Source organism: Betaproteobacteria bacterium, assembly GCA_016720925.1.
Taxonomy (GTDB): Bacteria; Pseudomonadota; Gammaproteobacteria; order Burkholderiales; family Usitatibacteraceae; genus UKL13-2.
Window position 1 is genome coordinate 173,015 of record JADKJR010000008.1, and the last position, 56,823, is coordinate 229,837.

At 60.7% G+C, this 56,823-nt stretch carries 53 protein-coding genes and 10 pseudogenes (2 of these 63 only partly in view); 9 read left to right on the top strand and 54 right to left on the bottom strand.

Translation table 11 applies throughout. From position 1 onward, the window contains the following. From IPP88_13805 to IPP88_13910, 22 genes are all read right to left on the bottom strand, one after another. Positions 1-884: the 5' end (the start) of a conjugal transfer protein TraG N-terminal domain-containing protein gene (locus tag IPP88_13805; protein MBL0123748.1), read on the bottom strand. 2,041 nt of this gene lie to the left of the window's left edge; only the first 884 of its 2,925 coding nucleotides appear in the window; its start codon is at positions 882-884; the stop codon falls past the left edge of the window. A gap of 42 nt (positions 885-926) precedes the next feature. Next, positions 927-2,780 (bottom strand): conjugal transfer protein TraH, encoded by a 1,854-nt coding sequence (locus IPP88_13810; GenBank protein ID MBL0123749.1) that lies wholly within the window; start codon positions 2,778-2,780, stop codon positions 927-929. A 9-nt stretch (positions 2,781-2,789) separates the two neighbouring features. After that, positions 2,790-3,602, bottom strand: a complete 813-nt coding sequence (locus IPP88_13815) for a conjugal transfer protein TraF (GenBank protein ID MBL0123750.1) — start codon at positions 3,600-3,602, stop codon at positions 2,790-2,792. Between the two features lie 10 nt (positions 3,603-3,612). Then, positions 3,613-3,978: a hypothetical protein gene (locus IPP88_13820; protein ID MBL0123751.1), complete on the bottom strand. Its 366-nt coding sequence runs from the start codon at positions 3,976-3,978 to the stop codon at positions 3,613-3,615. Then, entirely contained in the window at positions 3,972-4,349 is a 378-nt protein-coding gene (gene traN / locus IPP88_13825) for a conjugal transfer protein TraN (protein ID MBL0123752.1), read from the bottom strand. Before traN (IPP88_13825) ends, IPP88_13820 begins: the two co-directional genes overlap by 7 nt. Positions 4,350-4,435: 86 nt before the next feature. Continuing rightward, the gene (gene traN, locus IPP88_13830; GenBank protein ID MBL0123753.1) at positions 4,436-4,759 is read right to left on the bottom strand and encodes a conjugal transfer protein TraN; all 324 of its coding nucleotides are present in this window, start codon (positions 4,757-4,759) and stop codon (positions 4,436-4,438) included. Continuing rightward, positions 4,668-5,792 carry a conjugal transfer protein TraN gene (gene traN / locus IPP88_13835; protein ID MBL0123754.1) on the bottom strand — a complete coding sequence of 375 codons (1,125 nt, stop codon included), beginning with the start codon at positions 5,790-5,792 and terminating at the stop codon, positions 4,668-4,670. Before traN (IPP88_13835) ends, traN (IPP88_13830) begins: the two co-directional genes overlap by 92 nt. Then, entirely contained in the window at positions 5,677-6,780 is a 1,104-nt protein-coding gene (gene trbC, locus IPP88_13840) for a type-F conjugative transfer system pilin assembly protein TrbC (protein ID MBL0123755.1), read from the bottom strand. The genes traN (IPP88_13835) and trbC overlap by 116 nt, the downstream gene beginning before the upstream one ends. Next, on the bottom strand, positions 6,764-7,774 hold the full coding sequence (locus IPP88_13845; protein MBL0123756.1) for a TraU family protein: 1,011 nt from the start codon (positions 7,772-7,774) through the stop codon (positions 6,764-6,766). Before IPP88_13845 ends, trbC begins: the two co-directional genes overlap by 17 nt. Next, entirely contained in the window at positions 7,771-8,400 is a 630-nt protein-coding gene (traW, locus tag IPP88_13850; GenBank protein ID MBL0123757.1) for a type-F conjugative transfer system protein TraW, read from the bottom strand. Before traW ends, IPP88_13845 begins: the two co-directional genes overlap by 4 nt. Continuing rightward, entirely contained in the window at positions 8,387-8,908 is a 522-nt protein-coding gene (gene lepB / locus IPP88_13855) for a signal peptidase I (GenBank protein MBL0123758.1), read from the bottom strand. The genes traW and lepB overlap by 14 nt, the downstream gene beginning before the upstream one ends. An 11-nt stretch (positions 8,909-8,919) precedes the next feature. After that, positions 8,920-9,285 carry a hypothetical protein gene (locus IPP88_13860; protein ID MBL0123759.1) on the bottom strand — a complete coding sequence of 122 codons (366 nt, stop codon included), beginning with the start codon at positions 9,283-9,285 and terminating at the stop codon, positions 8,920-8,922. Further along, on the bottom strand, positions 9,276-11,897 hold the full coding sequence (traC, locus tag IPP88_13865) for a type IV secretion system protein TraC (protein ID MBL0123760.1): 2,622 nt from the start codon (positions 11,895-11,897) through the stop codon (positions 9,276-9,278). The genes IPP88_13860 and traC overlap by 10 nt, the downstream gene beginning before the upstream one ends. Continuing rightward, positions 11,894-12,451, bottom strand: coding sequence for a type IV conjugative transfer system lipoprotein TraV (gene traV, locus IPP88_13870; GenBank protein MBL0123761.1), 558 nt, complete (start codon positions 12,449-12,451; stop codon positions 11,894-11,896). Before traV ends, traC begins: the two co-directional genes overlap by 4 nt. Positions 12,452-12,458: 7 nt before the next feature. After that, positions 12,459-13,163 carry a DsbC family protein gene (locus IPP88_13875; GenBank protein ID MBL0123762.1) on the bottom strand — a complete coding sequence of 235 codons (705 nt, stop codon included), beginning with the start codon at positions 13,161-13,163 and terminating at the stop codon, positions 12,459-12,461. Next, complete coding sequence (locus tag IPP88_13880; protein MBL0123763.1) at positions 13,156-14,565, bottom strand: conjugal transfer protein TraB; 1,410 nt, start codon at positions 14,563-14,565, stop codon at positions 13,156-13,158. Before IPP88_13880 ends, IPP88_13875 begins: the two co-directional genes overlap by 8 nt. Further along, complete coding sequence (locus IPP88_13885; protein ID MBL0123764.1) at positions 14,558-15,268, bottom strand: type-F conjugative transfer system secretin TraK; 711 nt, start codon at positions 15,266-15,268, stop codon at positions 14,558-14,560. Before IPP88_13885 ends, IPP88_13880 begins: the two co-directional genes overlap by 8 nt. A gap of 8 nt (positions 15,269-15,276) precedes the next feature. Next, positions 15,277-15,894, bottom strand: coding sequence for a type IV conjugative transfer system protein TraE (gene traE, locus IPP88_13890; GenBank protein ID MBL0123765.1), 618 nt, complete (start codon positions 15,892-15,894; stop codon positions 15,277-15,279). Next, positions 15,891-16,178 (bottom strand): type IV conjugative transfer system protein TraL, encoded by a 288-nt coding sequence (gene traL, locus IPP88_13895; protein ID MBL0123766.1) that lies wholly within the window; start codon positions 16,176-16,178, stop codon positions 15,891-15,893. The genes traE and traL overlap by 4 nt, the downstream gene beginning before the upstream one ends. Positions 16,179-16,199: 21 nt before the next feature. After that, positions 16,200-16,520, bottom strand: a complete 321-nt coding sequence (locus IPP88_13900; GenBank protein ID MBL0123767.1) for a hypothetical protein — start codon at positions 16,518-16,520, stop codon at positions 16,200-16,202. A gap of 57 nt (positions 16,521-16,577) precedes the next feature. Beyond that, positions 16,578-17,192 carry an OmpA family protein gene (locus tag IPP88_13905; GenBank protein ID MBL0123768.1) on the bottom strand — a complete coding sequence of 205 codons (615 nt, stop codon included), beginning with the start codon at positions 17,190-17,192 and terminating at the stop codon, positions 16,578-16,580. A gap of 86 nt (positions 17,193-17,278) precedes the next feature. Continuing rightward, the gene (locus tag IPP88_13910; protein MBL0123769.1) at positions 17,279-17,710 is read right to left on the bottom strand and encodes a lytic transglycosylase domain-containing protein; all 432 of its coding nucleotides are present in this window, start codon (positions 17,708-17,710) and stop codon (positions 17,279-17,281) included. 23 nt (positions 17,711-17,733) lie between these two features. On the opposite strand from IPP88_13910, the gene IPP88_13915 reads away from it, so the two are divergent. Together IPP88_13915 and IPP88_13920 are read left to right on the top strand one after the other, a co-directional pair. Then, positions 17,734-18,066 (top strand): hypothetical protein, encoded by a 333-nt coding sequence (locus IPP88_13915; GenBank protein MBL0123770.1) that lies wholly within the window; start codon positions 17,734-17,736, stop codon positions 18,064-18,066. A gap of 167 nt (positions 18,067-18,233) precedes the next feature. Continuing rightward, the gene (locus IPP88_13920; GenBank protein MBL0123771.1) at positions 18,234-18,869 is read left to right on the top strand and encodes a response regulator transcription factor; all 636 of its coding nucleotides are present in this window, start codon (positions 18,234-18,236) and stop codon (positions 18,867-18,869) included. 281 nt (positions 18,870-19,150) lie between these two features. Here the strand turns inward: IPP88_13920 and IPP88_13925 are convergent, their stop codons facing one another. After that, the gene (locus tag IPP88_13925) at positions 19,151-21,130 is read right to left on the bottom strand and encodes a ParB/RepB/Spo0J family partition protein (GenBank protein ID MBL0123772.1); all 1,980 of its coding nucleotides are present in this window, start codon (positions 21,128-21,130) and stop codon (positions 19,151-19,153) included. A 40-nt stretch (positions 21,131-21,170) separates the two neighbouring features. Here IPP88_13925 and IPP88_13930 point away from each other — a divergent pair, with 40 nt between their 5' ends. Together IPP88_13930 and IPP88_13935 are read left to right on the top strand one after the other, a co-directional pair. Next, positions 21,171-21,338, top strand: a complete 168-nt coding sequence (locus IPP88_13930; GenBank protein MBL0123773.1) for a hypothetical protein — start codon at positions 21,171-21,173, stop codon at positions 21,336-21,338. A 608-nt stretch (positions 21,339-21,946) separates the two neighbouring features. Continuing rightward, entirely contained in the window at positions 21,947-22,246 is a 300-nt protein-coding gene (locus tag IPP88_13935; GenBank protein MBL0123774.1) for a response regulator transcription factor, read from the top strand. 118 nt (positions 22,247-22,364) lie between these two features. Here IPP88_13935 and IPP88_13940 read toward each other — a convergent pair. From IPP88_13940 to IPP88_13975, 8 genes and pseudogenes are all read right to left on the bottom strand, one after another. Continuing rightward, positions 22,365-23,513 (bottom strand): annotated as a pseudogene (locus tag IPP88_13940) (cysteine desulfurase). After that, entirely contained in the window at positions 23,510-24,301 is a 792-nt protein-coding gene (locus IPP88_13945; GenBank protein MBL0123775.1) for a class II glutamine amidotransferase, read from the bottom strand. Before IPP88_13945 ends, IPP88_13940 begins: the two are co-directional and overlap by 4 nt. A 117-nt stretch (positions 24,302-24,418) precedes the next feature. Next, on the bottom strand, positions 24,419-25,078 hold the full coding sequence (locus IPP88_13950) for a class I SAM-dependent methyltransferase (protein MBL0123776.1): 660 nt from the start codon (positions 25,076-25,078) through the stop codon (positions 24,419-24,421). A 52-nt stretch (positions 25,079-25,130) separates the two neighbouring features. Then, positions 25,131-26,231 carry an NAD(P)/FAD-dependent oxidoreductase gene (locus tag IPP88_13955; protein ID MBL0123777.1) on the bottom strand — a complete coding sequence of 367 codons (1,101 nt, stop codon included), beginning with the start codon at positions 26,229-26,231 and terminating at the stop codon, positions 25,131-25,133. A 2-nt stretch (positions 26,232-26,233) separates the two neighbouring features. Further along, on the bottom strand, positions 26,234-26,590 hold the full coding sequence (locus tag IPP88_13960; protein ID MBL0123778.1) for a DsrE family protein: 357 nt from the start codon (positions 26,588-26,590) through the stop codon (positions 26,234-26,236). Positions 26,591-26,861: 271 nt separating this feature from the next. Continuing rightward, positions 26,862-27,212 (bottom strand): DsrE family protein, encoded by a 351-nt coding sequence (locus IPP88_13965; GenBank protein ID MBL0123779.1) that lies wholly within the window; start codon positions 27,210-27,212, stop codon positions 26,862-26,864. Positions 27,213-27,233: 21 nt separating this feature from the next. Beyond that, positions 27,234-28,218: pseudogene (locus IPP88_13970) on the bottom strand (VTT domain-containing protein). Next, a pseudogene (locus IPP88_13975) lies at positions 28,205-29,064 on the bottom strand (sterol desaturase family protein). Before IPP88_13975 ends, IPP88_13970 begins: the two co-directional pseudogenes overlap by 14 nt. Positions 29,065-29,177: 113 nt before the next feature. On the opposite strand from IPP88_13975, the gene IPP88_13980 reads away from it, so the two are divergent. Beyond that, a complete protein-coding gene (locus tag IPP88_13980; GenBank protein ID MBL0123780.1) occupies positions 29,178-29,837 on the top strand; it encodes a metalloregulator ArsR/SmtB family transcription factor in 660 nt (219 codons plus the stop codon). 143 nt (positions 29,838-29,980) lie between these two features. On the opposite strand, the gene IPP88_13985 is transcribed toward IPP88_13980, so the two are convergent. Beyond that, on the bottom strand, positions 29,981-30,487 hold the full coding sequence (locus tag IPP88_13985; GenBank protein MBL0123781.1) for a hypothetical protein: 507 nt from the start codon (positions 30,485-30,487) through the stop codon (positions 29,981-29,983). 184 nt (positions 30,488-30,671) lie between these two features. On the opposite strand from IPP88_13985, the pseudogene IPP88_13990 reads away from it, so the two are divergent. Beyond that, positions 30,672-31,825, top strand: a pseudogene (locus IPP88_13990) (putative sulfate/molybdate transporter). Positions 31,826-31,827: 2 nt separating this feature from the next. Then, positions 31,828-32,463, top strand: a complete 636-nt coding sequence (locus IPP88_13995) for a Crp/Fnr family transcriptional regulator (GenBank protein ID MBL0123782.1) — start codon at positions 31,828-31,830, stop codon at positions 32,461-32,463. Positions 32,464-32,619: 156 nt separating this feature from the next. Here the strand turns inward: IPP88_13995 and IPP88_14000 are convergent. From IPP88_14000 to cadA, 9 genes and pseudogenes are all read right to left on the bottom strand, one after another. Further along, positions 32,620-33,665: pseudogene (locus IPP88_14000) on the bottom strand (EamA family transporter). Positions 33,666-34,129: 464 nt separating this feature from the next. Then, a complete protein-coding gene (locus IPP88_14005; protein MBL0123783.1) occupies positions 34,130-34,546 on the bottom strand; it encodes a hypothetical protein in 417 nt (138 codons plus the stop codon). Between the two features lie 43 nt (positions 34,547-34,589). Continuing rightward, the gene (locus IPP88_14010; protein ID MBL0123784.1) at positions 34,590-34,772 is read right to left on the bottom strand and encodes a hypothetical protein; all 183 of its coding nucleotides are present in this window, start codon (positions 34,770-34,772) and stop codon (positions 34,590-34,592) included. A gap of 11 nt (positions 34,773-34,783) precedes the next feature. Continuing rightward, positions 34,784-37,974, bottom strand: a pseudogene (locus tag IPP88_14015) (CusA/CzcA family heavy metal efflux RND transporter). Between the two features lie 13 nt (positions 37,975-37,987). Beyond that, positions 37,988-38,329 carry a P-II family nitrogen regulator gene (locus tag IPP88_14020; protein MBL0123785.1) on the bottom strand — a complete coding sequence of 114 codons (342 nt, stop codon included), beginning with the start codon at positions 38,327-38,329 and terminating at the stop codon, positions 37,988-37,990. A gap of 10 nt (positions 38,330-38,339) precedes the next feature. Then, positions 38,340-39,870, bottom strand: a pseudogene (locus tag IPP88_14025) (efflux RND transporter periplasmic adaptor subunit). A gap of 14 nt (positions 39,871-39,884) precedes the next feature. Then, positions 39,885-41,237 carry a TolC family protein gene (locus IPP88_14030; protein MBL0123786.1) on the bottom strand — a complete coding sequence of 451 codons (1,353 nt, stop codon included), beginning with the start codon at positions 41,235-41,237 and terminating at the stop codon, positions 39,885-39,887. A 357-nt stretch (positions 41,238-41,594) separates the two neighbouring features. Next, on the bottom strand, positions 41,595-41,732 hold the full coding sequence (locus tag IPP88_14035) for a hypothetical protein (protein ID MBL0123787.1): 138 nt from the start codon (positions 41,730-41,732) through the stop codon (positions 41,595-41,597). 160 nt (positions 41,733-41,892) lie between these two features. Beyond that, positions 41,893-44,105, bottom strand: a pseudogene (gene cadA / locus IPP88_14040) (cadmium-translocating P-type ATPase). An 82-nt stretch (positions 44,106-44,187) separates the two neighbouring features. On the opposite strand from cadA, the gene IPP88_14045 reads away from it, so the two are divergent. Continuing rightward, positions 44,188-44,649, top strand: a complete 462-nt coding sequence (locus IPP88_14045) for a Cd(II)/Pb(II)-responsive transcriptional regulator (protein MBL0123788.1) — start codon at positions 44,188-44,190, stop codon at positions 44,647-44,649. A gap of 317 nt (positions 44,650-44,966) precedes the next feature. Here the strand turns inward: IPP88_14045 and IPP88_14050 are convergent, their stop codons facing one another. From IPP88_14050 to IPP88_14100, 11 genes and pseudogenes are all read right to left on the bottom strand, one after another. Continuing rightward, entirely contained in the window at positions 44,967-45,743 is a 777-nt protein-coding gene (locus IPP88_14050; GenBank protein MBL0123789.1) for a hypothetical protein, read from the bottom strand. 354 nt (positions 45,744-46,097) lie between these two features. Continuing rightward, positions 46,098-47,378, bottom strand: a pseudogene (locus IPP88_14055) (IS701 family transposase). A 576-nt stretch (positions 47,379-47,954) separates the two neighbouring features. After that, positions 47,955-48,269 (bottom strand): multicopper oxidase domain-containing protein, encoded by a 315-nt coding sequence (locus IPP88_14060; GenBank protein ID MBL0123790.1) that lies wholly within the window; start codon positions 48,267-48,269, stop codon positions 47,955-47,957. After that, positions 48,197-48,610, bottom strand: a complete 414-nt coding sequence (locus IPP88_14065) for a hypothetical protein (protein MBL0123791.1) — start codon at positions 48,608-48,610, stop codon at positions 48,197-48,199. The genes IPP88_14060 and IPP88_14065 overlap by 73 nt, the downstream gene beginning before the upstream one ends. A gap of 1,801 nt (positions 48,611-50,411) precedes the next feature. Further along, positions 50,412-50,624, bottom strand: coding sequence for a hypothetical protein (locus tag IPP88_14070; GenBank protein ID MBL0123792.1), 213 nt, complete (start codon positions 50,622-50,624; stop codon positions 50,412-50,414). A 76-nt stretch (positions 50,625-50,700) separates the two neighbouring features. After that, positions 50,701-51,015 (bottom strand): hypothetical protein, encoded by a 315-nt coding sequence (locus IPP88_14075; GenBank protein ID MBL0123793.1) that lies wholly within the window; start codon positions 51,013-51,015, stop codon positions 50,701-50,703. Positions 51,016-51,392: 377 nt separating this feature from the next. Next, a complete protein-coding gene (locus tag IPP88_14080) occupies positions 51,393-51,647 on the bottom strand; it encodes a hypothetical protein (protein MBL0123794.1) in 255 nt (84 codons plus the stop codon). Between the two features lie 176 nt (positions 51,648-51,823). After that, a complete protein-coding gene (locus tag IPP88_14085) occupies positions 51,824-51,991 on the bottom strand; it encodes a hypothetical protein (protein ID MBL0123795.1) in 168 nt (55 codons plus the stop codon). 1,061 nt (positions 51,992-53,052) lie between these two features. Further along, the gene (locus IPP88_14090; GenBank protein ID MBL0123796.1) at positions 53,053-53,529 is read right to left on the bottom strand and encodes a hypothetical protein; all 477 of its coding nucleotides are present in this window, start codon (positions 53,527-53,529) and stop codon (positions 53,053-53,055) included. After that, positions 53,526-53,771, bottom strand: coding sequence for a hypothetical protein (locus tag IPP88_14095; protein ID MBL0123797.1), 246 nt, complete (start codon positions 53,769-53,771; stop codon positions 53,526-53,528). Before IPP88_14095 ends, IPP88_14090 begins: the two co-directional genes overlap by 4 nt. A gap of 522 nt (positions 53,772-54,293) precedes the next feature. Beyond that, positions 54,294-54,485, bottom strand: a complete 192-nt coding sequence (locus IPP88_14100; GenBank protein MBL0123798.1) for a hypothetical protein — start codon at positions 54,483-54,485, stop codon at positions 54,294-54,296. A 435-nt stretch (positions 54,486-54,920) separates the two neighbouring features. Between IPP88_14100 and IPP88_14105 the strand changes: the two genes are divergently transcribed. Next, the gene (locus IPP88_14105) at positions 54,921-55,130 is read left to right on the top strand and encodes a hypothetical protein (GenBank protein ID MBL0123799.1); all 210 of its coding nucleotides are present in this window, start codon (positions 54,921-54,923) and stop codon (positions 55,128-55,130) included. A 1,177-nt stretch (positions 55,131-56,307) separates the two neighbouring features. Here the strand turns inward: IPP88_14105 and IPP88_14110 are convergent. Together IPP88_14110 and IPP88_14115 are read right to left on the bottom strand one after the other, a co-directional pair. Further along, positions 56,308-56,469, bottom strand: a complete 162-nt coding sequence (locus tag IPP88_14110; protein ID MBL0123800.1) for a copper-binding protein — start codon at positions 56,467-56,469, stop codon at positions 56,308-56,310. Positions 56,470-56,639: 170 nt separating this feature from the next. Further along, a pseudogene (locus IPP88_14115) lies at positions 56,640-56,823 on the bottom strand (efflux RND transporter periplasmic adaptor subunit) (it continues 248 nt past the right edge of the window).

Genomic DNA, 56,823 nt, shown 5'->3' on the forward strand with positions numbered 1-56,823 from the left:
CCGATCACATTGGCGGAGTCGCGCATGATATTGATCATCGCGTTCTGCCGCAACAGATCGGTGGCGGTCTGCGCGCCGGTGGCGATGCGATAGCGAAAATGCGATTGCTGGACCTGGTCATCAATCAGCGCGGTCGTCACTGATGCGGGATTTCTCAACGGATTCATTTCCAGCGCCAGCATCGAGCGCGCGCGATTGATCTCGGCCGGCAACTGGTTATTCAGGTAGGTGTAGGCGCTCTGGCAGGAGCCGATCGTGCTGGGGGCCGCTCCAAACGTCGTAAAACGCGCCGGGTTGGTGGTCCCCATCAATGCCCAGATATCAAGGCTGGTGGCGAAGGCATTGGGATTGATCGAATTGTCGGCCAGATCGTACATCGTGCAGTTGTAAACGAAATTCACCAGATCGGTTTTCAACTGCGGGCTGGCAATCGCCACCTGGCGCGAAGCGCTGATGACCTTGTTGCCGAACAGCAGGCCATTGTTTTGGTACTTCAGGGGATCGGGTAGCCCGAGCGGCTGCATAACGGTTTCATACGAGCGAGTCGCCCAGTCGCCGACCTTGCTGGTGAAGTGGCCAAACGCGGCCAAGCCTATCGGTACATTGCCCACCACGATGGGCGGGCTTCCATTGAGTTTGTCGATGAGCTGGACATTCACTTTCGGTACAAACATGAAAAAGTAAAGGGCGACGAACCCGGCAAACCAGCCCCAGCCGGTGAATTTTGCGGGATTGAACAAACCGGTAAAGAGTGCGACGAGCACACCGATCAGTGCGACTACCCGGATCAAGTCCATAAAGTCGCCGGTCTGCATGATCGCGGCAACGGCATTGAAAATGCCGTTGAGCGAATCCAGGTTGCCGTAGCAGTAAATCTCGAACATGGCCGGTCTCGCTTTCGAATGCCAATGCTTGCGGGTGTGCGCCTACTGAGGCTCATTAGCCCGCCAACTGCGGAGGGGGGGAAGGAGCGGCGGGGGGGCCGGGCCGCCGCCCCCACCCCCCCGCCCGCCGCCCCCCGGGGGGGGGGGGGGGGCGGCCGCCGGCGGGCCCCTCCCCCTCCTGGCGGAAAAGAGGGACGAGCGGGGGGGGGGAGCCCCGCGGCGGGGGGGGGGGAAAAGAGGGGGGGGGGGGGGGGGGCGGCGAGGGGGCCCCCCCCCCGGGGGGGGGGGGGGGGGGGGGGGGGGGGGGGGGGGCGGCGGGCCCCCCCCCCCCGCCGGGGGGGGGCCCCGGGGCGGGGGGGGGGGCGGGCCCCCCCCCCCCCGCCGCCACGCCGAGCGGGGGGGAGGGGGGGGGGGGGGGGGGGGGGGGGGGGGGGGCGCCGCCACCCCGCCGGGAGAGAAAGGGGTGGCGGGCCATCTGCGGCTAGATAAGCGGCTGTAATCGAGCGCCGTCTTCACCGAGGCCGGCGCATCACTCCAGAGTTGGCGCTCTAAATTCTGGATATGCGTGGAGACGGATTGAATCGCGGGCAGCTGCGTGAGGATGGCGTTTTTCTCGATGGAAATATCGGTGATCGCGCGCTTGACGTTCTCGGACAGCGTGGCCAATTTGTCCGCCTCCAGGCTGTTTCGGCCGCCTGGCGCATTCAGTGCGAGCAAGCCCACCCGCAATGTCCGACGCAGGAAGGTTTCGGCATAATCCAGCGCGATGAGATCCTTGTACGTCAGGATCAGACTTTCATCGATACCGGAATCCGGGCGCGAGTTGGCCACGGCCAGCATCTTATAAACCGGCAAACTGGTCTGGTTGATGAAACCAAGGTCCTGTGTGGTCGGTGCGGTGCGCGTTTTAATCTTGTTGGAGAGGCTGCGAAGGCGATCCTCCACCAAAGAGGAGAAGGGCTTTACCTGGCGTGTTACCACCACCGGATTGAGGCATTCCGCGTCACCATTGCAGAAATACACGGGAATGGGAATCGACGCCGCCGTGCCGCCGTTTTCCCCCAGCATGAAGTCACGGATCGAGGTAATCGTCGGCGCTTTATCTTCGACACTGGGGTTGGCGCCCACCGTGGTGGCGTTGCGAACGATATAAGTCCCGACGAGACTCATCACGAATTCTTTTTCATCCGTGGAAATGGTTGAAATCTTGCTCATGGCTTCCCACATGACGTTGCCACGTACCATGTTGGCCTGATGCTGAGTGGGATCACTGCTGGCAGCAGCGGTATTCATCACACCGGGGGCCTGGGTCGCGCAGTTATAGGTGCCCTCGGTGCGGTCGACGACGCTGCCGAGATATTGCGTAATGTTCGCGCAGCCGCTCATCATGGACGTGTCGTACTTGCCCCACACGCCGTTCACCAGGCTTTGCGCGGCCTGGCATGAATTGATATTGACGGCATTCATCTTCTGCAGCTTGTCCATCAGGTCTTTTAAGTTGACGCCAATGAGCGGAGAAATCGAATCGATGGCGAGCTGAAAGGCATAACCGGTCGCGTTCGCGCCGATGTTCTGCAACATCGCCGTGAACTGCGCCTTATTGATGAAACTGAACGAGCCGCCGAAGACATCGATGCCGCCGCAACCGGCCTTGAGCGATGGCAAGGCAATCGACGCCAGTTGATAGTTTTTGCCGGGCGTGCGCATCATCAGATTGCCGCCCGTCATGGTATTCATGGTCTGGCCGCGGAAAGCGCCGGGGCTCGTCACGTTGCCGACCGTGCCAAGGTCGTTGAACATCTGTTGCATCTCGGCATTCAAATCGCCAGCAGCGGCCGGCAGGGACCCTGCCGCCAAGCCGGCGCAAAGTGAGGCGGCAATGATTGTGCTATTCACGGGGGCTCCTTAAAAGCGGTTGCCGACTTTGACGCTGGTGAGTGTGTAGATGCGTTCATAGAGGTCGGTATCGGCGACGACACCGTAGCTGATCACTTGTTTCTCGCCGGTGCCGGGAATGGCAAGCACGACGGCGGGAACGGCGGAGATTTGCAATAGCTGCGAAGCGCCGTTATCCGGGGTCGGTATCGGAAACTCGGGGAGGCCGGGTCCATCGAGCGAGATGGGAAAAACGGTCATGCCGGTTTCCTGGGCAAAGCGTTTCAGCACCGGCGCAAACTTGTGGCAATAGGGGCAATCGCTGCGAAAGAAAAAATACAGGCCATGGGTTTTCGCCAGTGCCGCAACGGTTGCGCGCTGCTTCTTCTGCAGCTCGGCGTCGAAGGCCTCCAGACCGAATTGCGTGGTCGGCCTGCCGCGCATGGCGTAATCGAGGTTAGGGTCCGTCCATACGGTGCGCTGCCACGCGTCCGCGAATTTCGCGGCGGTGTTCATGGCCATCATTTGGTAGCTCATATACGCATGCATGTTGTCGGGCGTCGGATTCATGATCGCGACTTTGCGTAGCTCGTCGAGGTTCTTGTTCATCGCGTCATGCTGAATCACCTCGGCGCGTTTAGTAGCGTTAGCAGCATCGGGAGGCGTCGGCTTGGCTTTCGGCCTTGGAACAACGGCAGCGGGGTCGCGGTAGAAAAGCCAGCCCTTGCAATCGGTTTTCCAGTACGGACAATCGGCGGGCTCGTCTTCCAACGCCTGACCCCAGGCAGACGCAATTTGCGCGCTAAAGGTAACGGCAACCAACAGTTGCACGATGCATTTCATTTGCCGGACCTCATCGGAAAATCGCCGTGTGCGCAGTAGCTAATTTCATAGACCAGTTTTTGGTCCTCGGCTTTTGGTTGGGCTCGTAAACCCGATCCTGTCGGGTCGTGACTTCCAGGCGCTTGCATCCCGCTTGAGGCAGTGCGCGGATAGCCCTCACGTCAATCAGGACCGGCGCATCGGTTCTGAAATGCTGGCGCATTAGTTCCGCGGCCTGCCCGGCAAAGACGCCGTGGGCCTCACCATCGATCGCGGCCTTGGTGAGCAGCGGTTTCATAAAAAGCTCGCTTCCCCCATCGACCGGCATGCGAGCTTGTTGCGCGCTCAACGCGAGCGGCGCCAGCAGCAGAAGCCAGGCAATCGCAGCCCTCAACATTTTCCCGCCACTTTGCAGGCAATCGTCGCTGAGGTGCGCGCGGTATTGGGCCCATTCTCGCCGGCTACGTCATACCGCAAGGTTTCATAAAACTCCTTCAGGTCCATCGCCGCGAAATTGAGCGATTGCAACTGGCTGGGCGTAAAACCGCCGCAATCCGGGTTCTTGGCGTCGCCCCAGCCACGGCCCAGTTGTGGCCTGCCCTGCTCGTTGATAATGCGTGCGAGCAAGGAATTGAAACAGCAATAGGTATGGGTTCTTTCCAGGCAAGCGCCGAACAGAAGTTTTTTCGAACAGGCCTCACCGATATCGTGGCAAAGGCGCTGGTCTTTTTTGAGCGCCGTGAATTTTTCCTTCTCCTCGCAACTCATGATTCCGGAATATTGGATGGCGAGAATCGCAATCGTCCAGGGGCGGGGACCAGCGAAACCAAAAGTTGGAACGCAAGTCGCCTGGATCACCCGGCAAGTGCTGAGCTGCTACCAGAGCCGAACATCGATGAGAACCCGCCCACCACCCAATTGGGCGCATCCGATACAAACAGGGCGTCGAAGGTGTAGCTCGATGTCGCCGCTTTGCTGACGGTACCGACGGCTGCCAACGCAAGGCTCAGATTGGTGAACAGCCCGAATTTGGTGCCGGCCTTGTTGCAGCAATCGACCAGGCCAAACAATTTTTTCACGCAACGGTTATCGAAGCCCTTGAACACCGTGAGCGTGGCCGGGTCCAGGTAGCGCCCGGCCTCGCGGCCCGCTTCCAGCATCGTGACCGCTTCTCGCAAAGTCCGAATCCGGCGGATGGCCGGTGTCCCAGCATTGCCCGTTGGTGCAATAGCTTTGGCTGCCGCAGTTGGTGACTTGGCTGGTGGTCGCGTCCTGAATGCGGCACTGGAACGTATGTTCCCGGTGCAGGCAAACATTCGCGATGTCCTTGTCGTACTCGACGCAGGCGGGAGAGCCAGGCTCTTCAATGCAGGCGCCGAACTTGGGTTGATTGCAATCGCTTCGCGGATCGTTGTTCACGCAACTGAACGTGTTCGTATAGTTCCAGCAAGCGCGTGTGACCGGCTGAAAATTGATCAATCGGGTCTCAAAGGGCTCCGCACAAGTGCTGGTGGTTCGCTCACATTTATTCACGATGCCGAGGCTACCAACGGTGGCCGGGAGTGAATTGTCACCATCCGGCAATAGCATGCCGGGGGGAACGCGAACTTCATTTGAAAAACATTGGTTATCCCAATTGTCGGATTCCTGAATCGTAACGGTCGCCGGCACATCAACGATTGGGCCAAGTGTGACGATCTGCGTGGCAGGATAAGGATCGCCGGTTACGGGATAGCAGATGCCCACCATCGCGAAATACGTGTCGTCGCCGTTGCATACATTGGTGACGACGTTCGTTTGCGTCTTGCACGTCCAATCCGGTGCGGAGAGTGAGCCCGATCCCGGCACCGGTGTCGGCCCTTCGATTGCGTTGGCGGGGCACGTGGGGGAATAGCTGACCTGCACGTCGAGCCGTTTGTTGCAAGGCGTGTTGAGCTCACGCTTCAAATAGTCGTTGCAGGTCTGGAAATCGTAACGCGCAAGCTGTCCCGCTACCGTTTGTGGGGCGCATGCGCTGTAATTCCCGGAGACGGCGGCGCCATAGGCACCAGGATTGTTGGCGATGTTGTTTCCGCCGATGACGATGGGGCTGCTACTACTGATGCCGGCATTCGGATGCTGACTCGGATTGGTTTGGCTGAAATTCACCGCAGCGCAAGATTGCCCGTTGTAGGTGGCATTCGGCGGGGCGTTGCGACAGGCGGCGATCATGGCAGCGGTGGGTGCGCTCAAATTCGACGCGCCGAAGTAGGCGCTGTTCGCATCGCTGCTTGTATAGTTCGGCACGGTGCTCGATGCCGTGCCGGTGTTGATCTTGTTTTTGGTGGTGGCATTGTTGGCCTGGCCGAAGGCCTTGGCCTGGTTGTGGGCCGCATTCATGTCCGGGGTCTGCGCGTGTGTTTTGCCTGCGGCCATGAACAACACGACCAGCATTGCAAACCCCATGGCGTGCCAGGACCGCTTCCAGATCGCGGCAATCCCGCAGACGAAAGCGCAACAGCCCAACGCAAACAAGGCGCGTTCGTTCAAAGGGGACCCTAAGCTTATTCAGAAAGTACGTTCCCTGAGGACTCAAGGCAGGCTTACGCTCAATGATCGCCTGAACCGCATAGTCCAAGGTGACGTCGCCCGCCACCAGGCCGTAGTCGACGCTTTTGCGGCACGTGGCATCTTTACATCCGCCCACCATTGCGCCCGGCTTGGCGAGCGCTACGGCCGGTACGGCGGTTACACCCATGCTGGCGTATAGCGAAGGATCGATTTGCCAAGCGACCTTGCGTGTGCCGATCAGCGCTTGTGCCTTCTTCGCGGTTTTCAGCATCGAATTTTCGTGTAGACCGCGCAATACCAGGACGGCGCCGGCGCGCTCGGCCTGGGTCAGAATGCGCTCGAAGGACGCCGGGGGAATGGTGAAAGAGACGAACACGAATAAATCACCCTGCGAAAGTGCGGCCACACTGCCGCGCTGCATTTGTTGGTACCTGTCCGCGATGTTGCCGATATCGACGTTGGGGGCACGCGCGGCAGGAACTACCGGAAAGCTCGGCGCCGGCGCGTTCTGCAGTTCCTTCGCGGTCGGGAACTTCGGTACCGGGGCATTCCGGATCTCGGCATCCGTCGGCAAGATCGGTTGCGCGGCGAAGGCATGCGCCGTCCACCAGAGTGCCGCAAAAGTTAGCGCGCTAATAGAACGTGACACAGCAATTGTTCTTTCTGAAAATTTGGTAGACGAAGTCCTCGCCTTTGTAAGGGAACTCGCGCCCGGCGCCCCATAGGACGTTGGTTCGTCCGATCGGCTGGCAGCATTGGCCGGCGATCTTCGCGGTCTGTGGAATCGGATACACCATCTCGAATTTGTATTGCTGCCGGTTCATGATCGGCTCAGGCCAAGAATGCGGATCGCACATGGCGGCCGGGCCGTAAGTGGCCCGGGTGATAAACATGCGATGCATTTTCGCGGCCAGGCGCTCCGCGATCAGGGTCGAGGCCATCACGCCGCCTTGGTGTTGCGCAACGTGGCCGGTAAAGGGGTAAAGGCTGCCTTGGCAACCGGCGCACCAGAATAGTGGCGCCAGCGGCATGGAGATCGTTGCCGCCACACAGTCGGCGCCGCACACGGCAGTCGAAACAGGGTTGGCGAAAAGGATCGCTTCGGGCGAAAGGATCGACGATAGTTCGTCGTCATTCCACAGCGGATCAATTTCGGTGAGATAGGCAATATCGAAAGGCGCCTTCTCGACGCACGAGAACTCCAATATCGCTTCCAGCCAACTGAGGATCGGATTCACGTACCAATGCGCCTGATAAAAACTGTTGCGTAGCGTGTTCTCCGCACGCCCGACATCGCCCTTCGGGCGAGTCATGCCGCCGCCGATCTCGATGCCCCCCAATCCTGCGAGACAAAATGGGGTGCGCGTCACATCGACCATGCGCGCGGGTTCCCAAAACCCGATGGCAACACCGATTTTGGGCGGGTAGCCCGGACAAACGCAGATGGGACTGCCGAAGTTGGAATACATCTCATCTTGGGAAAGTGTGACCAACGGTACGCTGCCGATTGAGAAGGGGAATAGGCAGGACCAGCAAATGTCGGTGATGGGATTGGGAAACGCACCCTGGCAACCCGCCGCGTGCGCGCGAGGAGCGACGGCAAGCCCGATTAGCGCGCAAAGCAGAAAAACGACCCTTCTCATAGCAACACCTCATCGATGCGCAGGCGCTTGCCTTCCTGGTTCACGACAGTGGGAACACGCGTGACACCGAGTTTCGACGTGATTGCGCCGTTCTGATCGAAATAGATCGGCACTTTCCATTCGCGCATCAGTTTCATGTAGGAGCCGGCGACCAGAATGGGTGTGACGCGCTCGCCTTTTTCATCGATCACGCGTTTCGCATAGGCGGCCTGCGCCGGGTCGCGTGCGTCAAAGAAAAGTAGTGTCTTGGTCATGGCGCGGGTGTCGAGCGGATTGATTTGCGTGCCGGCCGCGATCAAGACGTTGTTCTTGTCGTCATAGACGTTCGCCGGAACCGTGAACGTCGGATCGAAATAAAAGGTGCGCGCGGCAATAGCCGCGGTGAAGCCCGGCAACGGTTTCGGATTTTCGATCTGCTGCTTGACGCGCTCCTGGGCGGCGCGCTTTTCTTTCTCGAACTCGCCCGCCGCTTCTTTCTCCTTCAACGTTTTATGGATGACGGCAAGCAGATCTTCCTCCGCGATGGGATACGTGGGACCCAGCGTGCCCAAGTGCTCGGCATTGGCCGCGATTGCGACCGTAGCCGCCATCGCGAGCACCACGCGAAAGACGCTAGTAGATGACATGCGCGCGGCCAATGAGCTGCTTCACGTTGATCAGGCCGGTCAAGGCGTAGCGCGAGTCGAGGCTGTCTTTGTGGTCGGACTGGACGTACAGGTAGCCTTCGGGAATCTTCCCGGGGGCAATGATGTCGAGCGGCTTGCCGGCACGCGAGGTTTCTTTGGCCGTGCCCACCAGTCTGCCGTTGACGAATACCTCGCGGCCTTGCACGGAAATTTCATCACCGGCAACGCCGGCCACGCGCTTCAGGAACATCGTGCCGGGGGCGTAGGGGCCGCCGCCATGCCAGTAGAAGGCGGTGATGTCGCCTTTGCTTGGCGCTCGGCCGCGCTCGATAACGTAATAGTCCCCCGGCAGGCTGTAAGTCACATTGGCCCCCAGCATGTAGAACTGATGCAAGACCAGAAGTGTTGCCACGGGCAGTGCGTACCAGAACCAGTGCCGACGCATATGCGCATCCCAGCGCACGAACGATACGCGGGCGCGGCTGTAATAGGCTTCAAGGAAATTCATGGGTAAGGCCGTCATGGGGATTTGGTGGCAAGCCGCGCCTTCAGCTCGTCGGTGTAGTCCTTGATGCCGTTGCTTGCGACCACCGCGGACCGGTTTAGCAAGACACAGCCGCACTCGGTGGGCAACTGTTTCAACGCGGCATCCAGTCGCTTGCCGAAGTCCTGGGCGAGATCGACCGCCCTCGCCCGCTCCGCCTCACTTGAGTTGGGCTTCAGAATGAGCGCGCTGAATTCCTTCTCCTTCTCCTTGTAGATGTCGAGGACATCGACCACGGCATAACGTACGGCGCCGCGCGCGCTGAGCCAATTGTTGCCGGCAATCAGTGCCGCCGATATCAGCACCGCGACGGCGACCACCATCACGTTTTTCATTTCCATGCCGTGTTCCGTGTCCGCAGCACATCCTCGGTCGCTTCGTCTAGCGTCATGCCGCGCTGCTTGCGGCTCTTGAGTGCGGTGAAGTCTTCGGCCTTGGAACTGAATTGCAGCAGCGTGTAGGGGTCGATGTAGCAGCGCATCACCGCTTTTACGCCGGGGCCGCTGACGAGCACTTCGGAGAACACGCCCTCCTCCGTGCGCAGACCTTGCAGGGCACGCAGGAAGCCCGGATCATCGGCGTAAATGCCTTTGCCTTTGATGACTTCGAGGGCTTCTGCTTTTTGTCGCAGATAGCAGCGCCAATCGCTGTTTTTGAGTGCCGATTGCGCGGCAGGCGACAAGTCGTAGTCGGTGATGTTCTGTGTCGCCGTCACGAAAGCGCCGCCGTATTTACGCGCCCGGCGGTAGCCGGCGTCGATGAACTTGGCGGACGCGGAAGATTCCACACCCTGGTCGCCGGATACCGTGCCCAGCAAGTCCCATGCTTCATCGAGAATGACGAGCTTCCGCTGGTCGCGCGGGCTCAAATACATGTCGTAGGTAATCCGGTACATCATGATGAACAGGATCACCGCGCGCAGGTCTTTCTTGGAGTTAAGTTCTTCCAGCTCGAGGACGGTGAAAAAGTTGTCGAAGCGGATATTGGCGTCACCTTCGAAGTAGCGGCCGTAGGCGCCGTCGCGCGTGTAGTTGAAAAGCAGTGTGGCAAGGTCGCGGATACGCTGGTCCGGCTGTGTGTTCTCGTCGGCGTCGATGCGCCCGGTCTTGAGCAGCTCGTACAGATCGGTGATGGTGGCTTGGTTGCCCTTCTCGTTCCACACTCGCATGATGGCCGGCGCAAGATTCGCATAGCTCAGGTTATCGAGGTCTTTTTTCGGGCTCATCATCTGGGCGATAAGCGGCTGCAGCAGTTCCATTTCCTCCTTGATATCGACCACGAAGGTGAACGGATTGAGTTTGATGTCCTTCTCCGGCGTGAACTCGATGAAATCGCCGTTGAACGATTCGCACAAGTTTTCGTAGGAACGGCCGATGTCGATAATCCACACGCGCCCGCCGATGGACGCGTAACTGGAGGCCACATCGTTAACGAACACCGACTTCCCGGAACCGGACGCGCCGGCAACGGCGACGTTGAAGTTACCGGCCTTGTTGTCGAAGAAATCGAAGGTCGTGATCTGGCCGCGCCGTCCGGCGAGAATCATGGTCGGCGTCTCAGTCCCACTCCATTCGCCCATCAGCGGGGCCAGGTGCACCGCGTTGGATGACAACTTGGTGCTGGTGAGCTTGAACGACTCCAGGTCCTTGTAGAAATCCGTGGACAGCGCCATGGGGACATGCGATAGCAGGCCCGGGAGCTGCACCCGTTCCGTCAAATTGATATCAAAGCCCTTGGATGCCCAAATCGAGCGCGCCACCTGTTCCTCGCGCTGCAGGGTGTCGTTGGTCGCAAACAGCGCCAGGCTGTGGTACATATCGACCAGCGTTTCGCCCCGGTCGATGGCTTTCAACGCGAGATCCCAATCCTGCTTTTGCTGCTGCATCTGCGGCATGTATTTCGCCATCTTGGACTCGGCGTTTTGCGTGGCGCGCGCTTGCCGCAATTGCGCTTCATTGGTCACCGCGTCGCGATTCTTGAAGTAAACCCCCATCGTGATCATGAACGGACAGCCGTATTGCAATGCGCCCTGAAACAGGTCGCCGATCAGGCCCGACATCTGCCACAGTGCGAACACCCTCGGGTAGGTCTTGACGGAGTAATTGCGCAGCGCGACATGCTCGGCAAGGCTTTCTTTCCAAAACACGATCTTGTCCGGGCGGATCGACGTGTGGGTATCGCGGTCAATGATCTGATCGCGAATATCCTTGTATTCGTCGTATTCGATCCATACGCCATCCTCGAACATGCGCTGCGGGTTAAGCAAGTCCGCGTTCCAGTTGATCAGATCGTCGGGATTCCACTGACGGCTGGGAAAGCCGGCGGCGCGCAAGGTCGAGCGCATGCCGATGCGCATCATCTTGAGTTCCTTGATGAGCGCCAGGTTGTCGACGTTGCCGGGTACCACGTAACTGATGATGCAACGGTAGACCCGAACCAAGCTGCCCACGGTGGGTGCTAACGGCTCGCGCGCGGCCTTCTTCAGATAGTCCACGCGACGGCGCACCATGGCGCGGTAGGGATTCACATTGCGCTCCGGTCGGCCATAGGTGCTGCTGTAGCCTTCGTCGCGCTTGTCGGCAATGCGGCGAGCCCCGTAGGCACGCGCCGTGTGACTGATGCGCGGGCTGGCGAGGAGGCTCACTTGCACGCCGGTCGCATCGGGATTGTGCGCGTACAAAGCACTGAGGATCTGAGCCATATCGCCGTCCGCGCCGGTTTGCGGCGAAACCTCGACCACGAAGCCGATGGAATCGACATTGATAAAAATCTCGTCATCCTCTTTCCACGATGAGTACGGCAACCAGCTGGCGAGTTGGGACGCGCTGAATTCATCCGGGTCGATACTGGATTTCTTGGTCGGGCGCGCCTGGCTTTTAACCTGGTCCGTCCAACCTCGAAACCGATCAACGAAGCGCTCGAACGAATAGCCCTCATTCGTCGCGTCGGTCATTGTTTGCCCTCGGTCACGACGGCCGGGAATGTCGGCGCATTGGCGCTGCTCTGCTGCGACGCCGGCTGCGGAGCGACTTCCGACAGGGGAGCGTTTTTCAACGTGGCGGGCGCGAACTCGGGGCGGATGTTGCGCCGATTGTGTTCGATCACCCAGCGACCGGGATCAACGGTGAGGTAGACGTACATTTGGTCGTGCAAGTCGCCGTCGGAGTCTTCCCACGGCGCAATCCACAAGCGCAAGACGCGCGGTGCGGAACGCAGCGCGGTACCCGTGTTCGCAATCGTCCGGCGCTTGATGCCCGCGTCTTGCATAGACGCGGCAACCGCTTCCGGCGAAGCCGCCGGCTTTGTTCCCGCCTCAGCGGATGTTTGTGAAACCAATCCGGGTAGATTCCCGGAAAGCGAATTCATGTAAGCGCCTGAAGCCGACATGCAAGGCACGCCCTCGGGCGCCTGGCACTTAAACTTGGCGTCGGAATCGAGCCCTGTGCCGATCGACGCACAACCGGAAAGCGCGGATACAAGGACAGCAGAAAAAATGACGAGTCTCATGGCTTACTTACTCTTTCGTGGTGAGAAACGCGTCGATCTGCGCGGCGCTGGCAGCGCCGGGCAGCACGCGGCCGTACTGGTTGATCAAGGTCGGCGTCCCGGTAACGCCAAGACGTCCCGCCAGGGCAATATTTCGCTGAATGGGATTGGGACACGTCAACGCCGCCGGCGTGGTCCCGCCGGCAAGTAGGCGTGCCCACGACTTGGCTGGGTCGGGAGAACACCACACGCTGACCGCGCGCGGCGCGCTATCCGGATTCAGGAGCACGAAGGGGAACGTGTAGAGCGTCACATCGGCTAGCTTCGCAAGCTCACTCTCAAGCTTGCGACAATAGCTGCAGTCAGGATCGCTAAAAATCGCCAGGCTGCGCGAGCCCGCGCCGCGGACGACTTTGATTGCGTCGGCGAGAGGCAAATCGCTGAAGGCCACACGGGTCGTTTGGCGCACGACATCAGTCGTTAAGTCCTGCTGATTGCTCATGTCGAACAAGTGGCCGAAAAAGAAGTAGCGCCCGGTCGCTTCGACATACATCACGTTTTTGCCGGCGACGACCTCGAACACACCCGGCACCGGTGTGGGCTTGATCGTCTCGAATGAAGTAGCCGGGTAGAGCTTGGCCAGGGTCGCGGCAATGGGTGGGGTGTTTTCGGCGCCGGCTGCCGTTAGCGCGCTAACGGCCAACGCAACGCCGGCTGCGACGCGCTTAATCATCGACTCCCCCGCGCATTGAATTGCGGCTACGCTGGGCCAGCGCCGGGTAGTCATCGTCGGCGTTGGTCCCCGCAACATCATCGAATAATCCATCAAGGCTCACGCCCTTTTGCAAAACAATCTCGACCACGCGGCTGCTATCGATCTCGATCACGGGAAACATTTTTTCCGCCAACGAAATGTAGTAATTCGACAGGCGGTCCAGCGCGCGGCCGACGCCAAGACCCAAGCCGGCTTTGGCCGCGTCGGCACCTTGAACGGTGGAGGTGGAGCCAAGAGGCGAAACCGAATAGGTCGTCGCACTCTGCTGCAAGGCGCTGCCGATGCCGCTGGCCACCCCGGCCAGCAAGGCGTTCGCAAGGACCTGGCCCTGTTTGGAGATGAGCTTGCCGCGCAAGCCGGCTTTACCGTCTTCACCGAGAACCCAGCCCTTGAGCGGCACGTCGATGGTATTGCCGTTCTTGGCGATACAAGACATCGATTCCGTGCGAATCATCGCGCGCTCGCTGCTCAAATCGCCATAGCCGGCGGCAACGACAAAACAATCCTTGATCTTCCCGCGGAACTTGTTCGGCAACACGGCGTGATCCATCACGCGCAGCAATACGGGGTGCGGATTCGACTGCGCTTGCCCGCCCGTGGGCGCATCAAGCCCGCCGAGCAAAACAGAACGCCCGAAGGAACCGGATGGAATGTAGTTCGAGATGTTATGGATTTCCTTCTTCGGCTGTGCGCTGTTCCCCTCGATGGCGGCTTGCGCGCCAGGCGGGAGCTGGCCCGTCTGCGCGTTTGAGTTGGTCGCGCGCGGGGTCAGATCGACTGTGAATATCGGGGTGGTTTTCTCGGCGGCTACGGCCTGGGTGCCGGTGACGGCTGTTGGCAGTGCCGTTACCCCGCCCACAGGCGTGCGTGCCGCACCGAAGATTTGTTGCGCGGAGTTCACACCTTGGGGCGCCTTGGGGTGAACTTGAGGCGCTCCCTGCGGCTGCCCTGGATACTGCGCCTGGGGCGGTGGGAGCGTGGAGTCCGGGGGCAGGCCAGGATAGGCGCTTGCGGGAAGCGGCGCGCCGGCTGCGGACGAAGACAACGCCGTCGCACCGGCATTGCCTTTGACTTGGTTGAGCGCGTCGCTCAACTCCTTAACCTGCTTTTTCAGGGTGGCGATGTCGGCCCCTGCGGAGCCTATCCACGAATCCTGCGGACTCACCTGCGAGCCGGGTGTCACTATTTTCTCGATCGGCTTGGAAGCGGGCGCGGTTAGTGGCGTCGTGCCGGTGAACAGCACGCCGAGAAAGGACACCGCGAGCACGCCAATGGCGATCGTGCCAAGCCAGAACCATTGTTTGCGTTTGACCGCGGCGGGATCATCGATCTTGCCGGCCGGCGACGGGTTATCACTCATTGCGGCCCCTCTCGCGCACGATGAAGACGTTGGTGGCCTCAAAGGGCGCGAGAGTGAGCTGCTCGACCGAAGCGGCGACCACTCCCTCCTTGTAGAACTCCTGTTCTTCGAGAACCATTTGCCGATTCGTGAGGTTCGTCATGACGTAGTGATCGGCAACCAGGCCTGCGCCCATCAATTGCCGGCGCAACGTGAAGCGGGTTTCCGCCCACAGCGGAACGTTGCGCGCGACCTCGCGAACCTCATACTCCGGCGGCGGGGTATCCGCCGTGGCGGCGATCAACAGATTCTTGATCGACCTCACGTAAGCGCTGCTTTTCACGGGGCGCGCAGCGACGGCGCGTTGCGCGCTCGCCTTTTCCCGAATGATGATGCTGTCCGAGGGAATATCGACCGGAACAGCTAACATCGGAAAGGACGCGTTATCGGTCACCACAAAGAAGTTGATGGGCCTCGATCCGGTGCCCAGGGGCTTGACGAACACCTCGCCTTTATCCTGGTCCGCTTCAACAAAAAGTTCAGTGGGGTTATGGCGTAGCTTGTTGATGCGGCCCCCGTCGACTTTGATGAGCGTCATTTCCCGCTGCGATAAATTGACCGGGACGGCTTTGCCGTCCACGGCGTCTACATACTGCGCGGCCAAGGTGTGGCCGCTTGCAATAAGCGCGAGTGCGGCCAGGGTGTAAGGAAAAACACGAATCATGGGAGTCCTTAGTTGCGTGATGTACCGCTCACAGCGGCAGACTTGAGCGGCATGGGTTTGAACGGGTCGTCGGGGTTCGCCTCCGTGAACGGCTTCACGCAGATTTTTCCGCCGCGATATTCAAACTCGGCCAGGAAGGTTTTATTGACGTTGGATACCTGGGTGGTATTGACCATCGTCAGCAGGGACCCGGCCAGGGCCACCCGCAGCGTGGCTTCGTCCACGGTGATTGAACGCGGCAGGAATAGCTGTGAGGCGTTGTCGCGCCGGATGCGCTCGGCGGTAGAGCGCCCTTCCAGTTCGAAGGCCCCGTAGCTGCCCGGGCAAACATAGGTGAGCAACACCTTGTTCTGGTAATCGACGGTCGATGGCGCAACATTCAAACTCAGATAACCCGCGAAAGCGGCCATCTGCTCCAGATAATCACCACTGACCTTTTCGTTATCAACCCAGAAGGTCTTGTTGATCGTCGGTGGAACGATCACCGTCCGCTCGTGGCCGATCATCTTTAGAAACGCCATCGCGAAGACGATGTTGGCGACACACGACACCAGCAAACAAAATGAGGTGAAAGCAATGGTGGCGCGCGAAGCGTCCAGATTCTGTTTCAGAAAAAGAAATTTCAACCCAGCATCTCCCGAATGTACGACGGGGGAACCCGTCTCAATTTACCCACGGGCAGGTGCCAGTAGATCCAATGGATGGCATACGCCGGATGCTTACCGGATTTCAAGCGGCTCCATCCATACCCCGCGAACATTCCCGCAATCAATCCCAACGTGATCGACCCGGCGGCCGTCCCGAAAACAAAACACGTCCCGAATATCACGCCAACGTCGAGATCCCAAAAGAACAGCTTCGGAAAATCGTTGAGCCTGCGCGGAATTTCATGCGTGTCGTTATCGTTCATGCCGCCTCCGGTCTATTGGGTTCAGATGGTGGCCGCGAGCATCGAATTGAGCACGCCGGGGATGATCAGGATGAAAATCGCGAACAGGATTCCGCCCAATGCGATCAAGCCGTTTTGCTTGAATGCCCCGTAGCCAACACCAATGATGAAAGCAGCCAGTGCGATGGTCCGTCCGAGATAGCCGCCGATCCAGCCCGTCAACAGATCAAAAATGGGCTTGAATTCCGTTCCCGTGGTACCGGCCACTGCCGCGCCGGCAAACAATGTAAAAAACAAGACCATCCACATTCCACGCAGCGACAAACCCGTGCTGCGTGCGTTCAGAGTCAATCCAGTATTCATTGAGGTTTCCTTTTCGGTAAGGTGGTACACACTGCGAGAGGCGGTCCCCACGCAGATTCAATTGAGGCCTTCGCCTCCGTTGAATTGGGCCGCATGGGCCGGCCTTGCGACGTGGCCCGCATCAATTTCCACATACGCGCGGTTGTTCGCGGCGTCCGTGGACGCGCCGACCCAGCAGCAATCGGTGCGATAAAAGGCCCGAACCTGGGCGGGGCGTACTCCCAAATTCAGCAGGGCTTGCCTAACCTCGACGGCGCGCGCCCGCGCGCGCTCCGTACGCGCCGCGGCGTTGCCACTCTGCGCGGCGTATCCCGTTACGGTGATGGCGAGGGCATGCCTGATATCGGCCTCGAACTCGCGCAACAGGATTGTCGCGGCGTCATCCAGGCGCACCGCGTCAGGGTTGAAAACAAGGGTGAAGCCATTGCCGGACGTCGTCCGTGCAGCGGCAGGGACCACCTTCTCGGGAGAAATCTGCGGGCCGCTCAGCGAATCGACTGGCGACAAAGCCGCGTTATTCGATGAGGCCGGCGGCGAGGTCGGCGCGACCTGCGATAGCTGAGCATCAACAGGTGTTTTCAGCGTGGGTGCAAGGCAATCGCTGGCACATAAAAAAAACCCCCCTCCTTCGCGTGATGGTTTCTGCCGCACGCCAAGGTTCTTGGCGCCCACACCGGGCTCAGGACTAGGAGCGAGGGGAACACTCGAGCAGCTCGTCATGAGAAGGGCAATCAGGATCGCGGAACGAGAGCTTGAATTCATGAGCGCCCTTGCATGCCGGGATTTGGCGCTGGGTAAATGATTCGATGAATCGCGCGTGCGTAGCGCGCGCGCTTTTGTTCATTTTTCGCGTTGTATGCGCCCACCGCGCGCCAATTGAACCCGAGCCTCTTGAAGTTCTGCGCAAGCATCCAAGCGCCGACGTGGACGGAGGTGCAGCCATCGTGTAAGTGCCGCTCGGTAATGCCGAATTGGAGAAGCGTAGGAAGCCACTTGCTGTTGATTTGCATCAGGCCGATGTCGACGCTGCCATCGGCATTTGGCGCGCTAACGGCGTCCGGATTGAGCGCGCTCTCATGCTTGGCGATCGCGTACAAAAGCGCTGGCGATACCTGGTAACGCGCGGCGGCCTCGTGCCAGCACGAAGCCCGCACCGGTGACGCAACCACAGAGAGCACTAACGCGCTCATGACAATACATAAAGGCGTTTGCAATGCAGATGGCAAGCGTGAGCCGTGTCCAGTGGGGTTTGAATCTGAACGGACGGCTGCCAATGATTTGTAGCACGGCGAGTGATACGGAAGATCAAATCCCGACCGGGACACGAAAGTGTGGTGTTCCAAAATTTCTTGCCGCCCTAACTGTTGTTTTTTTGTTTTTTGCAATGACCGGCGTCAATATGAACATTGTTAATGGTATCTTCAACACCTTTTTAGTGGAGCCACTAACGTGTGCAACGGCCCGCCTCATCAAAACCCGGTTTCGCTCGGGGATTGCTTGGCCGGCGACGCGTTGCACACATTTGTGGGCAGTCACCGCCGGCTAGTTCGATGCGCACGAGGGCACGAGAAGCCGACTCAAACCCACCTGCGCGGGTGGGGCGAGAGTCTCCGGGATATTTAGATTCGCGGTGCGCGGGATCGCCTTGCACTGCTTTTGCTGAATGGATTGCTTTGCACCACCAACAACAACAATCACAACAAGGGACTAACCATGGGACTCAGAGTTTTGGTAGTGGACGATTACGGTCTGATCAGAGATTCGCTGTCCACGATTATTGGGTTAATACAAAAAGAATCCGTCGTCGACACCGCTGGAACAAAAGCGGAGGCCATACGGCTGATTGGAGAACAACGTTACGATTTTGTCTTTCTGGACCTGACCTTGGACGGTGACGCAAAGCCCAACTTCGATCTTGTTGACCTGTGTGTCGCTTCGCAATCCGGCAAGACCGTTGCGCTCAGCGGGAACAGCGATTGCGCAACGATTCGCGCGGCAATTGAACACGGCGCCACCAGCTTCATCAAGAAAAATTACGACAATTCAACAATGATCAAAGCAGTCGATGCCATTTTGAGTGGGTTAGATTTCGTACCCACTAAAGTTCTACATAACGCGCCGGAGTTGTCTAAGCTAGGTCAGCTCAATGACCGCGAAATCAAACTTCTCTCACTTATTGCACGAGGCAAGCTCCACAAGGAGATCGGTGACGTGACGGGCATGAAGGAGATATCCGTGCGGGATAGCGCGAGAAGGTTGTACAAGAAGTTAGAAGTGCGTAATCGAGGGGAAGCAGCCAGGATCTTCTGGGCTTCGGTGCCGGCGAGTGTGGCAACTGCGGATCAATAGGAGCCGTAAATCCGTATAAGCGGCTTTGTACCCAAGCACGGATACGGATGCACGGCTCCACGGGATTCCGACCATCCGCCAATCAGCGATTCAGTGCATGAAATACGACGGCCCGCGATGTGATGCGCGGGCCGCTGATGGTGAACGCAAAAACGCCCCGCCTTTGCGGCGGGGCACGTTTTGGGGAAGGGGTGAGAGCTGCCGGCTGCTAAAACGCGCGCGGCATACCTGCCGCGCGCGACACCAAGAAGATGCCCGGCGAAAACCGCCGGGCATCTTGCTTACTCGCTCGCCGCAGCATCCGGGAGCGTTTCTGCTTGTGCCTCCTGTACCGACGCGAGCAACATCACAGGCAGCCAACCCGTGCCCTCCGCCAGTCGTTCCGCTTCGCTGGCCAGTTCGTTCTTCTTGAGCTTGGCGAGCCGCGCCGCATGCTCCGGTGCGAACACCTGCACCGCCTCGATGGCTTTGGCCTTTGACACATGGGCGAAGTAGCCTTCGGCGGTCGGTGTCCACCACAGGTGCATATCAAGGCCTACTGCCTGCGCCAGTGCGGTAGCAGGCAACGTGTCTTCGCGTGGCGTGACCGCGCCCACCGTTGTAGCCACGCACACCGCCAGCAACGACAGCAGTTCCTGCTGGGGCAACGCCAGCAGTTCCGCGAACAGTGCATCCGGGTCACTGGGTAGCCGTGCCGCCCACGCCTGACGCACTTCCCGCAGGCCGATCAGAGCGGGCGACTGTGCCACGTCCGGCGCAAACGTTTCAAGTCCATCCTGCGGCGAAGCGCTGATGTTGATCGGCTGGGGTGAAAACGAGCGGTCCGAGCGGTAGCCATCGACCACCACGCGCAGCGCGAGGCGATGCACCACGGCCACCAGTGCTACCTGCGGATGGCGGGCGACTTCCGCTTGCAGTGCCGCCGTGCGGTGTGCGCTCAAGCGCCGCGCCAGCTTTTCGGAAATACCGGGCGCTGTCGGTTCTGCCTCGCCTTCGCGATCACTACCCGCCTGCATGCCTTGTTGTTCCTGTGCCCGCAATGCCTTGGCCTCGGTCTCGCGCAACAGGCCGCGATGGGTGATGACCTCGCCGGTATGATCGACCGCCACGATGGCTCCGGCCATCGTCAACACCTCGGGCGCAAACACCAACAGCGATTGTTCGATGATGTCGAGTTCAACACCAAGTTTGTCGCTTTCCTCGTAGAGGGGCGAGGCTTCTTCTTCCGCGATGTCCTCGGCATCGTCGGCATTCAGTCTGTCGTCGATGGCCTGTTGCCGCGATTGCAGCTTGGCGATGCGCTTGGCCTCGGCCTTGTTCGGCGTGCGCCGGTCACGGCGGGCGCGCTGGAAGCCGTGCAGTTCTGCCGATGTGATGCGCGGCACCGTTTCGACCCATGCCCAACCTTCCGCACGGGCACTGTCCGCAGCGGCTGCAAGTTTGTCTCGCGCCAATGTATCCAGCAACGCCGCATCGGAGAGGAACACGCCCCGTGTATCGTCCGAGAACAGGTCGCGCCGCACACCACCGCCTGCGGCCTCGTAAGCCTCGATGCCGACGAAGCGTGCCAGCGCATCGCGCGTGGCGTCGATCTCGCGTTCGGTCAGGTGCTCGCGCAGCGCCTGTGCGCTGCGCTGCCACTGCGGCGCGTCATAGAACGCCGCCTCCTGTGCGGTGTGGTCGTCCGTGATGGCGAGCGCCATCAACTGGTCGAGCGTGACAGCATCGGCGCGATAGTCGGCCAGCAGGCGCGGCGAGACATTCGCCAACTTCAAACGGCGCTGCACGACAAGCGGTGTCACACCAAAATCAGCGGCAATATCTTCGACAGGCCGACCTTCGGCCACCAACGCGGCGAACGCCTCGAACTGCTCGCCGGGGTGCATGGCCTCGCGCTGCACGTTCTCGGTCAGGCTCACGGTACGTGCCGACGCATCCGGCACCACCAGGCAAGGTACGTCATGGGTCTTGGCAAGCTTGCGCCGCTTCGCCAGCAGCTTCAACGCCGCCAGCCGCCGCTTGCCTGCGACGACTTCGTAATGCTCGCCATCGCTCGATGCGGTGACGGTGAGGTTTTGCAGCAGGCCGACGCGGCCGATGCTCGATGCCAGCTCGGGAATCGAGACCCCACCGCACTTGCGCACGTTGCGGCTGGAAGGCCGCAACTGCGACAGCGGAATCAATAGCAGGTCGTATGCCGTAACGGTAGCAGCGGCAATTGCCTGCAGTGCTTGGTTTTCTTGATGGGTAACGGTGTTCATGGTGATAGCTCCTATCCCTTGCGGGAAGTTGAAAACAAGAATGGATGAAGAAAAACTGGTTATCGATTTCACGGTGTCGGTGTCTGCATGCGCGGCCCTCCTGTGGTTTTCAAAATCGACCGGATTCCAAGATTCGGAGCCCGGTGTTGGCTTTGGTTTGTTCGGCGCAGTGACCTGGGCTGATCGCTGTTGCCGCCGTCTTTCCTGAGTTCATCGCCCGCGAAGAACCGGGCCAGCGAGGGACTGGCCGTCAAGGAAGAAGCGCAGGGTTGGTGCGGCCCGCAGCCGCAGGCGAGGACACGGCCCTGCGCGCCTTGACGGCCAGGCACTGCGGGCTACGGTCGCGGAATCAGCGATGAAGGAGGGGAAAGACGGATGACCGGCCTGCGGCCAGAAAGGCGACGGACCAACGCCGCGCGGTGAGCGCCACTGCGTGCCATAGGCACGCCTCGCTGGAGGTGAACGAAGCGCGCAGCGCGCCTATACCGATATGCACAAGGCCGATCAGGCGCAGCCTGTTCGGCGGTTCTGTGGGATGCCAAGCCTGCGCGGCGGGGTGGGCGTCAGCCGACCCCTTGAGGCAAGCGCAGGCCAAAGGGTCGGAGGCGTCAGGGATCAAAGCCGAATGGCCGTGACTCGGCACGAGGCGCGGGGCAACGCCCGTGAGCCCGCCGGCGGCAACGCCGGGACGCTCGGCATCGGTCAACAGGATTCACAGCACAGTAAATATTGCTGTTTGGTCGAATATCGATACGGACAAACTAGAAAGGTAAATCGTCAGGCCATATCACCCAGAAAAATTACGACAACCCGACAATGCTCAAGGCAGTCGATGCCATTTTCTGTGGGTTGAATTTCGTACCTACGAAAGTTCTACACTGCACGCCCGAGCTGTCAAAATTTGGTCAGCTCAATGACCGCGAAATCAAGCTTCTCTCGCTTATTGCGCGAGGCAAGCTCCACAAGGAGATCGGTGACATGGCCGGCATGAAGGAAATATCAGTTCGAGATAGCGCCAGAAGGTTATACAAGTATTTAGAAGTGCGAAATCGAGGAGAAGCGGCCAGAATCTACTGGGCCGCGGCACCGGCGAATGCGACTACTGCGGATCATTAGGCTTGGCAACTTTAGGGCGTGACAAATGAATTGGTGAAACTTTCCCGCGTGAATTCGCCGCCCGCCCCCGCTGGTCCGGCACCGCGGCAATTGTCACTGGCGAACGGGTGGGTACGATTCATGATTGACGCCGCTGTACAAGCAGACCATCGACACCTTCGGACAATGCCGCCGCCGCGGCGTCGATTTCCTCTATTGTTGTCATCCATCCAACTGAAAGCCTGACTGCCCCAAGGGCACGATTCACATCGCATCCCATCGCGGCCAGCACGCCGCTCACGGCGTCAGCTTCGGAGTGGCAGGCCGATCCGACCGATGCGGCGACCCCGCGACACAGGACAGCAGTTCGCGCCCGACAATACCCGGAAAAGACACGTGCAAGGTATTGGGTAGACGCTCGGTCGGATGACCATTACATCAGCCCGGGAACGCTCGCCGCCAGCCGTTGGTGTAGCGTGTCGCGCAGCAACCGCAGCTTTTCCGTCGTCGCCGGAAAGCGATGCTGCGCGAGCCTCGCGGCCGCGCCCAGGCCAACCACCTGCATGACGTTTTCCGTGCCTGGCCGCAAGCCATGTTCCTGGCCAGCCCCGAACTGGATTGGCACGATCGGAGCACCGGTCCGGACATAAAGCGCGCCGACACCTTTGGGGGCATAGAACTTGTGTCCCGCCAGCGTCAGAAGATCGACACCCAGCGCATCGACGTCCAGTGGAATCTTGCCGGCGGTTTGCGCGGCATCGGTATGCAGCAGGATGCCGCGCGCCTTCGTGATCGTCGCAATCTCCGCGATGGGCTGGATCGTGCCGAGCTCGTTGTTGGCATGCATGATGGAGACGAGCGCGGTATCCGGCCTAATCGCCGCGGCGATATCCGTGGGATTGACCCTTCCGTACGCATCGACCGGAATCACGCTCAGTTCCCATCCCTCGCTTCGCAAATGCAGGGCCGGCGCCATCACTGCGGGATGCTCCACCGCGCTCACCACAAGATGCCGCTTGTTGCCGGCCAACGCGCGCGCGACCCCGAGAAGCGCCAGATTGTTGGCTTCGGTGGCGCTGCCGGTGAAAACAATCTCATCCGCGGCGGCGCCGATAAGGCCGGCGACCGAGCCGCGCGCTTCGGAAACCGCCTCGGCCGCTTTCCTGCCGTAGGAATGAGACGACGAGGGATTGCCGAAGCGCTCCACCAGGTAGGGCAACATTGCCTCCATCACTTCGGTGGCGACCGGCGTCGTGGCGTTGTAGTCCAGGTAGATTGGCGCACTCATTGCAGCGCCTGCTCGCGATTGGCGATCAGGTCTTCCGTGTCTTTGATGCCGATCGACCGGCTTGGCATCGCCTTTGAAATACCTCGGCACGCCAGCAGCTTACCGTCCTGGTATACGCGCAATTGCCGCGGGGAGAAAGCATGCCACGCGTCGTCGGTGAGCGGCTCGGTCGCGACCAGTGCGAGGCTGCCGTGCTCATCCGATTCTTCCCGGTAATGGAGTCGATCATCGCCGTATGCGATCAGGACGCGACCGTCGGAGAGGAGAAAATTAAACTTGCCCGCCGCGGCGATGATACCGGCGATATGCTCAAGCCGGCCGAGCCACGGATCATGGTCGACCGCATCGTATGTGCCAACGATGCCTGCCAGGATTCGGCAGAAGGCGTGCTCGGAGTCCGTGTCGCCCGTCGGATGGCAAAGCGGGTTGGCCACGGGCCAATCGACAATGTCGGATACCAGCCCATTGTGGGCAAACACCCAATCGCGGTCGCAGCAGCGGTGGGCAAAGGGATGGGTATTGCGCATGCCGGGAACGGGAGGATGCCGGGCCTTGCGCACATGGGCGATCACCAGCGGCGAGTTCACACCTTCCCACAGTTGCAAGAAACGTTGGCTTTGCCCGCCGGGCCCGGGCGATTTTTCGATGTTCGGCTGTCCGCCCGACCCATAGGCGATCCCCCAGCCGTCCGGATTATTGGCTGATGCGCCGCCCCGCGCGCGAAAGGGGACCAGCCAGCGAGAGAGTCCGCGAGCCGTGTTGCTGGAAGCGCCAAACAACTCGCACATCATTCGCACCCGGGCGAGATGGCTGTGTTCCGCCGGGAACCCACTTCGATCAACGGCGGCCGGCGAAGCGAAAAATCGACGAGAAAGATATTGAGCATGGTCTCCCCTGATGGCTTGTTAGATGCGGTGCGGTGACACGTCCGCCGCGGCGGCAATGAAGGCGCCGAATCCGGGCAGCCAGCGATGCAGGCAAGGCTCCAGTCGCGGGCTCCAGCACTTGTCGCCGGACATCACCACGGCGGTACCGAGACCGGATCGACGCGCCGGTAGACCATCGAACAGGCGCAACGCGTCGGCGGCCGTATGCCAGCGAGCGCCACGGTAAGCTCCCCGGCCGCCGCCCCTGCCTTTGGCAAGATAGAGCAAGCTGTGACGGTTGAGCAACCCCAGCACCACCCGGCGCCGGGCGACGCGCAGCATCTCGGCGAGCGCCTCGATCTCGTCTTGCACGAAACACAGGGCAGCGACGCTGATGACCAGATCGAAGCTCCCGTCGCGGAACGGGAGCCGGCGCGCGTCCGCCGCGACATAGCCGATGCCACGCGGCGAATGTCCGGCGGCGAAGCGGACCATGTCGGGATCGATATCGGCGCCGACGACCCGGCCTGCGACATTGGTGGCGAAGCGGCGCGTGAACCAGCCGGTGCCGCAGCCCACGTCCAGCAGTGTCTCCTCCGCACGCGGCTCAAGCAGTGATTGGAGAAGGCGGTACTCTTCCTCTCCGATCCACGAGCCGCGGCGTGTGGCGTACCGGGCGTCGTACTGTTCCGGTTGCATCGCGGTTTCCCCGTCCCCATGCTGGAATCAAAATCGCCGGTACAGCCAGTATTCACAAGAGATTGGGTCCGCGCATCTCCACTTGCGGCGCCGGCTCGGCGTAGAAATTTCCCTTGCCGATGCCGGCTTGCCCGCTGCCGGTCTCGATGAAGCACATGCCCTTGTCGGTAAATTGGCGCAGTGTGCCCTTGCCGGTCCAGGCATGGGCGATGTTGTGCGCGACGACATCGGCCTGGCCGTGGGCGAAAATACCGGCCTTGGGCAAGGGACGGCCCAGTTTGAGCGGAATGCTGGTGATATCGCCGAGCGCGAAGACGTTCTCGAATTGCGTTTGCAGCGTCTGGCGATCAACCGGTATCCAGCCGGATTCGTTGGTCAAGCCCGCCTCGCGCACCACCGCCGGCGCGCGATGCGGTGGAATGTAGATCAGCAGGTCGTATTCGGCCGAGACGCCATTGGCAAAGCCGATGCGATGGGCTGCCGGATCGATTTCCTTGACCTGATGCTCGGGGCGGTAGGCTATACCGCGAGCCTCGATCATGCCACGTATCGCGCCGCCCACATCGGGGCCGGCGACAAACATCGGCCGGGGTTCGGCCGCGAAGAACTCGATCGTCGCCTTGTCGCGCAGGCCGCGCTTGCGCAGGTGCGAATCCACCAGCAGGGCGGCCTCGTAGGGCGCCGCCGGACATTTATACATCGGCGTGGCGGTGAGAATGGCGATGCGGCCACCGGCGAAACCGGCAAGGGCGTCGCGGATGGCGGTCGCGCCTTCCATCGTATAAGCATTGAGGCCGGCTTGCGCGAGACCCGGGATCGCCTCCACTGCGTACTCGGCCCCGAGCGCGATCACCAGCGCGTCGGCCACGAGCAATTCGCCGGCGACGTCGACTTCGCGGCGCCGCGGATCGATGCGGGTGACCGCACCGTGGCGGAACTCGACGCCTCGACCGATCAGGCGGTCCAGCGAACGGGTGAAATCCTCCGGCTTGCGCTCACCGACCATCAGCCATAACAACGACGGCGGGAAGAAGTGCCGCTCGGCGCGATCGACGGCGATCACGCGATCGGTGTCGGGCAAGAGCTTTCGCAAGGTCTCGGCGGCGACCAGCCCACCCAGACCAGCCCCAAGGACTAACGCGGTTCGGCCCATGGTCAAAACACAATCACTTTGTCAGCCCACTCGCCGGTCCAGGTCGCCAGTTCCTCCATGCTGCTGCGGCGCGTGCCGGGCGTGACATCGGCATCGGCGATGCCACGGGAATCGAGGCAACTGCCGCAGAGGCCAACCTCCCCGTGATGCTCAAGCAACTTGCCCAGCATCGCCTCGATATTGTAATAGCCGGCCGGCGTTCGTTGGCCGCGTTTGGCGCAGTCCACCGCGTCGCCAATCAGAAAAACCCGCACGTGCACGCCATCGCGCTTTGCCAGGGTGCCGGCGAGCCGCAGCCCGTTATAGGCACGCTCGCTGCCGTAAGCGGGCTCGTTCACAATCATCAATATGTTGCCCATCGGATTCGCTCCTTCAGAACAATTAGTTTCCTGCCTTCGAAATGGTGCTGAAAATGCCTCGCTGTGAAGCCTGGGGTCGCCCGCGCCATAACCGACTACCTAAACATGGCGACGTAAATACTGCCGCCTGTTGAAGGTAGGCCTAGCCTCGATGAAGCGTAGCGAAATCGAGGAACATCTTTTGCAACAATCCACTGAAAACCACCGATCCCGGATTACGCTTCGCTTCATCCAGGCTACCGATAGTGCGGCATTACTTAAGATGCCGTGTTTAGAAGATGAGCACCTTATCCGCCCACTGTGTCCATGACGTCAGCTCGGCGAGAGTGCCGCGGAGGGCTCCCTCCGAGAGCTCCGGATCGGTGATCCCGCGCGCATCCATGCAGGTTCCGCACACCGCGACTTCGGCCTTGTTGCGCACCACGCGACTGAGCATGAGCTGGATATTGTAAAAACCCTCGGCAACCTTTTGTCCGCCTTTGGCACAAGCCGCCGCATCACCCATCAGAAATACTCTCACCTCCTCCCCTTCGGCCTTCGACAGGGTTCCCGCAAGGCGCAAGGCGTTGTAGCTGCGCTCATTGCCATACGGTGCTTCATTCAGAATGAACAGGTTCTTCATGGTGTCGTTCTCCTTTTTTCGTCATGGTCCAGATTCACGCGCAATCGCGAAGCCTTCCCGATTCCATTGCTCCATGCCGCCACGCAGGACAAGGACGTCGGTAAAGCCCGCTTGCTTCAACAGACGGCGGCCGTTACCGAACGCTTGTCGGTTCGGCATACCATCGTTAGCGGGCTCCGCTTTGACTGTGCAAGTTGCTCGATGCGCGCCGGTAACTCGCTCAGCGGAATGTTGCAGGCATCCGAGATGTGGCCGAGTGGGCCGGTAAATTCGTCCGCCCCCCGGACGTCTATTACCAACGGCTCGCGGCTCCGGTCGAGCCTGCCTTTGAGACTGCCGCTATCGATCCAACGGATGCCGGCCTGGCTGAACTGTCGCGCCAGCCGGGGCAGGAAAGCAACGACTGCGAGCAGTGCCAGCGCCAACAAAGCGTTGCGGATTGCTCCATCCCGGGCGGCGAGTACATCGCGCCCGGCATGACCGAGCCACGCATAGGCGAGCGCCCCGGGAAGCATGCAGACGAAGGAGGCAGCCACGTAGGCAAGTAGCGGAATACGCGTCAGCCCGAGCGTGTAGTTCACGAGGTTGAAGGGAAACAAGGGTACCAGCCGCACAAGGGCGACAAAGCGCCAGCCTTCGGCCTCAACGCCGTCGATCAGTTGCTTCAGCCTGCCGCCCGCCCTGCGCGCGACCCAATCCGCCACGAGGTAACGCGCCACGAGGAAGGCGATCGCTGCGCCGAGCGTGGCACCGATCAGGCTGTACAGTGCTCCGGGCACGGCGCCGAACACCGCGCCTGCCGCGAGCGTGAGTACGGATCCGGGAAGGAAGAACACAGTCGCCGCCGCGTAGAGGCCATGAACGCCAATGGTGCCCAGATGCCTGCATCTGCCAGCCAGCCGTTGAGCGCATCGCCGGTCAGCGCCCCGCGATTCGCGAAGACGACGAGCAGGCCCGCGCCCAGGGCCAGTACCAGTGCAACGCGCGCTGCGTTACGAGGCTTCATGTCCGGATTCCGACGTACTGCCGATCGGATATGCGCCACCGGCTTCGGCGAACGGCAGCGCCAGCATGCCCGCGAGCTTGACCGCCGCGTCGCTGCCGGTGAGCCCCTGCACGCCGATCGCCATGCTCTCCTGCGGCAGGCGGGCACGGTCGCGATAGGTGCCGAACAGCCGGTCCCACCACGGCAGGTTGAAGCCGAAGTTGCTGTTCGTCTCGGCCACCTCCATCGAGTGGTGGATGCGGTGCATCTCGGGGGTGACCAATATCAACCGCAGGAACCGGTCAACCGATTCGGGCAGCCGGAGATTGGCGTGGTTGAACATCGCGGTCGCGTTCAGCAGCACCTCGAATACTAGTACCGCCACCGCCGGCGCCCCGAGTACCGCGATGACCGCCAGCTTGATCAGCATCGACAGCAGGATTTCGATCGGATGAAAACGCGCGCCGGTGGTCACGTCGAAGTCCGCGTCGGCGTGATGCACCCGATGCAGGCGCCACAACAGCGGCACCGCATGGAACATCACGTGCTGCAAATAGATGGCCAAGTCGAGCGCGATCACCGACAGCACGAAGGCCAGCCAGAACGGCACATCGAAGGCGTTCAACAATCCAAAGCCGCGTTCGGCGCCCAGCGCGAACCCGACCGCCGCCACTGGAAACAGCAGGCGCAGGATCAGGCTGTTCAATACCACCAGCGCCAAGTTGTGCAGCCAGCGCACCGCCGCGGCAGCAGCCGTGCCCGCCTGGGCACCAGCGCTTCCCAGATCGCCATCAGCGCGAACATGCCAAAGAATGCGCCGAGGCGCAGCACCGGCTCGTGGCTGAGTGCCCACTCGTTGAATGTCATAATCGCTCCAGGTACTTAAACACTTGCCGGATTCCGCCGCTCAGGTATAATTCAACTACTCAACTACTCAACTACTCAACTAATTAGTTGAATAATAGGGGGTCGCAACCGCAATGTCAACCGGTAATTTCAAACAGGACGTGCACGCCCAGCTCGCGCGGGTGGGCAAGGCGCTGTCAAACGGCAACCGGCTCGAGTTGCTGGAGTTCATCGCGCAGGGTCCGCGCAGCGTGGACGAGCTGGCGACCATGACGCGGCTCTCGGTCGCCAATACCTCGAAGCACCTGCAGGAACTGCGCCGCGCCGGACTGGTGCGGGCGCGCAAGGAAGGCCTGCGGATGTACTACGAATCGGCGGGACCGGACGTGGTGGCTTTGATCGCCGCGCTGGGACGCGTCGCCGAGACGCGGCTCGCCGAAATGGAGCAACTGGTGCGCACCTACATCACCGCGCGCGACGACCTGGAACCCATCCCCGCGGCGGAGCTGGTCAAGCGCTCGAAGCTGGGATTGGTCACGGTGCTCGATGTCCGTCCCGCCCACGAATACGCGGCCGGCCATTTGCCGGGAGCGATCAATATCGCGGTCGAGGACCTGCCCAAGCACATGAGAGAGTTACCCAAGGGACGGGAAGTCATCGCCTACTGCCGCGGTCCGTACTGCCTGCTCTCGGTGGATGCGGTGACGCTGCTGCGTGGCAAGGGACTCAAGGCGCGGCGGCTGGAAAACGGTTTTCCGGAGTGGAAAGCCGCCGGCCTGCCGGTCGAAGCCTAATCTGGACGGCAATCAGGCGGAACAATCGCGACCACGCATACTGGGACGAAGATCGCCATCTGGCGCGCCTCTCCGGACAATAATGGCCTGAAGGCCGCGCCAGTGCTTGCGTTTGTCCACACATTTGCGACAGCCCCCTTCGCCTACTGAATCCGAAACCCGGCATGGCAGGCGACGCATTGGGCGGTGACGCCTGTGAGCGCGGCCAGTGCCGGCTTGACGTCGCCCGTCGCGCCCGCGTCCTTCGCGGCAACAGCGAAGCGGCTGGCCGCGCGATGCATTTCCGAGCCGATCGCCTGCATGCCGGCGGGCATGTATTTCGAGACCTCGTGCGCGCCGTGCAATTTCAGCGAGGTGAGGCCGAGACGCTGTTCGGCAACACTCGCCGCGCGATCATACTGCTCTCGCGCCAGCGCGTCGTGAATTTCCTGCAGGGCGAACAGGTGATCGCGCATGTTGGTCAGCGTGTGGATACGCAACTCTTCCGGAAATTTCACCAGCGGTCGGGTGTCCTGCGCGGGATCAGACTTGCCCGATGCGGATGCGGACGGTGCCGCATGGTCGTGCAGCGGTGACTGTGCACATGAAGGGAGTAGCAGCGACAGCAGCAGCGCGGTGAAGGCGTGGCGATGGGTGAATCGTGGGGGCATAAGATTCCATTTCCTGTTCATCAGTGCAGTAACAACGGCCGCACATTGGAAGGCCGCAATGAATGGTGCGGGAGCCTGACGTCCCAGCGCAGGCTGGGACGACGGATACCTGAGACGGTGCTCCACGAGAATAATTGACCCATGCTAATGCGGGCGGCGAATACTTAGTTATGATCCTAATCATATGGCAACGGAAACCCAAACAACCACAAGCAACCGCTTCAACCTCGCCGAACTGGCCGGCGCGTTCGGCGATCTCGGCACCTTGATTCCGTTTGTCGTCGCCTACATATCCGTGCTGAAGATGGATGCCGGCGCCATCCTGCTGCCGTTCGGCGTGATGCTGATCGTGGCCGGCATTGTTTTCAAGACGCCCTTCCCGGTGCAGCCGATGAAACTGATCGGTGCCGCCGCGGTCCTCCATTCCGCCGGCGTGGAAGCGCTGACCCCGGGGATCGTGGTGGCTGCCGGGCTGATCACCGGCGCGATCTGGTTGTTGCTGGGCCTCACCGGTGTTGCGCAGCGCGTGGCGCGGTGGATTCCCGCGCCGGCATTACTGGGCGTGGTGCTCGGCCTCGGCTTCAGCTTCATGCTTGAAGGCGTGCGCATGATGTCGCAGGCTTGGCTGTTCTCGACGGTGATGTTTGCGGCGACGCTGTTCCTGATGAGCCGCACCCGCGCCGCCGCCATGGCTGCGCTGCTGTTGGCCGGCGGCGCCTTTGCCGTCATTGAGCAGCCGACGCTGCTGGCCGACCTGGCGCTGGCGGAACCGGCGCTGCACCTGCCGACATTCGCCTGGCCGTCACTCGGCACGCGCGAACTCTGGCTGGGCCTGGTGCTGCTGGCGCTGCCGCAATTGCCGCTGACCTTCGGCAATGCGTTCGTCGCTGTTACCGACGAACACAATCGCCTGTTTCGGATCGCGCCGTCTCCGAAAAGCGCGTGGCGGTCTCGACCGGACTGATGAATCTCTTTTCCAGCGCCATCGGTGGCATCCCGATGTGCCACGGCGCCGGCGGGCTGGCCGGGCACGTCAAGTTCGGCGCGCGCACCGGCGGCGCATCGATCATGCTGGGCGTGCTGCTGACGGTGCTGGCGCTGTTCTTCGCCGATTCGGTGGCGACGCTGTTCCGGCTGTTTCCGCCCTCGGTGCTGGGCGTCATCCTGTTCATGGCCGGGCTGGAACTGGCGCTGGCCAGCCGCGAGCACGGCGGCGAGAAGCTCGACCGCGCGGTGCTGCTGGCAACCGCCGCCATTGCGATGTTCAACGTCGGCGTGGCGGTCGTGTTCGGCCTGATCGCGCATCACGCGGCGCGGCGCGGTTGGCTCCGGCTGTAGCGATGGTCGTGGCGCAGGTTCCCGATTGGGGAAAATGGGGCACGGCAAATGCGCTGCTCCCGCGCGTGCCGGCAGCGTTGCGGCGGGTTGCTCGGACACGCCATTTCGCCAGAGGCGAAATCCTGTATCGGCGTGGCGACCGGGCCGCCGACATCCTGTGCGTCCTGGCCGGTGAGCTTCGCCTGACGCGCGCCTCGCGGACGGGAACGGAGGTGATCCTGCAACGCGTGCGCGACGGGTTCATCGCCGAAGCGAGTCTGGAATCGAAAGCCTACCACTGCGATATCGTGGCCGCGGACGAAGGCGAATTGCTGGCATTCCCGATCGCCGCATTTCGGCATGCCCTGCAACATGACGCCACCTTTCACGCCGCCTGGTCGGCCCAACTCGCCCGCGAGGTTCGCAGGCTGCGCGCGCAATGCGAACGGCTAAGTCTCAATAGCGCCGCCGAGCGCATTTGCCATTTCATCGAAGCGGATGGCGATAACGGTGAAGTGACAATCGGCCAATCGCGCAAAAGCTGGGCAGCAGAACTGGGCATCAGCCACGAGGCGCTGTACCGCGCCTTGCGCCGAATGCAGGACGAAGGTGCGCTGATTGTCCATGGAGCCCGCATGCGCATGCGTATGAAGCCCTGATCCTTTCAAGTTGCGATGGTGTGATTTTCGCCTCGCCGCCAGCACTGGAGGGTGACGCGGGGATTTCAATACGCATGCGTATCGCCCCACGAGCCGGCTGCCCCACGTAGCGTGCAGCACGACCCGCAAGCTTCTCCGTGCAATCAGTCGGCCGCGCTAACCGTGATGCCGATGATGCGCGTCGGGAAAATGTCGATGCGTGTGGGTAATTGGCTGGTGAATGTGCCGGTGCGCGTGCCGGACGCCGGGAGGAACGGGCAAGTCGTGTTCGTGCTGATGATGCTCGTCGTGCCAGTGTTCATGCTCATGATCGAGCGGCTCGTGCATATGCTCGTGCTCGTGGGTTTCGGTGAGGTGCAGCCACACACCGGCGCCCATCAGCGCGCCGGCGATGAGTAATTCGCCCGTCAGCGCCTCCCCATGCCCGCCACGGCGATTATCGCGCCGGCAAACGGCGCTGTTGAGAAGTAAGCGCCCGTCCGCGCCGTGCCGAGGTACCGCAGCGCAATCACGAACAGTATCAGGCTGACGCCGTAACTGAACAGTCCGACCGTGGCCGCCGCCAGCGTTGCCGGCAGCGGCGGCAATTCCGCGCCCAGCGCCAGCGCGATCGCCGTGTTGACCGCGCCCGCGACCAGTCCCTTGGTCATGGCAATGAACGAGGCATCGAGCAGCGCGACCTTGCGGGTGAGATTGTTGTCGATCGCCCAGAACAGGCACGCGCCGATCACGGCAAGAGTGGGCATCACCGCGCCGAAGCGCAATTCGCGCGGCCACGACAGCACAAGCGCCCCGGCAACGATCAGAGTCATGCCGAGCGCGATGCGCCGGTCGAAATTTTCGCGGAACACGAACCAGGCGATCAGCGCGGTCAGCACACCTTCGGCGTTGAGCAGCAGCGATACGCCAGCGGCGGGCATGCTAACCAGCCCCCACATCAGCATCGCCGGCGCGATCATGCCTCCGGCGATGACCGCGCCGGCCAGCCAACTCCATTCGCCTGAGGTGATCAGGCCTGTTTTCGCACGGCCAATCAAGCGCCAGATCAGCAGCCCACCACCCGAACCGAGATAGAGAAGTCCCGCAAGCAACCATGGACTCACCGGGCCGAGCAACAACTTGGCGAACGGCGTGCCCGCACCGAACAGCAGCGCCGCACCGAGTGCCGCCCAAATACCGGTGTTGTTACTCCAGAATTTCAAAACAAGTTCTTTCCCGAGTCATACAAAGTCCGTGATGCCAACGAAAAACGCGCACGCCGCCGCAACAATAGTATTCAAATTATTAAAGCGCCTTTCGGTGGCTTCGTGGATGGAAATTCGCTTGCTCCGACTCGCGCCGAAGCCACGATGTCGATGCGGCATCTGTGTAGGCTATTGATCGCGGCATCAAACGACGCAGACCGCCATTTGGTGCGCCTTCCCGGGCAAAAACGGCTTGAAAGCCGCGCCACCGCTTGAGTTTACTGGTCGCTCATCCCCCAATGCCATTGCGCCGCAGCGCTTTGAACACCACCAATGCCAAACTCAAGCTCATCGCCAGCGTGGCCAACGACACGCGAAAAACAGCCACCTTCAACTGTTGCAGTCTGCTGCCATGATCGCTTTCACAGGGTCAAAAAGGTGAGGACGCCGGCCCGGAAAGACGATATTTTCTCACTCCTAGATCAAAGTGAGGAACCTATTTGCTGGTCCAAAATAAGCTTGCTGGCCAATACCTTTCGTCGTCCTTCCTCGTCTGAAAGTTGACGCAAAGAGAAGTCAGTGGAAAAAATTCCAATGTCGGGATGAACTTCGACAAAAATCTGTTCACCGGCCTTGCCATCAATCGCAAGTTTTCCCACCTCGCTGGATCGATGTAGCGCGGTTATGTGGTGACTGCCCGGCATCAGCGCGAATCGCGCAACGGTATCGTGCAACATTTTGATCTGGATCCCATTGACGCTTACCGACACCTTGTCATAGGCATCATACTTGGCATTTCGCACAACCCAGACTATCTGCCGCGAGGGATCGCCCTCAAACCGTTTCGCCATTGATTCCTGTTGCAAGCTGGGTATGGGATCCGTCGTGCAGACTGCCATTTTTGAGATCCTGAAACAGTATCTGCCATCCGGCTGGTAGCCCTTAATCCGCGCGGTCGCGCACCCGGACAACATCGAACATCCCACTATCAAGACGAAAAATATCAAAACGAAACGCATAAAATTTCCTTTCAAGTAATACGCAGGACGTCCGCAAAATCTCCGATGTCTGCAACGGCAAGCCGAATTGGTAACGCCATAACGGCATATCGATAGCTGCTTTCATTTCCGCTGCGCCTATTCCGCCGCATTCGGCCTGGCTTGCGGCATTAGCTCCGTTGCCGTGTTGCGTTCGGCATCGTGCCGGTGCGCCAGCCAATACAGCACCGGCAACACCAGCAGCGTCAACAGCGTCGACGAGAGTATTCCGCCGATAACCACGGTCGCGAGCGGTCGCTGTACCTCCGCGCCAGTGCCGCCGTTCAGCGCCATCGGCAGGAACCCCAGACTGGCCACCAGCGCGATCATGAGAATCGGTCGCAGGCGGGTTAGTGAACCCTCGACAATGGCGGAATCCAGATCCTTGCCCTCGGCGCGCAGATCGCGGATACAGGACACCATCACCACGCCGGTCAGCACCGCGACGCCCGAGAGCGTAATGAAGCCGATGCCCGCCGAGATGGAGAGCGGAATATCGCGCAGCCACAGCGCCGCCACGCCGCCGGTGAGCGCCAGCGGGACGCCGCTGAACACCAGCAGCGCATCCTTTGCCGACGCGAAAGTCATGAACAGCAAGCCGAAGATCAGCAGCAGCGATATCGGCACGACCACCTGCAGCCGTTGTGCGGCCGACGCCAGTTGCTCGAAGGTGCCGCCGTATTCCAGCCAATAGCCTTCAGGTAGTTTCACATCCGCGCGTATCCGCTCGCGCGCATCGGCCACGAAGGTACCCAGGTCGCGCCCGCGCACGTTGGCGGTCACCACCACCCGCCGCTTGCCGTTTTCGCGGCTGATCTGGTTCGGGCCGGGCGCGACCTGAAATTCAGCGACGTCACCCAGCGCGATGTACGCCGCCGGCTGCCCCGGGTCGCCGGCCTTGCCGCCCCCGACAGCGGAATCGGCAGACGCTTCAACGCCTCCATATCGGACCGCAACTTTTCCGGGAGCCGCACCACCAGGTCGAATCGCCGGTCACCTTCGAATACCTGGCCGGACTCCTTGCCGCCGATCGCGACTTCGATTACTTCCTGCACGTCGGCGACGTGGAGGCCGTAGCGCGAGATTTTGCGACGATCGATCTTGACCGACAGCACCGGCAGGCCGGTCACCTGTTCGACCTTCACATCGGCGGCACCGGGTATGCGCTCCAGCACCGCGGAGATTTGTTCACCGCTCTTCAGCAGCGCGTCGAGGTCATCACCGAACACCTTGACGGCAACGTCGCTGCGCACGCCGGAAATGAGTTCATTGAAACGCATCTGGATCGGCTGGGTAAATTCGTAGTTGTTGCCGGGGATTTTTTCGACGGCCTCATGCATCGCGGTCACCAGATCGCTTTTGCTGCGGTCGGGATCGGGCCATTGCGCGCGCGGCTTCAGCATGACGAAGTTATCGGCAACGCTGGGGGGCATCGGGTCGGTGGCGATTTCCGCCGTGCCGATCTTGGCGAATATTTTGTCCACTTCCGGAAATTCCATGATGCGTTTTTCCAGCGTCTGCTGCATCTCCACCGACTGGCTGAGACTGGTGCCGGGAATGCGCAGCGCGTGCAGCGCAATGTCGCCCTCGTCGAGGTTTGGGATGAACTCGCTGCCCATGCGGCTCGCGAGGAGCGCGCTCAGTACCACCGCGACGGCCGCCGCCGTCGCGACCGGCCACTTGTTGCGCATCGCAAACGCCAACGCCGGCTGATAGAGGTTGCGCGCGCCACGCATCACGCGACTTTCCTTTTCCTCGATCCGCCCGGTGACAAACAACGCAATGGCGGCAGGCACAAACGTGACCGAAAGAACCAACGCGCCGATCAGCGCCACCACGACCGTAAAGGCCATCGGATGGAACATCTTGCCTTCGACACCGGTGAGCGCGAAGATCGGCAGGTTGACCAGCACCACAACGATGACGCTCACCAGGCTCGGCACGAACACTTCGCGGGCGCCTTCGAACACCACCTGGAAGCGCTCGCCGCGATCCAGCAACCGGCCCAGCCGGTGCTGTTCGATCGCCAGGCGCCGCAGGCAGTTTTCGACGATGATCACGGCACCATCCACGATCAATCCGAAATCCAGCGCGCCGAGGCTCATCAGGTTGGCGCTGACCTTGTTCTCCACCATGCCCGTGATCAGGAACAGCATCGACAGCGGAATCACCGCGGCCGTCAGCAGGGCCGCGCGCCAGTTGCCAAGCAATACCAGCAGCACCGCCACCACCAGCACCGCGCCCTCCAGAAGGTTTTTGGACACGGTCTGAATGGTGCGCTCCACCAGCGTGGTGCGGTCGTAGACGGTCTTGGCCTCGATCCCCGGCGGAAGCGTGCGATTTACCTCGACCAGCTTGGCCGCGACCCGCTGCGATACGGTGCGGCTGTTTTCACCGAGGAGCATGAAGACGGTGCCCAGCACGACTTCCTTGCCGTTCTCCGTCGCCGCGCCGGTGCGCAGCTCCTTGCCGAGCATGACCTCGGCGACATCCTTTATCCGAACCGGCACGCCGCCCTGGTTGCGTATCACCATGTCCTCGATTTCATCGAGTGTCGCAACCTGCCCGGGCGCGCGCACCAGGTATTGCTCGCCACTTTTTTCGATGTAGCCGGCGCCGACGTTGGCGTTGTTCTTCGCCAACGCCTCCAGTACGTCATGAAAACTCAGGCCATAGGCCACCAGTTTGCCGGGGTCGGGCGTGACGTGGAACTGCTTCAGATAGCCGCCAATGGTATTGATCTCGGTGACGCCGGGAATGTTGCGCAACTGCGGGCGCACAATCCAGTCCTGAATGGTCCGCATCTCGGTCGCGTCGTAGTGAGTGCCATCGGCTTTTTTCGCGCCCGGTTTCAGCTCGACCGTCCACATGAAGATTTCGCCGAGCCCGGACGAGATCGGCCCCATCGATGGCTCGATCGCCGTCGGCAGCTTGCCCTTGACTTCCTGGATGCGCTCATTGACCAGTTGGCGCGCGAAGTAAATGTCGGTGCCGTCCTTGAAAATGACGGTCACCTGCGACAGGCCGTAGCGCGACAGCGAGCGCGTCTGTTCCAGCGCGGGCAGACCGGCCATCGCCGTCTCGACCGGAAAAGTGATGCGCTGTTCCGCTTCCAGCGGCGAGTAACCGGGCGCCTCGGTGTTGACCTGCACCTGTACGTTGGTGATGTCCGGCACGGCGTCGATCGGCAGGCGCTGGTAGTTGTAGATACCGAGCGCGGCCATGCCGGATACGATCAGCAGGATGACCCAGCGTTGATGGATGGCGAACTTCAGAAGTTTTTCTAGCATTTCCTGTCCTTGGCTAAAGTGCGGCGTCGCCGTGCTCGTCGGTGCGAATGCGGATCACCTCGTCGATGGGCGAAATGGTGATTAGCCCGTCGCCCCGCAGGCCGGTGCGGGCATGCGAGCGAATCGTCTCGGCGATCCCGGCGGCGAGTTCATCCGGGCTCACGATCAGTAGCACTGCGTGGTTATGGCCACCCAGGCCCCATTCCGTGGCGTGATGGGCGTGGCCGGAATCACGGCCGCGACTTTCGCCGTGCCCGCGCAGCACGGTGTAGCCGGGAAAATGCTTCAACTCGTGCAGCGCGTGCTCGACTTTTTCCAGCATGTGCGGCTGGATGATGGCAGTAATCTGTTTCATGTCCGGTTCCTCAATGGTCGTGGCTGGCGCCGGCTTTGCCGATGTCCGCCTTGACGACGAAGCTGTTCCGTGCCGCGTATTTTTCGCCGGCCTCCAACCCCTTGGTGACTTCGACGAGCTTGCCGTCGGTCCGCCCGGTTGCAGGGGCCGCGCTTCGAATGCATTGCCATAGCGGCCGAACACAACCGACCAATCGCGGAGCTTTGGATCGCATCCACCGAAACCGCCACCGGCACTTGCACTTCGGTGGCGACCAATTCGATGCTGACCGGCAATCCGGGGCGCCATGCGCCTTTCGGGTTCGGTAAAACCACGCGCGCCTTGGCGGCGCGGGTTTGCTCGCCCGCCATTGCGCCCACATACGAGACCACGCCGCTCGACTGGCCGTCCAACTCCGGCGCCTTGACGTTGACTTTCTGACCAACCCGCACGACGTTCAGGTCCTTGGCGTGAATGGTCATCTCCGCCCATACGTTCGACAGGTCCGCCACAGTAAAGATATTGGCGTCGTCCTTGATTGCCTCGCCAGCCGAAATGCGTTTCTCGATAATGGTGCCGTCGATCGGCGCGCGAATTTCATGGCGCGTCAGATTGTGGTCATCGCCGACGGGAATGCCCCCCAATGACGCAAGTTTCTGCTCCGCGCCCTGCGCGGCGATCTCGGCTTCGTTCATGGCATTGCGCGCCTGCAAATAGTCTTGTTCCGCGCTTATTTTTTGTTCCCACAGTTTCTTCTCGCGATCAAAGGTGGTTCGCGCCAGGGCCAGGCGTTTTCGCATCGCCAGAAATTCACCGCGCTGGTCGGCCAGCGCCTGACTGGACAGAATCGCCAGCACCTGTCCTTTCCTGACCCGATCCCCGGCATTGGCCCTTACCGATTCCACCACGCCGGCAAGCCTGGGCACGATCAGCACCGTGCGGTCGGCATTGAGTTTGATTTCACCCATGAGTTGCAGCGTGGAATTGATGCGGGCGGGACCCGCCGTCCTGATCTCGATGCCGGATTTTGCGACCTGCTCGTCGCTCATCTCGGTGCGCGCTTCTTCCTGCGAATAAGCGAACCGGTGCGTGCTGCCGCCCTGCTGTACCGCGATCATTACCTTGAACGAATGCGGTTCCTCCACCGCCGCGCTGGCTTTCAGATAGTCCTTCTCGGCCGTGAACGCGAAGGGCTCCGCCTTGCGTCCGAGCCGCTCGACGGCAAGCGATACCTTGATGCCGGCCGGATCGAGCGGCTTGCCCTTGAGCAAGGGATAGAGCCGAAATTCCGGCTCGCCAACCTGTTCGAAAATGGTGACCTCCAAGCCGAAGTCGCCGAAGACAAACAACTTTCCGCCATGCGGCCCCTTGGCGGCCTCGTGATCGCCGGCACGTTCACCGGGTTTTCCGTCGACCGATGCGGCGGGCGCATGCGCCGTCTTCGCGTCATGGCCATGTTCGTCGATGGATGGCTTGGCGCGCCCCGTGCCGAGAATCAGGGCGCTGGTGGCGAGCCCAACCAGGATGATTGCCGCGACGGTGATTTTCTGTTTGCGAATCATGATGGACACTTCCGTTATCGGTTAAAGAGATGGGCGCGATCGGCATTGAGTGGGCCGCCCACCAGCCGTTCGAGCTCGGCGATGTTGCGGTGGTATTCCGCCAGCGCCTTCACATACTGCTGATTGGTCTGGAACAGCGTTCGCTGCGCATCGAGCGCATCGAGATAGCCGAACTTGCCGAGTTCATAGCCTTTGCCCGCCGCCTCGAACGCACTATTCGCGGCAGGCAACAATTCATCGCGCAGGGTGTTGACTTCCATTTCGACGGCCCGCATGCGCTCGTAGCTCTGTCCGAGCTCCGATTGCAGGCGCGTCTGTGCAAACACCTGCTCGTCGCGCGCCTTGTCGACGCGGCGCAATGCTTCGAGAACATTCCCCTGATTGCGATCGAACAGGGGCAACGGGATGGAGAGCGTCACCAGGGGAAGGTTTTCGCGCGTATCGTGCGTGCGCTTCACGCCCGCGCCAAGGGTCAGGTCGGGAATGCGTTTGGCGCGTTCGCCATCGAGCAGTGCTTCGCGCCGGCCCACTTCCGCCACGGCACGCGCAAATTCCGGGCTCGTTTGTGCGCGCTGCGCGAGCTGTTCCAGCGGCGGGACGGCCACCAGCGATTCGAGGTCACCGGCGGCCTCGGCAAATCGCGGCGTCGCGTTGCCCCAGAACGCGGACAGGCGTCGGCGCGCGCCTGCCAGTTCGCGGGCGGCCTGTTCCGCCTCAATGCGGGCGGCGCCTGCCTCCAGCCGCGCCTTGGTTTCTTCCACCGGTGAAACTTTTCCGGCGGCAACCCGCCTCGCGACCGCGTCGGCCGCCTGGCGCGCCAGCACGACAGCGCGCTCCGACAGCGCCATGCGCCGCTGCGTGGCGAGCAAATCCGTGAACGACTGCGCGGCGCGGGTAAGCAAATCGATCCGCTTCGCGTGGTATTCGGCGCTGGCGGCATCGCGGCCGAGTTCCGCCGCGCGAATCCGTGCCCCGCGTTTGCCGCCCAGCTCGATCAGCTGGCTGACCTGTAGTGATGTCGAGCGCGTTGGCTTGCCGACTTCCTCCCATGCCGCGCTCAGTTCGGGATTTGGCAGGATTGCCGATTGCTGGGCGCTTGCGCCGGCCGCGTCCAGTTCCCGCGCCGATGCCGCCAGCTCGCGGTTATGCTGGCGCGTCAGCGCCAACACGTCGCTCAGCGAGATCGGTTTGTGCGGCTCGACATTGCCTTGACCGGCTTGCCGCGGTGCCGGCAATTCACCTGGTGTAATTGCATGTGAAGCGGTGGCGTGACAAACCATCGCGACAAGGAATATGCCCGCGAATACGCCAGCGAAACCGCCCGCATGCGCGCGTCGTCTTGAAATAAATCGATATCGGAAATGCATATGACCCGCTCGTGGATGCGTTGAACTGGCGCGGTCCGCATATGCGGGACCGCACGAATGCGGAACACAAAGTTCCGCCACGCGGCGGGCATGGCCGATGTTTCAGGAAAGATCGGATGCCGCCGCGCCGTCAGGCGCGGACGGCGAGGGGTGGACGGTCGAGCGAATCCGGAAAGAAATCCGGTGGGAAGGAAATCGCGGGGGAATAGTGCGCGCCTGAAACAGCAACAGGCTGCGAATGGGCGGGTGCCGCCGGCATCGTCGCGCAAGCAGCGTGACATTGCCCACAGTCGGCATGCTGCGCACTGGGTATTTCACTTGGCGATTTCTGGTCGCCCGTCAATTCCACCGCATCCTTCAGATGCTGGTGCTGATGATGCCCCGCATGCCTTGCCGCGACGCCCTGCTCATGCCCCGGCAATAGGCGGACGCCGCCGCAAATGAAAACTGCAGTGGCAGCACCAGCATCAGCAGGAAGGCGAAAAAGCGTTTCATGGCGCGCACGATTGTATCAGCAGGAAGACATAAAAAATGATCCATGTCAAAGCCGATTGTGCCAGATAGGTCCGATGGGCCGCAACAACTCAATTTCCTGGCGACGGCCAAATCGAACTCGCGACAATCGCCCGCCACCATGCGCCACTCACATACGCGGTCATGCATGGTTGGCGCCCCGCAACAAGCGCAGGCCATTGGCGACCACGATGAGGCTCGCACCGGCATCGGCAAACACCGCCATCCACAGCGTGCCGTGTCCGGCCAGTGTCAGGACAAGAACGACCGCCTTGATACCCAAAGCGAGCGCGATATTTTGCCAAAGCACTCGCGATGTGCACCGCGACAGCCGGATGAACTCCGGCAACTTGCGCAGGTCATCCTGCATCAGCGCCACATCGGCGGTTTCGATGGCGGTGTCGGTGCCGACCGCGCCCATCGCGAAACCGATACTAGAGCGCGCCAGTGCCGGCGCATCGTTGACGCCATCACCCACCATGCCGACCGGCCCGCGTTCCAGCAAGGCGGTGATCGCCGCCAGTTTGTCGTCGGGCAGCAGCTCGCCGCGCGCGTCCTCGATACCCACTTGCCGGGCCACCGCCGCCGCGGTCTTGACGTTGTCGCCGGTGAGCATGACGGTCTGCACGCCCAACGCCTTCAGTTCGGCGATGGCGACCTTGCTGGATTCGCGAATCGTATCCGCCACGCCGAATACTGCGAGCGCTTCGTGTTCGTTGGTCAGGACGACGGCCGTGCGTGCGTCCATCTCCAGCCGGTCCAGGGCGACCTCGACGGCCGGCGAGCATCGTTCAATGTCCTCGATCAGGCGGTGGTTGCCCAGATGGTATTCGACGCCGGCAATGGTTCCCTTTACGCCGCGTCCGGGCATCGCCGCGAAATTCTCCACGACCGCAAGCGTGCCGGCGTACCCGGCGACGATGGCGGTTGCGACGGGATGCTGCGACTGCGCGTCGAGGCTGGCGGCAATCCGCAGCGCCTCGTCGGCCGTGATACTGTTCATGGGCAGCACATCGGTGAGTGCGGGCTTGCCGTGGGTGATGGTGCCGGTCTTGTCGAGCGCGATCGACTTCAAATTGCGACCGCCCTCAAGATAGGCGCCACCTTTGATCAGTATTCCCCGCCGCGCCGCTCGCGCCATTCCGCTGACGATGGTCACCGGGGTCGAGATCACCAGCGCGCACGGGCAGGCGATGACCAGCAACACCAGCGCGCGATAAATCCAGGTGTACCAGTCCATGCCGAATGCCAGCGGCGGCACAAGCGCCACCAGCAGCGCAAAGACGAAAACCGTCGGCGTATACACACTCGCAAATTTATCGACGAACCGCTGCGTCGGTGCCCGCTGGGATTGTGCGGCCTGGATGGAGCGGGCGATGCGATCGAGCGTGGTCTCGCCCTTGGCAGCGGTCACCTGATACTCTAGTACACCATGGACATTTAGCGTGCCGGCAAACAGCTGGTCACCCGCGCCCTTGGTAACCGGCATGCTTTCGCCGGTAATGGGCGCTTGGTTGACATCCGAGTTCCCGGACACGACCACGCCATCCAGCGCGATGCGTTCGCCCGGCCGTGCACGCACAATCTGCCCGATCGCGATCTGTTTCGCCGGCTGCTCGCCCCACGTACCATCCGGCATTTGCGCAAAGGCAGTCTCGGGCGCATGCGCGATCAGGCCGCGAATTGCATTGCGGGCGCGATCGAGGCTCACAGCCTCGATCATCTCGGCCACGCCGAACAGCCAGATCACCACGGCCGCCTCCGGCCACTGTCCAATGGCCACTGCGCCAAACACGGCCACCGACATCAACAGGTTGATGTTGAGCGTAAACGTACTGAGCGCGATCCAGCCCTTTTTCAATGTCTCCAGACCGCCCGTGAAAATGGCAATAAGCGCCAGAACGCCTACCGCAAGCGAAGTTTCGTTTCCGGTTGCATAGGCGACGACTTCGGAACCGATGGCGGCGACTCCGGCAATCGCCATCAACATCCATTGACGTCGTGAGATGTCGCCGGACCCATGTTCGTCAATGGCGCCAGCCGTTGTGTCCATTTCACACCGTGCGACAGTGGGACGCCAGCCATACCGATGCCCGTGAGCGTGGCGTCAATCGAACCGGAATCAGTCAGATTGTGATTGATGGTCAGTACGCGATTGATGAGATCAAATTCCAGGCCCACTACTCCCGGCAGGCCATTGATTGCCTTGCGGATCAGGGTTTCCTCGGCCGGGCAGTCCATTTTCTGGATTTTTAGCCGCAGCGTTTTCGACCCGGCAGGCAAAGGCAATGGCGCTTTTGCCTGTGAATCAGGTTGTGGTGCGCAGCAAGCGGAATCAGGGCATTCGGCGCTCATTGAGATTCTCTGGAGTTGTGCATATGATGCATTTGACACCTGGAGCCACCCCGGTCAAGCGCTAATTTACGGGCTCAAAAAAATGAAAATCGGAGAAGTCGCCAAATTGACCAATACGCCCGTCGACACGATTCGTTTTTACGAACGCGAAGGGCTGATAGCGGCACCCGACAGGCGGGAAAACGGTTATCGCACCTATGGTCAAAGCGAACTGGAGCGCCTGTCTTTCATTCGCCATTGCCGGGCACTAGATATGCCACTCGCAGAGATACGCTTGCTGGTCGATTTCACTATGCGACCGAGACAAGACTGCAAAGATGTCGACGCCATCGTTGAAGAACAACTCAAACGGGTTAAGGCCCGATTGAAATCCATGCGCGCGCTCGAGAAGCAGCTTGAAGTCTTGCGCGCTCGCTGCGACTCCCACCATTCGACCGCTGAGTGCGGCATTCTGCAAGAATTGGTCGCCGCAGCGCATGGAGAAGCCTGTGCATGTCATCCCAACGAAGAGTCATCTCCAGCCAATCGAAAGTTGAGAAAGTGACGGTTCAAAAAATCGTCGGGCACCCCGTTCCCAGAAGCCAAGACGACTGGTAAGCGAATGCTCGCTTATCGGCGCAAGAATGGTCTCAATTTCAACGAAGCAGTCACCTTAATCAGTCCGCCCGGAGTACCACCGGCCGCGTTACTCGCCATGGCGCTATTGAGGGCATCGTCCATGGGTAGCGAAAAGGATACGAAACCTATTTCGCGCCGTAACCCATACGCTCGAAGCCCAAACTCTCGGGCATCCTGTTGCGCTTACTGGTGCTAAATATCCATGCACCTATTGGATCAAAACGCCCGCGCTTGGCTGGGTCCTCAGCCATGCACACTACTGGGTAATTCTCGCCGCACAGCAACTGCAGTGGCTTCCTCCGCATTTTTGTCGCGGTGGCCAAACACATCACGGTACGCACAGTATAAAAACGCCGCAAACACCGCCAGGACGAAGGGAAGCACGACGCCGCCCGTCAACATCGCGACACCGTCCGCGACCAGGAAAATCAGCGTGATTTTCACGAACAAGAAAAAGTGAACGGGCTGGATGATCCACGGCAGCGTGATCTTCACGGCACTCGCAAAGCCGTGTTCCCCGAATAGCACCAGCGGAATGAGGAACCAGGCGTCGATAAACGCCAGCGACAACAGGAACGTCAGGAACTCGCCGTGGTACATGATGACGTGTCGCATGAGCTCCGTCATCGTGCCCCATTTGATCTCGGAACGAGTGAAGATAACGATGCTGATGGCCCACAAAAGCAGGGGAAGCCAAAGCAGCACAAAGCGCGATGCCACCAGCGGCTTCCGGCCTCGTTTGATATCAAGGTGTGAGTGATCGACCAGGTACGCGACAATGACGAGCCCCACCATCGTCGCCGTAAATACAAAACTCGGCAGAAAAGGATACGGCTTCACCACATACCAAAGCAGCGCACCGGCCAGCATGACGAGCATCCACAACCATGCATGGCGCGTGGCAAGACTGATCGACTTGTGCGTCGCCTCACAAGCAGGCAAGACAGTAGCGCTCAGCGGGCACAGCGATTGCACGACGATTCGCACGGCAATCGACCATGGCGCGACAAGCTTTATCAAGAAAAATTACGATACCCCGACAATGCTCAAAGCAGTCGATGCCATTTTGAGTGGGTTGGATTTCGTACCGACCAAAGTTCTATATAGTGCGCCGGAGCTGTCTAAATTGGGTCAGCTCAATGAACGTGAAGTTAATCTCCTATCGCTTATTGCACGAGGCAAGCTCCACAAAGAGATCGGTAACGTAACCGGCATGAAGGAGGTATCCGTGAGGGATAGTGCTAGTCTTACTGTGTTAATAAAAAGTCACTTCGTTTCCCACGGCAAGGACATCGCGGAAGTCGTGCGATCAGCGCGGCGGCGAGTTCGAGGCGTAGTGTCGTGATCGAATCCGGCACGTGGCACTGGCACCGGAGGGGAGCCGCGCGGCCGGAAGTCTTTGGGTACGGCAGGGATCTCGCCCAGGAACGGATGTTGCACAGTTTTTTTTGGATGCGCGAGGCGCTCGGCAAGAAGGTAGCCGTATGCCGCGATACAGAGCGTGGCATGGTGATGGAACCCGCGCCAACCGCGCCCTTCATAATGGTCGAGCCCGAACTCTTGCTTGAGTTCTTGATAATCGCGCTCGATGCGCCACCGCAGTTTCGCCACCCGCACCAGTTCCTGGGTCGAGGTGCGCGCCGGCAGCGTGGACAGAAAGTACTTGATCGGCTCCGCGTCGCCCTTGGGCCATTCAATGAGCAGCCATTCTTCCGCGCGCAGTTCGCTGCGCCAATGGTCGCGGTAAGCACCGCGCACGCGCACCGCGGCAAAGCGCGATGTCAACGCCTGATTCGTGCCTTCCCGCCAAGTGACCTTCTTCCATTGGCGTGGAGTAAGCGCCTTGGCCAGTGCTTTGACCGAAACCGGTTGGTGCAGCGCGTCGCGCCGCAGCAACTTTGGCTTGCGCCCTTGACCGGACCAGCGGGCGGGCGGCAAAGGGGCGCTACCTTCAGGCCACAAGCTGACGGCCTTGGTAATGCCAACGACATAGGGCAATTTGCGGGCGCTGAGCTGATCCCGAAAGGCGGTGTCGATGCCGTAGCCGGCATCCGCGACGACGGTCACCGGCGAGGCCCCCGTCCGCAGCGCTTCATCGATCAAGCGCAGTGCAATCGCAGGCTTGGTCGCGAACGCGATCTCGACAGGCACTTTACCCTGCTTGCGCCGCTTAACGTCCACGCTCCAGTTCTTCGGCAGGTACAACTGATAACCCACCGGTATGCTGTAGCGTTCGTTGGCCAACGACAAGCTGACGGCCACCTGGCAGTTATCCTGCTTGCCCAACGGGCCGCAATATTGTCGCGCCACCCCCACCGAGTGGGTGCCCTTCTTGGGAAAGCCGGTGTCGTCAATGATGAGTACCTCGGGAGCGCCGAACCGCTTGCCCGCCGCACCAAGCACGTGACTACGCACCGCCCCCAACACTGCCGCATCCGACCATGCCGCATCCGCCACGAAATGATGCAGCCGTTGGTGGGTCGAGCGCACGGCCATCGGCGCTACCCGCGCCGCCATGGGCTCGACGCTCTTGCGTTCGCCGGGCAGCATCAGCCCGGCGCAGTAGCCGCGAAACGGTTCCACCCGATCCGCATGCCCAAGCTGACCCGCAATCATCGACACGTACTCCTCGAACCTTTCCATTTTCGCGTCCATCTTCGCCTTGACAGGTTGGTTAAAGATGCGCGCATAATAGCTTGTTTTTTATAACACAGTAAGATTAGAAGGTTATACAAGAAGTTAGAAGTGCGAAATCGTGGCGAAGCGGCTAGGATCTTTTTGGGCTGCAGTGCCGGCGAACGCGGTGACTGCGGATAACTAGTCTGGTAAATATATATGTTGCCTTGATCTGATTGCGTTTTTTCGCTTGAAGGCTATTGTGGCGCTGTTCGAGCGACTCCGCTCACTCTTTAGATGCTGCGGCTATCTTTCGGGACTCGTTATCAATGAGGCGGAGGACATGCCGTGTCCATCCATATTGGCTTTTCGTTGCCACAAGTTGGGTTGGGCCAAACAGTTGGTCGGTTTCGGTGTGCGGTAGATCGAACGATGGTCCCAAAAACGTGAGATCAGGGGCTTCGTACACCCGCCCAATCGGAAAAATAAGGCAATGAAAAACACGCTTATTCGCGAATTCAATGCGGGATATCGAGGTGGCTGGGCAACATTGTTGCCGAAATTATTGACCTGCTCCTACATTGGTTCAGCGCAATCCCATGTAATCGCAACACATTACACCACGTCAAAATTCAGCATCATGCCGTCGTCCTCGTGTTCGAGGTTGTGGCAATGAAGAACGTAATTGCCGGCAACGGCGAAACGCAGCACGATCTCGACCGTTTCCATGGGGCGCACCAGCACCGTGTCCTTCCAGCCGAGGTCGGTCGGCAAGCGGTTGCCGGCCACGCCATCGCGCGACACCACCTGAAATTGCGTGCCATGCACGTGCATCGGGTGCGGCTCACCGCCGCGGTTTACAAGTGCCAGCGCTCCAGATCGCCGCGCCGGGCGACGAAATCGATGCGCGCTATCGCAGACCAAGACCATTGATGCGATGCAGGCCGCCGCTCATGCCACCCATTTCGGTCAGTTCGAATGTGCGACGTTATTGCCGCCGCCGGATCGGGCCGGACGATGTCGGAAAGACATTCAGGATCGTGCCGCACTGGCGGCGCGGCGGTTGAGACAACGAAGGTCATTACGTCGAAGGCGCTGCCTTGCGGTGGCGCCGTACCCATCATGCCTCCGCCCATCATGCCGCCCGATAGCGCGAACGCCGCACTGACGAACCGGATCGATTTTCCGGCATCGCCGCGCAGGTCCAGCAATATCTCCGCGCGTTCGCCCGGCGCGAGCAGCAGGCTGGTCACCACGACAGGTGCTGGCATTAAGCCGCCGTCGGTACCAATCAACCTAAAATTGCGGCTGTCAGCCAGCGCCGGATTCAGGACGCACTTGGACGCATTCTGAGTAGCGCCAAGCGGTTGATCGGGGCCTAACTGGCTGAAATCGACTGGACAGCCGGTTTGAATGGAATGGTTATTGCCGACGAAAGCCGGTCATGAAATCGATGGCGGCTGGCATTATTTAAAGCAGTTCACGCGCCATTGTTCAAGCGCTTGTCGCGAGCACGCAGAGTAATCGTCAGCGCACACTGGTCGGCAGTCTGCGCGCGGCGTAAGTTGCCGTCTGGATGATCAAGATTCCCGCGAGTCCGGAAGACGACTGGCGCGCCAGTCCCAGGGATGGGTTGTTACCAATAGGTTCGGACGCTCTGGTTGACTGGGAAGGTGTAGCGAGTGGGTGGGGCGGAAAGACCACTGTTAGGTGAGATGGCTTACTTGTGCCAGACAACTTGTGCCATGAATGTTGGTGGTTTAAGTAAACCTTGGGTTCTGAAGGTGAGGTCGAGCGTGGCCGCCGCGCGCGAGACGGATCAAAAAGCGAAGGCCATTGGTCATTGGCCAGCAGTGTGTGGAAGTGCTGCCTTTAGGAGATCTAGCTCTGGGCGGGCTGAATTGTTTTGGATATTGTGAGTCAGGAAGCCTGAGGCTGTTGCGCCCGAGGTGCCAGTTGATTGCGCGCTGCTACCGGTAATGGCCCCGCGTTGTTGTGCCGCCGCCGCCGCTGCCGAAACCGGTTAGCCCAACAGGCCGAGCGTGGCCAATCCGGTCAGCTTGCGCGGCGTTCTTCATCAATGGGCAGATCTCATTCATTCCTCGATTTATTTGAAGACGCGCGCACGCTTGATTCCGTGATCGGCGAAGCGCCAGACGATTGGGTAAAACACTCAGTTCTTCCTGCGCAAAACGCAAAGTTCGCGGGACGCGTGACTGACCAGGAGGGCGATATTGGAATGGATCCCGCCTTTCTTCTTTGTTGGGCCGAGAGAAATCTGTCACCGATAGGTAATGCCACCACATCGCTATAAGGTCGCTTCCGCCGCGCTGGATATTCTCGCGAAACTCTCCTCCTTGCGCATTCGGGATCGCGTCGGATGCCATCGAATCGCGCCTGTGCGTATCTTGACCACCAGCTTGAAGCGTTCCCCCTCTCAGGCATTTTGGGATGATCGGCGGAGATCGTGCAATGATGGAGCCTATGGTTTCGTCGCTCCCGTCTCGCGCGGCATGACGGCGCTCACGCCGCGAGGAACCACAAGCCAATCTGCCCGCGCCATCCGACATGCGCCCGATGTTGATGTTTGCCGCCAGGGCTCCAAGGCACCTTCCGCCATCGACCGGCGACCTGGTTCTTCACGAACCTCGACGAACCGGCACGCGCCGGAACGGGTGTGGATTCGTCATGTGCCGGCAAGTCGATGACGACGATTTTTAACGGACTGTGCCATGAAACGCGCACGGCACGCCTCGCCCAGCTGAAGTAGAACAGCGCCCCGCCGCGCACACAGTAGTGCGGCGACGCTGCGGTGTTGATCGACGCTCCGCTACGGGGTCAATCAGCTCAAACTGCGTCGCGTCGTTGGGTCGCATGATGTTATCTCCATGGTTTCCGTGCCCCAAATGCCAGGGCATCAAATGTTGCCATTGGAGCCGTTAGCCTTTGCATCAGTCCGCCATGTCCGCGATCGTCAGGGCTGACATGTTTGCGGCGGAATTGACGAATCCGGTCATCGCTGTCGCGGTGCCACCTGGTGCCGGCATTTGCCTGCATCTAAGCTTGTCCCCATCATCCCGCCCATCGACACGCAATCTGCGCGTGGTCCCTTTTGCCGTCCATGACGCCATCGAACGCGTCGTTCTCATCGCCGTGCAGAGAGACGGAGGAGACCGACACATTGAATGACTTGGCGTATTGCGACATGGCGGCCAGCGCCATGCCATAGTTGCGCTGATCCGCTGGCTCGCACCGGCACAGAAACCGATACCGCCCGGGATTCATGGGCCCGGTGGCAGGATATCGTTGACCAGGAAGTAGTTGCCCATGGCCATGTTCGCCGCGACGATGTTGGCGTCCGTCATACCCGCCGCTCACTGCCCAGCGCCCGGCCCTGCGCCATGGCCGTGGGAGCGGAGTGATCCAGATACCGGTCACATTCGCCCCGCTGGGCTACGGTCGGCAGCAGGCGCTCAGCAATTGCGTTTGCCGCCATCATCCTTGATTGTCCGGGTTGCCGCATCGATGTAACGCTTGCGCCGCTCATCTGCGGCATCACGGGGCCGGTGTAGGTGCCCAGCGAAAGGGCGAAGTTGCCTCGGCTATCGGTGGTGACGCTGGCGATCTGCGCGCCCATCGCGCCATTGTTGATCGCGAGGGCCCGACACGGTTGCATCGCCCTACGGGTCCGTTGAACACGGTTCCACTCACCGTCGCATTGCTGCGGTGGCGCCACTGAGGATCTGGACGCCCGACCCATCCAGCCTTGTTCCGCAGGCGCGGCCGTCATGATGCCGGATCGGTTTTTGCGCCGGAGTTCATGAAGGCATTCCATGGCGGCACCCATCCCGTCGTTCCCCGTTTGACGGCATCATCCACCCGCCATGCCGCCGACGCCACCCATTTGCACGGGTGCCGCCGGCCTTGCCATCCATCATTCCGTCCGAGGCATCAATTCATTAGTGCGGTGACCATGGCCGAGGTGGAATCGGGACAAGGGTCTGCGGCTTCGACATCGCCCCAGCGTCACTACCGTAGCCCTGGCATCCCGGCCTACGCGGCGCCCGAACCCGCCACCGAGGTATTGATCGGTGGAACGTGCAGGATGTCGTTCACCGAGAAATAGTTACCCATGGCGGTATTCGCCGTTGCAATAATCGCGTCCGTCACGCCGCCCGCCATCGCGGTGCGCCAGCGTTTGCGCCATGGCGGTGACCCGGCGTCACCGGATACCAGTGCTGTTTGCAAACCAGCATGAACCGGCAGCATGATGGCGGTCATCACTTCGTTACCTGATGCCATGGCCATCGTTGCGCCCGTGGCTTCCGTCCACCGTAGCTTCCGCCGCTCACACCGTAACATGACGGCGCCGGCGTGTACCGATGAACATGGTGAAGTTGCCATTGGCGCCGGTCGTTGCCGCGCCACCGGGGTGCGCTTCCAGTTGACCGTTGCTGATTTTGGCAAAGCCAGCCATCGTGCCATTACGCCCACCAGGGGCTTTGGTGACCATGCCGCTGATGAGCCGTGCCACCGGAACCGACGCCAGCGGTGGCGCTATCCCCGCCGCCTCCGCCACAGGCGGCCGCCAGCAACAACGTCACGACCATCGCGATGATGATTCGGATTTGCGCAAAGGAATAAGTGGACATTTGAGGCTCCTCAGGAATTCAAAGACGGCGAACTGAACTAGGTTCGAGATTAGGACCGTGATAATAAGACATGCGGATTGGATGCGTTGATTCGGCGTCGGACTGGCCCCCCCGGTATCGATCACTCAGCGCGACGGTGGCGTCTTTTGACGACAATTTCTACCTGGCCAAAGTGCCTGACCAGATTTGACGGGCCAATTTGTTCAGGCGACAACTGATTCCGGGCGCAGGTTATCGGCAAACACGCTCTGCTCCTCGAGCATCGGGGGTACCGCTGTCCGTCGAGAAGTACCGCTGCGGCAAGATGATCGCCGACGTTATCGGAAGAACAACCGCAACAATTCAGCGGGTCCCTGGCAGGCCAAAAAGGGCCGCTCAGGACACGGCCGACTTTGTCGTTTTCCCCATTCGCGGCTGGCCTCGCGCGCGTTGCGCACGCCAAGGCATAATCAATTCCTGCAACAACGTGCGGTGGACGTCATTCGATACGAGACCGCCAGTGCCTCAAACGAGCCGGGCCACCGGCGCGATCCAGCACCCGTGGCCGCCCTTTCTTGTCGCAATATTCCGGATCATTCGCCCAACGGGTGGAGACACCCTTGGCCGCGCCGAGGGTTTCAGCCGGGGCGGAGGCTAGCGACCGAGCGCCACTCGCGTACATCTTGCGGTGAATGCCCGCCAAGGTACTTGATGCGATCAGCTTCGACCCCGCGCCGAACTCTTCGAGAAGGCCGGTTGCTGACTCCCGAAACGTCGTCTTGAGGCGTTGGCGAGAAGCGGGGATAGGTCACCCCCTCACGCAACATCAACTCGACCACGGCGCGATACCACGCAATGCAGCAGCAAGAGAAAGATCGCACGCGATTCGGACCACGATCTATAAGCGATTCGACTTTTGAAATGGGAATATATCCCATTTTTGGGGGATTTGCAAGCGCATGCCCCAAATATTTCACCAATTAGCGACGGTTAGCATTCCGATACTCCCGCTTAAGGCGCCATTGCTTGACCAGCGCGTAAATTGCGGGAATCACAGCGAGCGTGAGCACGGCTCAAAGAAGTCAGTGCCGCCTCACCCATGGGCGCCGCGATAGGCTCATTACTTCCGAACCAGCACCCGTTCCCCACACGATTGGCGGAGGCCTGCGCCATGATTGCCACCACCGGTCATCGGGCCACCACCCCACCACCCAAAAAAAAAAAATATTCGGTCGCACGCGCTCGATGGCGCCCTCCATGACGGCTTCGTAGAGGTTAGTGACACTCATCGTGCGCCCGGCGACGCCGGCTTTTTCCTTGACTGCCTCCCAAAGCGGCGATCGAGGTAAATCAGCACAAACCACGGTGTCCGCCGCCACCCCCAGGAGTGCAATAAAGCCGACCGCACTGCTACTGAGAGGTTGTAGTTCAAAACCCACATCAACCACTACACACCCCCGCCCGATCAGCGCAAAGGGTACCGAAAGCATCACAATCAGCGTTTCTGTTATGCGCTTGAAGTTGAGATAGAGCAGCAGAAAGATCGATAACAGCGTCACCGGAATGACGATTCACCGTCCCGATGGCCCGGTCCATGCAATCGAACTACCACCGGTGACGTAATAGCCAGGACGGAATTTGATCTTGCTCCGCCACCGCCTCGCGTCGGCGTCGGCGACGCGCCGCCGATGTCGCGGTGGCGGATGTCCACGTAGATGTAGGCGGACAGCAACGCATTCTCGGTCGGATACCGGCGCCCCTTGGCGACAACAACTTTGAACAAGTGTCCCAAGGGGATCATGGCGCCATCCATCGTCGGTACTCAGCACCTCGCGGGGCAATCTGCTGCAGGATCGGCGCGCAGCTGCGCGCGGATAGCGGATGGTCACGCCGAATCGCTCGCGACCTTCGATCGTGGTGGTCACTCATTTCACCCCCCAGTGCTGTGCCAATACGCCTTGCAGGTCGTCCACGGCAAGCCCATAGCGGGGCAAGTTGTTCACGGTCCGGTTTGATGCTGAGATAGAAGCCGCCAGTGATGCGGTCTGCGCAAAGGCGCTGGTGGTGCGAGAACAGCCCTTCTACCACGGCCTCGATTTCTTGGCCAGCTTCTCCATTTCAGCGAGGTCCTTGCCGAAGACTCGATACCGATCGGCGTGCGAATACCCGTTGACACGCATATCCGATGCGGGCCTTTATCGGCATGGTCCACGCATTCCGCGACACCGGGGAATTGCAGCGCCTTAGTCGAGCTCCGCAATCAGCTTGTCGGTGGTCAAGCGCGTGTCGCCACTCGGATTCCGGGCTGAGGTTGACCACCGTTTCAAAACATCTCGGTTGGTGCCGGATCCGTTGCCGTGTTGGCACGACCGGCCTTGCCGTAGACGGATGTCACTTCCGGAAAGCTCTTGATGATTTTGTTCTGGGTCTGCATCAGTTCCGCAGCCTTGGTGATCGACATACCCGGCAGCGGAGGCTGGCATGCAGAGACGTGATCCGCGTTGAGCGTCGGCATGAACTCGGGACCGGCTTGGAGGCAGGGGTAGATCTGACACGCCACAAAACCACCAAGGCGGCGATGATGGTCATTTTCTTCCAGCGCATCACTCCGGCAAGATCGGTCGATAGACCCAGATCAGAAAGCGATTAACCGGATTCCCGCTGCCGGCGCGATCTTGCCGCGGATGACATCATCATCAGCACCGGCACCAAGGTTACCGAGAGGATGGCTGCACCGGCCATGGAAAAGGTCTTCGTGTATGCGAGTGGCGAAAACAGCCTTCCTTCGGACCCCGGAGGCTAGACCGGCAGGAATCAGACGGTGATAATGAGCAGCGAAAAACAACGCGCTTCGGCCCGACTTCTTTGCACGCCACAAGCATGGCGGTAACACGATCGCTGTCAGAATGCCCGCTCGGGCAAGCGTTCCAGATGCTTGTGGGCGTTTTCAATGCATGACGATGGCCGCGCCGATCATGGCGCCGATAGCGATGGCAATGCCACCAAGGCTCATGATTGGAGTTCGATGCCGAGCAGGCGCATGGCGATGAAGGAGATGAGTATGCCCGGGCAACATCAGGATAGCGACCAAGGCGCTACGCACATGCAGCAGGAACACAAAGCTAACCAATGCGACGATGACCGATTCTTCCAGCAGTGAGCTGGCAAGAATGTGTCGATGGCACGGTGAATGACGTTCAGGCGGTCACAGACCGTCTAAACGGTCACTCCATCGGGAAGACCGGGACTAATTCTGGCGATCTTGGCTTTCAGGTTGTGGATGACTTCAGGCATTCTGACGACAGCGTGCCATGGCAATACCCACACGACTTCCCTTCACCATTGAGTTTCGGTCCGGGCTGCGCCCCTCGTCCGGCGCGTGGTCCACCCGCGTTGCCGGCGCGAATCAGCACAGGGGCGCCTTTGTCACCCGACAACCAGCAATTCGATGTGGCCCTGCCGCGTAGATAGCCTTCGCCGCGCACCATGCTCCTGTCTCGGCCATCTCCACAACCCGGGCGCCGACATCGATTGGAATCGCGGATGACCTGAGCGACCTTCATCAAGGGGATGTTGCTGGCCCGCAACTTCTACCGGGTCGGACGGTAACCCCCAATGATAGTTTGGAAACAGCCGCCGATGGAGGCCACCTCCGGCGACACCGTGCGCCTTGGTCAGCTGGTAACGTACGTACCAGTCCTGGATGGGTACGCAGTTCTGCTAGCGTCTGGTCCCTTGCCAGCAGCGCGTACCGGCAGACCCAGCCAACGCTGGTGGCGTCCGGCCCGAGCGAGGGCGTAACCCCTTGGGCAGGCGGCTCGACGCAAGATCCATATTCCAGCACACGCGAGCGTGCCCAGTAGATGCTCGGTACCTCGTCCGCGAAGATGATGTAGACCGAAAGACTGCCGAAGAACGAGAAATCCCCGAACCACCTCGGATTTCTGCTTGGGAGAGCTTGGACGTGGTCATGGGGATGAGGTGACTTGATCTTCTACCACGCGTAGCCTGACCGGGGTACTCAGTGTAGACGATGACCTGCACGTCGGAGAGGTCGGGCAATGCGTCAGCCGGGAAGATAGGTGTTCTCGCAGGCCGGCAAATACCGCCGAGGGGTGACGAACAGGGTGGCGAGCAGAACCTGAAAGCGATTCTTGCCCGACTAGTCGATGATGTTGGGTAGCGGTGCTCTCCCGTCGGCCACCGAGCAGCGTGCGTAACTGCCGCGACCGGGCGCCGGACTCCTCGGCGGACGCCACCGGTTTGACCGCTGTAACGTTGACCCATTCGCCGGGCTGACGTTCGACAAACTCAAAGCCAACTTTTAGCGCCCTCGCCTAGTGGTCTTCTCGCAGCGCCGCGTTTGGCAACTTGAACTCCATGGTCATGGCTGGCCATTTGAGACTTTCCACCGGTCCGTGCGGCGGATGCTCACCAAGTGCGGCCCCCGCATCAATGCTTCCACGGAATCTCTTCTGCCCGGTGGCCTGCTTGCCCATTGGTTCCGGTTTCCGTTGCCTGCGCCGACGCTGTCTTGCCGTCCACTGTGCGCGGCGTGGCCGGTCGCCTATCGCCGCCTTCAATTAACTCCGGCATCGATCAGAAAATTGGCCACGATCACCTGCCGGGTTTCGCTATATCCTTCCACGCCGCTAGGACCTCGACACAGTCATCGCCGTGCGCCGAGGTTGACCTCTCGCGGCTCATAGCGGCCTTCAACTCCTGGACGAGGACGATCTGACGAGTACCACTACCAATCACCGCCGTGACCGGCAAGGTGACTACGCGCCACTAGCCCGACTCTTAACTCAAGGCGGGCGATCATCCCGGGCTTGAGCATTGTGCCTTGGGTT

What these genes read in the sequence shown, in the direction of transcription:
- IPP88_13875 (MBL0123762.1), bottom strand. Translation starts at nt 13,163, where the DNA reads ATGATTAAGCGCGTCGCAGCCGGCGTTGCGTTGGCCGTTAGCGCGCTA.
- IPP88_14030 (MBL0123786.1), bottom strand. Translation starts at nt 41,237, where the DNA reads ATGCATTTCCGATATCGATTTATTTCAAGACGACGCGCGCATGCGGGC.
- IPP88_14075 (MBL0123793.1), bottom strand. Translation starts at nt 51,015, where the DNA reads ATGCAACCGTGTCGGGCCCTCGCGATCAACAATGGCGCGATGGGCGCG.
- IPP88_13915 (MBL0123770.1), top strand. Translation starts at nt 17,734, where the DNA reads ATGCAGATGGCAAGCGTGAGCCGTGTCCAGTGGGGTTTGAATCTGAAC.
- IPP88_14070 (MBL0123792.1), bottom strand. Translation starts at nt 50,624, where the DNA reads ATGAATCCCGGGCGGTATCGGTTTCTGTGCCGGTGCGAGCCAGCGGAT.
- IPP88_14005 (MBL0123783.1), bottom strand. Translation starts at nt 34,546, where the DNA reads ATGGCAGTCTGCACGACGGATCCCATACCCAGCTTGCAACAGGAATCA.
- IPP88_14100 (MBL0123798.1), bottom strand. Translation starts at nt 54,485, where the DNA reads ATGCCGACGCTCAACGCGGATCACGTCTCTGCATGCCAGCCTCCGCTG.
- IPP88_14095 (MBL0123797.1), bottom strand. Translation starts at nt 53,771, where the DNA reads ATGATCCCCTTGGGACACTTGTTCAAAGTTGTTGTCGCCAAGGGGCGC.
- IPP88_13980 (MBL0123780.1), top strand. Translation starts at nt 29,178, where the DNA reads ATGTCAACCGGTAATTTCAAACAGGACGTGCACGCCCAGCTCGCGCGG.
- IPP88_13920 (MBL0123771.1), top strand. Translation starts at nt 18,234, where the DNA reads ATGGGACTCAGAGTTTTGGTAGTGGACGATTACGGTCTGATCAGAGAT.
- IPP88_14045 (MBL0123788.1), top strand. Translation starts at nt 44,188, where the DNA reads ATGAAAATCGGAGAAGTCGCCAAATTGACCAATACGCCCGTCGACACG.
- IPP88_13900 (MBL0123767.1), bottom strand. Translation starts at nt 16,520, where the DNA reads ATGAATACTGGATTGACTCTGAACGCACGCAGCACGGGTTTGTCGCTG.
- traW (MBL0123757.1), bottom strand. Translation starts at nt 8,400, where the DNA reads ATGTCATCTACTAGCGTCTTTCGCGTGGTGCTCGCGATGGCGGCTACG.
- IPP88_14060 (MBL0123790.1), bottom strand. Translation starts at nt 48,269, where the DNA reads ATGGTCTTGGTCTGCGATAGCGCGCATCGATTTCGTCGCCCGGCGCGG.
- traC (MBL0123760.1), bottom strand. Translation starts at nt 11,897, where the DNA reads ATGACCGACGCGACGAATGAGGGCTATTCGTTCGAGCGCTTCGTTGAT.
- IPP88_14020 (MBL0123785.1), bottom strand. Translation starts at nt 38,329, where the DNA reads ATGAAACAGATTACTGCCATCATCCAGCCGCACATGCTGGAAAAAGTC.
- IPP88_13995 (MBL0123782.1), top strand. Translation starts at nt 31,828, where the DNA reads ATGGTCGTGGCGCAGGTTCCCGATTGGGGAAAATGGGGCACGGCAAAT.
- IPP88_14110 (MBL0123800.1), bottom strand. Translation starts at nt 56,469, where the DNA reads ATGGGCAAGCAGGCCACCGGGCAGAAGAGATTCCGTGGAAGCATTGAT.
- IPP88_13930 (MBL0123773.1), top strand. Translation starts at nt 21,171, where the DNA reads ATGGATGAAGAAAAACTGGTTATCGATTTCACGGTGTCGGTGTCTGCA.
- IPP88_13815 (MBL0123750.1), bottom strand. Translation starts at nt 3,602, where the DNA reads ATGAAATGCATCGTGCAACTGTTGGTTGCCGTTACCTTTAGCGCGCAA.
- lepB (MBL0123758.1), bottom strand. Translation starts at nt 8,908, where the DNA reads ATGAATTTCCTTGAAGCCTATTACAGCCGCGCCCGCGTATCGTTCGTG.
- traN (MBL0123754.1), bottom strand. Translation starts at nt 5,792, where the DNA reads ATGATCGCCGCCTGTCGCAACGCCCCGCCGAATGCCACCTACAACGGG.
- IPP88_13880 (MBL0123763.1), bottom strand. Translation starts at nt 14,565, where the DNA reads ATGAGTGATAACCCGTCGCCGGCCGGCAAGATCGATGATCCCGCCGCG.
- IPP88_13950 (MBL0123776.1), bottom strand. Translation starts at nt 25,078, where the DNA reads ATGCAACCGGAACAGTACGACGCCCGGTACGCCACACGCCGCGGCTCG.
- IPP88_13820 (MBL0123751.1), bottom strand. Translation starts at nt 3,978, where the DNA reads ATGTTGAGGGCTGCGATTGCCTGGCTTCTGCTGCTGGCGCCGCTCGCG.
- IPP88_14065 (MBL0123791.1), bottom strand. Translation starts at nt 48,610, where the DNA reads ATGCCAGCACCTGTCGTGGTGACCAGCCTGCTGCTCGCGCCGGGCGAA.
- traV (MBL0123761.1), bottom strand. Translation starts at nt 12,451, where the DNA reads ATGAGACTCGTCATTTTTTCTGCTGTCCTTGTATCCGCGCTTTCCGGT.
- IPP88_14105 (MBL0123799.1), top strand. Translation starts at nt 54,921, where the DNA reads ATGCATGACGATGGCCGCGCCGATCATGGCGCCGATAGCGATGGCAAT.
- IPP88_14035 (MBL0123787.1), bottom strand. Translation starts at nt 41,732, where the DNA reads ATGAAACGCTTTTTCGCCTTCCTGCTGATGCTGGTGCTGCCACTGCAG.
- traL (MBL0123766.1), bottom strand. Translation starts at nt 16,178, where the DNA reads ATGAACGATAACGACACGCATGAAATTCCGCGCAGGCTCAACGATTTT.
- IPP88_13845 (MBL0123756.1), bottom strand. Translation starts at nt 7,774, where the DNA reads ATGAGAAGGGTCGTTTTTCTGCTTTGCGCGCTAATCGGGCTTGCCGTC.
- IPP88_13945 (MBL0123775.1), bottom strand. Translation starts at nt 24,301, where the DNA reads ATGTGCGAGTTGTTTGGCGCTTCCAGCAACACGGCTCGCGGACTCTCT.
- IPP88_13925 (MBL0123772.1), bottom strand. Translation starts at nt 21,130, where the DNA reads ATGAACACCGTTACCCATCAAGAAAACCAAGCACTGCAGGCAATTGCC.
- IPP88_13985 (MBL0123781.1), bottom strand. Translation starts at nt 30,487, where the DNA reads ATGCCCCCACGATTCACCCATCGCCACGCCTTCACCGCGCTGCTGCTG.
- IPP88_13885 (MBL0123764.1), bottom strand. Translation starts at nt 15,268, where the DNA reads ATGATTCGTGTTTTTCCTTACACCCTGGCCGCACTCGCGCTTATTGCA.
- IPP88_14085 (MBL0123795.1), bottom strand. Translation starts at nt 51,991, where the DNA reads ATGTCCACTTATTCCTTTGCGCAAATCCGAATCATCATCGCGATGGTC.
- IPP88_13910 (MBL0123769.1), bottom strand. Translation starts at nt 17,710, where the DNA reads ATGAGCGCGTTAGTGCTCTCTGTGGTTGCGTCACCGGTGCGGGCTTCG.
- IPP88_14080 (MBL0123794.1), bottom strand. Translation starts at nt 51,647, where the DNA reads ATGGCCATGGCATCAGGTAACGAAGTGATGACCGCCATCATGCTGCCG.
- IPP88_13965 (MBL0123779.1), bottom strand. Translation starts at nt 27,212, where the DNA reads ATGAAGAACCTGTTCATTCTGAATGAAGCACCGTATGGCAATGAGCGC.
- traN (MBL0123752.1), bottom strand. Translation starts at nt 4,349, where the DNA reads ATGAGTTGCGAGGAGAAGGAAAAATTCACGGCGCTCAAAAAAGACCAG.
- IPP88_13955 (MBL0123777.1), bottom strand. Translation starts at nt 26,231, where the DNA reads ATGGGCCGAACCGCGTTAGTCCTTGGGGCTGGTCTGGGTGGGCTGGTC.
- IPP88_14010 (MBL0123784.1), bottom strand. Translation starts at nt 34,772, where the DNA reads ATGAAAGCAGCTATCGATATGCCGTTATGGCGTTACCAATTCGGCTTG.
- IPP88_13860 (MBL0123759.1), bottom strand. Translation starts at nt 9,285, where the DNA reads ATGGAAATGAAAAACGTGATGGTGGTCGCCGTCGCGGTGCTGATATCG.
- IPP88_13960 (MBL0123778.1), bottom strand. Translation starts at nt 26,590, where the DNA reads ATGGGCAACATATTGATGATTGTGAACGAGCCCGCTTACGGCAGCGAG.
- IPP88_13935 (MBL0123774.1), top strand. Translation starts at nt 21,947, where the DNA reads ATGCTCAAGGCAGTCGATGCCATTTTCTGTGGGTTGAATTTCGTACCT.